Here is a 57671-nt window from a genome sequence, read left to right on the forward strand (position 1 = left end):
CGGGCACGCAGCACGTAGAACAGGCGCCAGGCATCCGCCAGGCCCGCCGCGGCCTGGTCCGACATCCCCCCGGCCCGCGCGACGGCCTGCAGGCGCCGCACCGTGTGCAACTCCGGCAACCCCAGACTGACCGCCTGCAGGCGGGCGAGATCGGCAATCGGCATCAAGCCGTACCGCTTGAGATCCAGCCGCTCGTCGTGCTGCTCGTCATCGACGACCACCAGTCGGCGGAAAAAGCCCAGCGGCATGCGGATGGCCAGCGCGTTGTTGGCCAGACGGCGCTGGAAGATGGTGTTGGATTGCGCCATCGGACGCACCGCCGCCCAAAGCCGGTCGAGCAATGATTCGCGCCCGGCGACCACCCGCATGTCGAAGAAGTTGGTGGCCAGCATGATCGAGTGCGATTCCGGTTGTTCGATCCAGTCATGAAACGTTTGCGTCCAACCGATCAACGACTGACGCCAGTCCGGGGTGGTGGCCATGGTGCCGCCCGGGCAGGGTTCCAGGCCGGCCGCAGTCAGGCCGTCGGTGACAAAGCGCGCCAAGCGCTCGAACCATTCGCCATGCCGGTCCGGCTCGAAGGCGTCATCGAGTATCAGGGCATTGTCCTGGTCGGTGAAGGCGGTCTGCTCGCGCCGCCCCTGGCTGCCCAGGGCCGCCCAGGCCCAGGCGACGGGTGCCGGACCCAGGGTCTTACTCAGCTCCTGCTCGGCCAGTTCGGTCAGGCGGCGGGTCATGGCATCGGTGACCGTGACCATGGCCTCGCCCAGCGGCTCGGCCTCCGCGCCGATCGCGACCAACTGGGCTTCCAGATCCGGCAGGCGCGAGCCGACACGCGCGATGGCCTCGACGTCCGGGGCCGCCATCGCATCGCGCACCAGGTGAATCGAATGGGTGCCCTGGTGGCGCAACAGATCGGAGGTCGACAGGATGCCCACCAGCGCCCCGTCCTCGGCGAGCACCGGCAGGTGGTGGATGTTGTGCCGCGAGAACAGCAAGGACGCCTCGAAGGCCGAGCCTGTCGGGGCGACCGTGATCAGGGTCTCGGTCATGATCGCGCGCAGTGGCGAGTCGACCGACACGCCCGCGGCAAGGCAACGCCGGCGCAGGTCCCGGTCGGTGACCAGTCCCACCAACCGGTCGTCCTCGAGCAGCAACAGCGCCGAGACCTGCGCCTCGGTCATGATCTCGGCGCCCTGGCGGATGGGGGTATCCGGCGAGGCGGTGATCGGCTCGCGTCGCAACAGGGCCTCGACCGTTGCCGCCATCAGCCCCTCCGGACGACCGCCCTGGCCCAGCTCGCTCAGGGCGCGCTCGAGGCGCTCGCGCCGCGTGCGTTCGAAACGCCAGGCGAACACGGGGTGCGCCGCGAGCAGCTCCTCAAACGCCGGCAACGGCAACTGGTAGAGCAGGCTGTCCTCGACCACGGCCACGGTGGCCGCACCGCCATCGTCGTCCGCGCGGGTATCGTGTTCGGTCGCATCGGGGGCATCGAGGTACAGGTCGGTCTCGCCGAGCTTTTCGCGCAGGCGACCATCGGGTTCGCGCACGGCCAGCGCACCACTGCGCACGATCCACAGGCCGGGCTCGGCATCGGGTGGCGGGAAGGGCCGGCCACGGCGCAGGTAGCGCACCGTCAGGCGGCGCGGCAAGGCGTCGAGCACCGCGGCGGGCAGCTCGGCGAAGGCCGGCACGCCGGCGATGAAATCGCGTATTTCCCAGAGTTCCGCGGCCATCTTGGCTCCTTGCCGTCCGGGCCGCCCACCGGCGGGCCCAACGTGGCGATTCGATCAGCGGGGCGCGACGCGGGTCGGGCCCTCAGACCCCATAGTAGCCGCGATACCACTCGACGAAGCGGGCTACGCCCTCCTCGACCGGCGTACTGGGCGCGTAGCCGACGTCGGCCTTGAGGTCGTCGACGTCGGCGTAGGTGTCCGGCACGTCGCCCGGCTGCATCGGCAGCAGGTTGAGATCGGCCTTCTTGCCGGTGGCCTCCTCGATCAGCTCGATGTAGCGCAACAGCTCGACCGGCCGGTGGCTGCCGATGTTGTACACCCGCCAGGGGGCGAACGAGGTGCCCGAATCGGGCTCAGCGGCGCTCCAGTCGGCATTGGGCGTGGCGACGTGGTCGAGCGTGCGGATCACGCCCTCGACGATGTCGTCGATGTAGGTGAAGTCGCGCCGATGATGACCGTGGTTGTAGACGTCGATCGGCTTGCCTTCGAGGATGTTCTTGGTGAACTTGAACAGCGCCATATCCGGCCGGCCCCACGGACCGTAGACGGTGAAGAACCGCAGCCCCGTGGTGGGCAGGTCGTAGAGCGAGGCGTAGGTGTGCGCCATCAGCTCGTTGGCCTTCTTGGTCGCGGCATACAGCGACAGCGGGTGATCGACATTGTGATGCACCGAGAACGGCATCGCGCTGTTCGCGCCGTAGACCGAGCTCGACGAGGCGTAGACCAGGTGCGCGACTTGCGTGTGCCGACAGCCCTCGAGGATGTTGGTAAAGCCCACCAGGTTGGAATCGATGTAGGCATGCGGGTTCTCGATCGAGTAGCGCACCCCGGCCTGGGCGGCGAGATGCACCACGCGCTCGGGCCGGACGCGCTCGAACAGCGCGGCCATGCCGGCGCGGTCGGCGACGTCGAGCTTCTCGAAGGAGAAGCCGTCGCGATCGGTCAGCCGGGCCAGGCGGGCCTCCTTGAGGCTGACGTCGTAGTAGTCGTTGAGGTTGTCCAGCCCGATGACCGTGTCACCGCGGTCGAGCAACCGCGCCGACAACGTCGAGCCAATGAAACCGGCGGCGCCGGTGACCAGAATCCGCATGCCTACTCCCTTGAACTGATGGGGCGGCCCGCGCCGCGCGCGAGCTCGCCATGGCCGTGATTATGCCTGCCGCGACACCCCCCTCCAACCGGGCACGCACGCCGCCCAGAGAGGGCCGCTTCCACCCCGGCAACGGCGCGGGGTTTTGCCCTACCCCCAAGGCTGGAAGACAAAAATTTTTTTCCTCCCCGATGGTTTTGTTGATGACGACCCCGGCCGGTCGGCGGACAGCCGTGCGGGGACGCGGGGTTACCGGTTTTCCCACCGGGTTTATCCACAGGCTGTTCACCGCTTGCCCAGAACCTTCCCCCAGCCTGCCCACCAACTAATACACAGCATATAGTGGTATTGACTCCATCAGAGCACAGTATTTGCGATTTTCCCAGTTGACTTTGCTCGACCAGCGACCACAATCAAGGCCTTCGAGGGGGCAGCGATCGACCCGGTCGCCACCCCCGGATTCGCACCGGCAACGGCCCATCGGCCGGCCGGTCGACCAGACAAGGGCCGGGCTGACAGCGCGGCCCGTCGCGTTCCGGTTTGCCGGAGCGCGGGACGGACCACCATCGACACAGGGAATCGGCGACCCGCACGCAGCGGGCCTTCGAACCAGAACACAGAGGACGGACCAGCGGCATGAGCACCAGTCAAACAGTAGAAACCCCGACCCAGGCCTACCACGAGAACGCCGGCGGCGCGGCCAGCAGCATCGAGAGTGCCGTGGCCGCTCCGGGCCAGGTACGCGTGATTCGACGCAACGGCAAGCTGACCGCCTATGATCCGTCCAAGATCAAGGTCGCCATGACCAAGGCCTTCCTCGCCGTCGAGGGCGGCGGTGCGGCGGCCTCCTCGCGTGTGCACGAATCGGTCGAGTCGCTGGTCTCGCTGATCGACCAGGCGCTCAAGCGTCGCCTGCCGGGCGGCGGCACCGTCCACATCGAGGACATCCAGGACCAGGTCGAGCTGGCGCTGATGCGCGAAGGCCACCACAAGGTTGCCCGTGCCTACGTCCTCTACCGCGAGAGCCAGGCGCAGAAGCGTGCCGCCGAGATGGACGAGCAGGCCGAGGCCGCGCCGCAGACCAGCCTCAACGTGACCCGCTACGACGGCACCACCGAGCCGCTGGACACCGTTCGCCTGTCGCGCCTGGTCGACGAGGCCTGCGCCGGTTTGGAGAGCGTCGATAACCAGCGCATCGTCGACGAGACCATCCGCAACCTCTACGACGGCGTCGCCGAGCACGAGGTCAGCACCGCGCTGGTGATGAGCGCGCGCACCCTGATCGAGATCGACCCGGCCTACTCCCAGGTTGCCGCCCGCCTGCTGCTCGACTCCATGCGCACCGAGGCGCTGCGTTTCGTGCACAACCCGGTGACCGCCTGCACCCAGTCCGAGATGGCATCCATCTACCCGGCCTACTTCAAGGAATACATCAAGGTGGGCGTCGAGCATGAGCTGCTCGACCCGACCCTGCAGCAGTACGACCTCGATCGCCTCGGCCAGGCACTGGATCACGAGCGTGACCTGCAGTTCACCTATCTGGGCCTGCAGACGCTCTACGACCGTTACTTCCTGCACCAGGACGACGTGCGCTTCGAGCTGCCGCAGGCGTTCTTCATGCGCGTCGCCATGGGCCTGGCGATAAACGAGATCGACCGCGAGGAGCGCGCCGTCGAATTCTACCGCCTGCTGTCGTCGTTCGACTTCATGTCCTCGACCCCGACGCTGTTCAACTCCGGCACCCTGCGCCCGCAGCTGTCTTCCTGCTACCTGACCACCGTGCCGGACCACCTCGACGGCATCTACGGCTCGATCCGCGACAACGCCCTGCTCTCCAAGTTCGCCGGCGGTCTGGGCAACGACTGGACCCGCGTCCGGGCGCTGGGCAGCCACATCAAGGGCACCAACGGCAAGTCCCAGGGCGTCGTGCCGTTCCTCAAGGTGGCCAACGACACCGCCGTGGCGGTCAACCAGGGCGGCAAGCGCAAGGGCGCGGTCTGCGCCTACCTGGAAACCTGGCACCTGGACATCGAGGAATTCCTCGACCTGCGCAAGAACACCGGTGATGACCGTCGCCGCACCCACGACATGAACACCGCCAACTGGGTGCCGGACCTGTTCATGAAGCGGGTCGCCGAGGAAGCCGACTGGACGCTGTTCTCGCCGGCCGAGTGCCCCGACCTGCACGATCTCTCCGGCACCGCCTTCGAGAAGGCCTACACCGCCTACGAGGAGAAGGCCGAACGGGGCGAGATCAAGAACTTCCGCAAGATTCCGGCGGTCAATCTGTGGCGCCGCATGCTCTCGATGCTGTTCGAGACCGGTCACCCGTGGGTCACCTTCAAGGACCCCTGCAACCTGCGTTACACCAACCAGCACGCCGGCGTGGTACACAGCTCCAACCTCTGCACCGAGATCACCCTGCACACCAACGACTCCGAGATCGCCGTGTGCAACCTGGGCTCGGTCAACCTGGCGCAGCACACCACCGAGAACGGCATCGACGAGGAGAAGGTCCAGCGCACCATCAAGACGGCGATGCGCATGCTCGACAACGTGATCGAGTACAACTACTACTCGGTGCCGCAGGCGCGCAATTCCAACCTGCGCCACCGCCCGGTGGGCCTGGGGATCATGGGTTTCCAGGATGCGCTCTACAAGCAGAAGATCGCCTACGGCTCGGATGCGGCGGTCGAGTTCGCCGACCGCTCCATGGAGACGGTCAGCTACCACACCATCTCCGCCTCCAGTGATCTGGCCGCCGAGCGGGGTCGTTACGCGAGCTACGAGGGCTCGCTGTGGAGCCGCGGCATCCTGCCGATCGACTCGATCGAGCTGCTGGCCGAATCGCGTGGCGAGTACCTCGACATGAACACGGATCAGACCCTGGACTGGAACGCCCTGCGCAAGAAGATCAAGAAACAGGGCATGCGCAACTCCAACACCATGGCGATCGCGCCGACGGCCACCATCTCGAACATCTGCGGCGTGTCGCAGTCGATCGAGCCGACCTTCGAGAACCTGTTCGTCAAGTCGAACCTCTCGGGCGAGTTCACCGTGGTCAACCCGTACCTGGTCCGCGATCTCAAGGATCTCGGCCTGTGGGACGAGGTCATGGTCAACGATCTCAAGTACTTCGACGGCTCGGTGCAGGCGATCGACCGCGTGCCGGACGAGCTCAAGCAGCTCTACGCCACCGCCTTCGAGATCGACCCGCGCTGGCTGATCGAGGCCGGTTCGCGCCGCCAGAAGTGGATCGATCAGGCCCAGTCCCTGAACCTGTACATGGCCGAGCCCTCGGGTCCGAAGATCGACAACATGTACAAGCTCGCCTGGGTACGTGGCCTCAAGACCACCTACTACCTGCGTGCCGCCTCCAAGACGCGGATCGAGAAGACCACGATGAACAAGCTCGACGGCAAGCTGCGCGGCGTGTCCGCCGACCCGCAGGCCGCCGCCGGCCCGCAGGCCTGTTCCATCGACGATCCCGAGTGCGAGGCCTGCCAGTAAGACCGGCGATCAAGGTCGGCGCTCAAGGCGAGCCCCGCAAGGCGTACCCCGATTAATTGTGAATAGCGCCGGGCAGCCGCCCTGCCCGGCCCGGTGACCCACCGGAGAAAAAGGAGAAAGACATGCTCGATTGGAATGATCCGCTCAAGAAAGGTGACGACAACCCGCAACCGGCCGGCCAGCCGCAGCCGTCGCACGACGCGGCCAGCGTGATGCCCGCCGCCTACGACGATGGTCAGGAGCATCACTTCGACCCGTCGCTGGCCGAGGGCGCCGACCAGACCGGTCTGGGTGGCATCGAGGCCAACGCCGGTCGCGTCGACGTCTCGGAAAAGCGCATCATCAACGCCACTGCCGACGTCAACCAGCTGCTGCCGCTGAAATACCAGTGGGCCTGGGAGAAGTACCTCGCCGGCTGCAACAACCACTGGATGCCCACCGAGGTTTCCATGCAGGCGGATCTGGCCCTGTGGAAATCCAAGGACGGCCTGACCCAGGACGAGCGCAACATGGTGATGCGCAACCTCGGCTTTTTCGCCACCGCGGAGTCCCTGGTCGCCAACAACATCGTGCTTGCCGTCTACGAGCAGGTTACCAACCCCGAGTGCCGCCAGTACCTGCTGCGACAGGCGTTCGAGGAAGCGGTGCACACCCACACCTTCCAGTACATCGTCGACAGCCTCGGTCTGGCCGAGGGCGAGCTGTTCAACATGTACCGCGAGGTGCCGTCGATCACCGCCAAGGACTCCTGGGCACTGAAATACACCCAGGACCTGTCCGAAGGCACCTTCAACACCTCCACGCAGGAAGGCGCGCAGAACTTCCTGCGTGACCTGGTCGCCTTCTACGTGGTCTTCGAGGGCATGTGGTTCTACACCGGGTTTGCGCAGATCCTGTCGCTGGGCCGTCGCAACAAGATGACCGGCATCGCCGAGCAGTACCAGTACATCATGCGCGACGAGTCCATCCACCTGAACTTCGGCATCGACCTGATCAACCAGATCAAGATCGAGAACCCGGAACTGTGGGGCGAGGCCTTCCAGCACGAAGTCCACGAGATGCTGCGCGAGGCCTGCGAACTCGAAATCGACTACGCCCGCGACACCATCCCCAACGGCCTGCTCGGCCTGAACGCCGAGATGTGCGAGGAGTACATGCACTTCATCACCAACCGCCGCTGCAGCCAGATCGGCCTGGCCGAGCTCTACCCGGGGGCTACCAACCCGTTCCCGTGGATGAGCGAAGTGGTCGATCTGAAGAAGGAGAAGAACTTCTTTGAGACTCGGGTTACGGATTATCAGACTGGGGGTGCGCTGACCTGGTAAGAGCTCGGCCGGCAGCTTGAAGATGTGAGAAAACGCCCCGCTAGCAAAGCCAGCGGGGCGTCTTAATTTCCACTTCTGGTTGACTAACACGCACGGCCAGCTTTTTGACAGCGCACATTAGGGCATATTTATGAACTTACTTCCCGATTTGCTTAGGAACTTCGATCGCGGACCCACCACTATATTTAGAGGACATGCAGATTCCTCATGGCAAGCAATCCCATCCATTGGACGAAGCTTTAGTGGCGACTGGGAGAAGGTGCTCGATAAAGAAAAAGCCATATTAGAAGAGTTTAAAAATAGAAGTATTGCTTCTCTTTCAGTTACGCCAAAATCGGATATCGATTGGCTTTGCTTGATGCAACATCATGGGTGCCCGACACGTCTGCTGGACTACACGCTAAACCCTCTTATAGCTATATATTTTGCCTCAGACCCAACAATAGAGGCAGATGGAGAAGTCATAATAGCCAAATACAAACGTTCAGAAGCGAGTGTACCCAACGATGGGCTTTTTGACATAGAGTTCCCTTTTGCATATCACCCTCCTCACATCACAGAACGAATTGTTGGACAGGCTGGTTGTTTTGTATGCTCAGCGACTCCTAACCGAGAATTAGTAGGATCCGAGCAGAAAGGTATAAAGATTCCCGCCGGACACAAAATAAGACTTCGAAAAGAACTTAGCGTTCTTGGCATATCATACTCCAGTATCTTTCCCGGCTTGGACGGAATTTGCGGTGATTTAAGGGACACCATTGAAAGCGATCTTGAACTCGAGGACTTGTTTTAATTTAAATCAAATCGGAGCAGAAGAATTCGCGCTTAGGTAAAGTTTCGCACGCTCCAGAAATAGAGCGTTCATCTCTATGCCACCATGCCAAGCGCGCGAGGCACTTTCTCTTGCTTGCCCAAGAGAAAGTGCCCAAAGAGAACGGCACCCCTCGCCTTGGCCCTGCGGGCTTCCCTCCCGTCCGAGGTGCCGCGGACGGGTCGGTTCGACGCGACGTCGTGTCGCGGCGAACCTCAGCGCCACGTCCATGTGGCGCTGACCCTGCGGCACCCCGGCCGCTCGGCAAGGGCGAAGGGGATCGACGAGTCTGGTAATTCGGTGCCAAGAACAACTTGATTGGTGCTGCTTTGGGTTGGGCACGCGCTCTTGGCGCGTTTCGCGAGCGGGGCTCGCTCCCACGGGGGATCTGGTGGTTGTGGGAGCGAGCCCCGCTCGCGAAAGCCGCAGTGCGGCTGTCCTGCGTTCAGGTCGGCAACAAAGGCCGTTCTTCACCTAGGAAGGTTCGGTTAGCAATCCCCGGGGCCCCTGTGCCTTCCCTCGTCATCGCTGGCTTGCCGGGTCGGCGCCACATGGACGTGGCGCCGAGGTTCGCCGCGACAGGAGGTCGCGTCGAACCGAGCCCTACAGCAAGCCAGCGCTGACGAGGGAAGCCCGAAGGGCCAAGGCAGCGGGGTGTCCTTGTCTTTGGGCCCTTTCTATTGGACAAGCAATAGAAAGGGCCTCGGGCGTTGGCAACGCGTTACAAACGAAGTTGCCAAACCCAACAAACGCCCGAAACCCGAACCACCTCCCCCCGAAGGCATCCGGCTCCCCCAGCGACACCCCATAGGTGGCGCTTGCGCCGACATACTGCTTACCGGCATGCTTCTACGCGGGATCAGACGGCTACACAGGACGTAATCGACACTGATCTCGCCTTCAAGGACGAAAAACAGGACAAGGAGAACGTCCCATGTGGATGCTGCTCGCTGGCGTCATCGCGCTGATCGGTCTGACCGTGTACTTCTATCGCCTAAGGCGCGACGACCGCTGGAAAGCCAAACCCCTTCTCTCCAGGCGCCAACGCAAGCGCGAGCCGTTTCAGACGCCACCGGAAGGCACGCTGTACTCCTTTGCTGCCCGACCCAGTCGTAAAACCATCGAGCGGCTTGGCTACGAGAAAGCACCCGACATCCACTTGCGCGTGAAGCGCAAGCGCTGGTGGGATCGCCTTTTCAGTGCACTGGGCATCTCGGTCGCCTGCCGCAGCGATAACCCGAAGTTCGACCGCACCCTCCATCTGGTTACGGACGCAGCCCCTGTCTGCCGGGCCATGCAGACAAGCCCCAAAACACAGGCGCTCATGCTACGCCTCGCGGATTCGTGCGAACCCAACGGGGTCCGGTTCCGACAATTCGTCGTGCGTCGCGGTCAATTGTGGATCGAAGTCGTCGCCAAGAAGCGGAAGAAAGGGTCACCCCCCATGGTGCTGGCCGACACCTTCGTGCCGGATCTGCGCGAGCTTTCCGAGGCAATGGAGCAGGAGATACCGGAAACCGCACGGGGTGTCGAGGATCAAGTGAACAAAAAGGCCGCTCTGATCGGGAGCATTTGCGTTGCCCTCTTTCTAGGCGGATTCCTATTTTTTTCCCGCCAGATACTCTTCCCCATTCCAGCGCCGCTCGAGATCTGGCCCCTGGTCGAGATGGCGTTTGTTACCGCCATCGCGGTATTTGCCGCACTCGTGGTGTTCACGTTTGCCTGGATGGGTCGGACCACACGCACTCACGTCGTACTGATTGAAGTGGTTCTCACCGGCATCCTCGGCGCGGGGCTGACCAGCTACTCGGTCCTGCGCGAAGCCAATATGGCGTTCGACTCCTCATCGGGCGAACGGCATGTCGTCGAGGTACTAAAAAAAGAGATATCTCACGGCCACCGGAGCACAAGCTACTACCTCCATCTGGCCCCATGGCACGAATCGCAGGGGGACACGCAATTGGAGGTCGGCACATCGCTATTCAACGCCGTTCGCTCCGGCTACCCGCTGTTAGTCGAAGAACATCCGGGCGCACTCGGAGTCAGCTGGGTTCGCCTGATCCCACCACGTTTTCGATATGTCGATGAATCCGGAAATCCGGTATCCGAGAATACGACCCCGTAAGGTTCAAATAGCTGATAAACCAAGGATAAAGGGGTCAGAAGTATTTAAATCGCTTCTGAAATTTCGCACGCATGCTACTCACCTCACGGTGCCACGCGCGCGAGCGCACTTTCTCTTGCTTGCCCAAGAGAAAGTACCCAAAGAGAACGGCACCCCTCGCCTTGGCCCTGCGGGCTTCCCTCCCGGCCGGGCTGACGCGGACGGGTCGGTTCGACGCGACGTCCTGTCGCGGCGAACCTCGGCGCAACGGTCCAGCTACGCTTGCGCTCCGCGTTCATCGGGCATGCGGCGTGCCACTGGCACGCCGGTCCCGATTCACCCATGTTGCGCCGACCCTGCGGCACCCCGGCCGCTCGGCAAGGGCGAAGGGGCTCTCGTGGCTGATGACTCCGTGCCACATCTTTGTAGGTTGGGCTTTAGCCCAACAATCCATACGGATGAACAGTCGCCCTATCGGGCGACGTTGGACTGAAGTCCAACCTACGCGGGGCTCTGTGGGGGCGACCCCTGGCCGCGAAAGCGGCTGTCCTGTTCCCGGATTGGCAACTCAATACATTTCCCGGCAAACATGCCTCGGCCGGCACACCCGGGGCCCCTGCGCCTTGCCTCGTCGCCGCTGGGTTGCAGGGTCGGAGCGGCATGGGTGAATCGGGAACGGCGTGCCAGTGGCACGCTGCAGCCCGGTGAACGCGTAGCGGTAGCGGAGCAGGACCGCCGACCAGAGGTTCTACGCGACAGGAGGTCGCGTCGAACCGACCCGTCCGCAACCCGGCGGTGACGAGGGAAGCCCGAAGGGCCAAGGCGCCGGGGTGTCCTTGTCTTTGGGCACTTTCTATTGGACAAGCAATAGAAAGTGCCTCGGGCGTTGGCGATGAGTTACAGACGAAATTGCCAAACGCAACAAACGCCCGAAACCGTCCCACTCCCACTCAATTGGCCCACACCCTCAGCCTCAAAGCGGGACACACGCCGTCGGCGCGTTTCGCTTGCGGGGCAAGCTTCCACAGTGGGGTTGGTGAGCGTGCGGGGATGCAGCGGATTTCGCGCCTGAAGGCGCTCCTACGGTTGCCGGGGTGAGCGGGTTGGCCCGGTCTCCGTCGGGCCGACGATACCGTCGATTGATCGCCCGCCCTGCCCCAACCGCCCAAATCCGCTAAGGTGACGATCAGTCTCGACGAACCCATCCGCCGTCACGGACAGGCCCCATGAACAAGTTCCAACTCCTCTACGGCCGCCTGCTGGGCGACGTCGGCACGGTCTTCTATCTCTCGGTGATGATCATCGCCGTGTTCGTCACGGTGGCCGCGCTCTACCCCGCCGACGTCGAGCGGGTCGCCAACCAGGTGCTGGATTACACCGCGAACAAGATGGGCTGGATGTACCTGCTGGCGACCAGCGGGTTCGTGATCTTCATCCTGTTCCTGGGACTGTCGAAGTTCGGCAACATCCGGCTGGGACCGGACGACGAGCCGCCGGAGTTCAGCTTCAAGAGCTGGCTTGCCATGATCTTCTCCGGCGGCATGGGCGTGGGCCTGGTCTTCTGGGGCGTGGCCGAGCCGATGATGCACTTCAACGAGCCACCGCTGGGAATCGCCGAGCCACGCTCGGTGGACGCGGCACAGACGGGCATGCGCTATGCCTTCTTCCACTGGGGGCTGCACCAGTGGGCGAACTTCGCACTGGTGGGGCTCGCGATCGCCTACATCCGCTTTCGCCACAATGCGCGCGGCCTGATTTCCGAGACCTTCCGCCCCATGCTGGGCAGCCGCGTCGATAGCGGCTGGGGCGTGGCCATCGACACGCTGGCGGTGGTGTCGACCATCTTCGGGGTGGCCACCACGCTGGGCCTGGGTGCCCTGCAGATCAACAGCGGCATCGCGCGCTTCGAGGGGATCGAGTACGGCACCTCGACGCAGATGCTGATCATTGCCGGGCTGGGCGTGCTGTTCACGCTCTCGGCGATGACGCCGCTCAAGCACGGCATTCGCTATCTCTCGAATCTGAACATGATCCTGGCGATCGCCCTGTTCACCTACGTGATCCTGTTCGGGCCGACGGCGTTCATCTTCCAGGAGTTCACCCAGACGATGGGCGAGTACCTGGGCAATATCGTGCAGATGAGTCTCGTGACCACGCCCTACTCCAGCGAACACTGGGTCGAGCAGTGGACGATGTTCTACTGGGCGTGGGGGCTTTCCTGGGCGCCGTTCGTCGGTTCGTTCATCGCGCGGATCTCGCGCGGGCGAACGATCCGGGAGTTCGTGCTGGGCGTGATGGTCGTGCCGGTGGGCCTGAGCATGCTGTGGTTCGCCGCCTTCGGCGGCAGCGCGATTTACATGGAGCTCTACGAGGCCGCCGGCATTGCCGATGCGGTGGCCCGCGAGGTGCCCGCCGGGCTCTACACCACGCTCGAGCAACTGCCCTGGGGCACCTACGCGGGGCTGCTCGCGATCACGCTGGTGAGCGTGTTCGTGATCACCTCGGCGGATTCGGCCACCTTCGTGCTGGGCATGTTCACTTCCAAGGGCGTGCTCAACCCGACGCGCTTCGTGCGCGTGCTCTGGGGCATGCTGCAGCTGTCGATGGCGGTGGTGCTGCTGTTGAGCGGCGGGCTCGAGGGGCTGCGCACGGTGTCGATCGTCGCCGCCTTCCCCTTCATGCTGCTGATGGTGCTGATGGCCTTCGCCCTGCACCGCGACCTGACCCAGGAGTTCTGGCAACGCGAGGAAAAAGAGCGCGTGATTCGCCAGCGGATCGAGAATCTGCTGTTGCGTGAATCCGAACGCGAGGCCGAGCGTGCCGCCGCCGAGGAGGTCCACCCCTCTGCCCCGGACACGGTGCTCGGGCCGGATGAGCCGCCGCGCACCGGGCTTGGCGAGCACAGCGAGGCGCCAGACGCGGACGCGTCACCGAAGGCGAACTGACACCGGGCGGGACCGCCAGAGCCACCTCGGCCCTTGACCGGGCCGAGACCGGAAAGGCGGCCCGTCGTTGACCGTGAGGGCCGCGCCTTCGACTACGCGCTTTCGCTGTCGACCGGTGCGTAGCGGCAGGCGCGATTCCGCCCGCTTGCCTTGGCCTGGTACATGGCCTCGTCGGCCTGCTTGAGCAACATCTCGTCGTCGAGCTCGCTTGCCTGCGGGTAGAAGGTGTAGCCGATGCTCGCCGTGACCTGGATCGATTCCCCGTCGATGTGACGTTCACGGGCCGCCTTCTCGACCAGGCGGGCAATGATCGGCTCGGCATCCGTTTCGCGCTCCAGCCCACCCAGAATCATCACGAACTCGTCACCGCTGATGCGCGCGAGCGTGTCCGTCTCGCGTAGTTGGGCGCCCAGGTCCTTGGCCACCTCGACCAGGAGCTTGTCGCCCATGTCATGGCCGTGCTCGTCGTTGACGGTCTTGAAACCATCGAGATCGAGGAAGGCCAGCGCCAGGGTGCCGTGGTTGCGACGTACCGTGGCCATGGCCTGGCGCAGCCGGTCGGCCATCAGCACCCGGTTGGGCAACCCGGTCAGGGCATCGTGGTTGGCCCGATGCTCCAGCTCCTTCTGGTATTTCTTGATATCGGTGATGTCGGAGGCCAAGGCGATGTAATTGCGGGGCCGCCCCTCGGCGTCGTGCACCAGGCTGATGGTCAGGCGCTCGGCAAACAGCTCGCCGTTCTTGTGGCGATTCCACAGCTCGCCGCTCCAGTAGCCCGCCGAACGCAGGCGTGCCCGCATGTGCCGATAGAACTCGCCGTCGTGGTGGCCCGACTGCAGGAATTTCGGTGTGTGACCGATCACCTCGTCACGGCGCCAGCCGGTCATCTCGGTAAAGGCGGCATTGACGTCGATGATGCGCGCCTCGAGATCGGTGATCAGGATGGCCTCGCGGGCATGGACGAACACCGAGGCGGCCAGCTGGAGGTCCTGTTCCATCTGCTTGCGGGCCGTGATGTCCTGGTGCGTGCCCCACATGCGCAGCGGTTTTCCGTCGCTGGTCCATTCGAGGATACGGCCACGGTCGAGCACCCAGATCCAGTGGCCATCGCGATGCTGCATGCGCACCTCGACCTCGTAATAATCCCTTTCCCGACTGAAGCATGCCTCCAGCGAGCGCTCTGAATGCAACAGGTCGTCGGGGTGGGCAAAGTGCTTCCAGGTATCGATGGTGGTCGGTTCGAGTTCATGCAACTCGTAGCCGACCATTTCCGCCCAGCGGGGGTTGAAGACGGTCTCGCCGGTCTGGATGTTCCATTCCCAGGTGCCGACATTGGTCCCCTCGATCACGTTGCGCAATCGCTCCCGTTCCCGATTGAGGGCCTCCTCGGCCCGTTCGCGCTCGGTGATGTCGTGGACGATCACGAACATGCGCCCGCCCTGGGGATGGTCGTTCATGGGCGTGACGTGCACCTCGACCCGACGCTCCTCGCCGGAACGCAGGCGATGCGTGTGCAGGTGACATTGGCCGCCGGCCACGCCGCCGTTGCTGAACTCGTCGAACTGCTGGCAACGGTGAGCCCAGAGCCGGTCAACGGGCTGGCCGATCAACTCCTCGCGTGACCAGCCATAAAATGCCGCCGCGGCGTCATTGGCGTCCAGGATCTCGCCCTTCTCGAAGTCGAGCAGCAGGAGTACCGACGCATTGTCTTCAAAGAAACGCCGAAACCGCTCCTCACTCCGCCGCACGGCCAGGTGGCGCAACAGCAGCGCAAGCGACAACCCGGCGATCAGGAGGACCGACACACCCAGCACCATGATGAGGACGCGGTGCTGCGTCCAGATATCGGTCAACGTGATCTCGGGCGGGGTGTCGAACGGCGGCAGGCCGAGACGACGGCTGAGCTCCTCGACCGGCGCGTAGTCGCCCGGCGGGCCGAAACCGGCGATCCCCGCGAGCATCGAGGCCGGATCACTGGTATCGAGCGAGAACAGCGCCGCCCCGATCCGGCGTTCCAGGTCGGCGCCCATGTGCTGCATGGTCACCATGGGCCATTCGGGGTACAGCCGGGTGGAGACCGCGAACGGATAGCTGCCCACCGACTGCGGATTGACCACCCGCAGGTTGTCGATATGCGACGCCCCCAGCCCGCGCAGGTTCTCGAGCACGCCGGTCCGGATAAAACCGACGTCGACCTTGCCGGTCAACACCGCCTCGATTACCGCGTCGTGGGTGCCGACGAAACGAAAGCTTGCCGTCTCGCGCAGGTCCACGCCGGCATCGAATACCTCGTACAGCGGGGCACGGTATCCCCCCAGGAATTCGGTACCCGGCGCGGCGATCGTCTTTCCCGCGAGGTCCTTGAGCGCCTCGATCCCGGTCTCGCCCTTGCGCGTGATGATCACGCCCCCGAGGCTGCGGGTGGTGGTGCCCTGATGACGCGCGACCAGGGTGGCCAACACCCCGGAGAGCGTGTTCTCCGACCGAACCATCACGTAATGGGTCGGGTTGGTCAGCAGCAGGTCGACCTGATTGCGCCGGATAGCATGGTCGAGCTGATCGGGCGGCAGCACCTTGAGGCGGAAGGTCACGCCCGAGATGTTGTCGTTGAGGTAGTCGACCAGGGGTTGGAAACGCTGCTCCATGATGGGTGCCGGGCGCATGCCGAATACGCCCACCAGCACCTCGTTCTCGGACATCAGCGCCTGTGCCCCGCCGGTCCAGAGGAGCAACGCAAGCAGCGACCAGGCGATTGGCAGGCGCCGCCTCACGGGGTCTCCTCGCGCGGCAGGTAGTCGGCCGTCACCCAGTGGTCGATGGCGGCCATTGAAGGCGGCGGCTCACCGTTGGACAGCCGTGAATGGAGGGAGCGTATGGCATCAAACAGCCGCGAGTTTCGCGACAGGTAACGGCGGTTGGCCTCGAGCCCCGGCAGAAGAACCCCGGCGATCGACCAGGTGACGGTTCGCTCGTCGATTTGCTGGGCGTCCGCGATTCGGTAGACGGCATCCTGACGATTCGTGCGCAGGTGATGCAGCCCGCGGAAATGCGCACGGATCAGGTCGGTCAGCACCTGGTCGACCTGACCGATGCGGTCGCGACGGACGGCGAGCACGTCGAAGATCAGGTCGGGAAAGTCGCGACTGTCGATCAACCGTTCGGCGCCCGCGGTCTGCAACTGCGAGGCGGTCGGCTCGTAGGTCACCACCGCATCCACTTCGCCACCCCGCCAGGCGTTCAGGTGCTGGGTAGCGGGGCGATCGACAATGGTGACGTCATCCCAGTCGAGTTCGGCCCGGGCGAGCACGCGATCCAGCAACGTCTCGCCGACCCCGTCCACCTCGACCGCGATGCGCTTGCCGGCCAGGTCGGCGAGCGAATCAATGCCCTCGCCCACCAGCAATACGTCGCCCCCCGAGGAGACATCGAATACCAGCACCACCACGAGATCGAGACCAGCACGTCGTGCGCGAATCACCTCGTCGAGGGTCAGGGTGGCCGCATCGATCTCGCCCCGCTGCAAGGCTTCAAGCGACAGGCTCGCCGACCCCAGCCGGGTAAGCGAGACCGTCGCCGGCAACCAGTCGAACTGCGAGGCGAGCATCAGCGTCTCGTAGCCAATCCAGGGATGGTAGGCAACGCGGATGGACTGGTCGGGTGTGAGGCACCCTCCCGCGAGCGCGGCGCCGGCCAGCGGGGCGAACATCAGAAAGCGGCGTCGTTGCATGTGCTGCGTCGTGTGCTGATCATTCCGTTGTGGCGACTCGATCCCGCCGTTCCCACCGTCAAGCACGCCGCATTCTGTCGGCGTCGTCACTTGTCATGGCCGTTGGGCACAAGCTATCCAAAATCGAGGCAAAAGGCCACATCCGCGCCGGTTTTTTATCTTCCCACCCATATATTTTTCATCGTTGGCTATCAACGGCCTATCGAAACGAAAAACGACCGGCACCTGGCCGGTCGTCATATGGCGGACGAGGATGGGAAAGACGGGTCAGGAAGGATCCACCGTCGTCAGGCCCAGGGTGTGCCACAGCTGCATGCCGCCCCGGTACCAGTAGATCTTGTCGGCCGGGTAGCCCAGCGCCACCAGCGCCTTGATATTGGTGGGCGACTGACCGCACCAGGGGCCATTGCAGAACAGCACCAGCTTCTTGGCCTGGCGAAAATCGAACAGACCGCCGTCCTTCTTCACGCCGAATTCGTCGAGCAGCAATGTCTCGGCCACGAACGGATCGAAGGTGGACGACCCCGGATAGAGCTTGGTCCAGGGGATATTGACCGCGCTGGGAATGGTGCCCTTGTTGAACCAGTCCGGGGTGCGCGAATCGATCAGCAGGAACTCGTCTTTCTCCATGGCCCGATCGGCGAGCATGTTGAGCAGCTCGATCTCGCCAATCGTGTGCACCCCCGGCAGCAGCTGGATGGGCTGCACGCAGAACGGTGGGCATTCCCGACTCGTCTGTTGGTAGTCCTCGGCGATGCGGTTGTCGGGATCCTGGTTCCGCTTGATCTCGACCTTTTCGTCTTCGTGCATCACGGTGACGGATTCGAGCTCCGGCGTGACCTTGACCTTCATTTCCTCGGCGCCGGCCACGCCGGCGGCCGCGAGCAAGGTCGCCCCGATCATCCAGGCTGACTGTTTCATGACACGCCTCCCTTGGTTCTTGTTTGAATCCAACCGGAGTCTAGGCCGCGTTTGTCATCCCTGCAGGCGGATGAACGGCTAGGTGTCGCCGCGCACCGTCTCGCCGCGACCGATGCCGTAGTAGTGCCAACCGGCCGCCTTGAGCCGTTCGGGATCGTAGAGATTGCGCCCATCGATGATCAGCGGTTCGGCCAGCGATTCGCGCATCAGATCGAAGTCCGGCGCGCGGAAGGCCTTCCACTCGGTGCAGATCACCAGGGCATCCGCGCCCTTGAGGGCGGCATCGCGGGTGCCGACCAGGGAGAGGTCGTCACGGTGGCCGTAGATGCGCTGGGTTTCCTCCATCGCCTCCGGGTCGAAGGCCTGCACGCGTGCACCGGCGGCCCACAGCGACTCCATCAGCGTGCGTGACGGCGCCTCGCGCATGTCGTCGGTGTTGGGTTTGAAGGCCAGCCCCCACAGGGCGAAGGTCTTGCCGGCCAGCGCCTCGACGCTGCCGTAATGGGCGACCAGCATCTCGAACGGGCGGTGTTTCTGGCGGCGGTTGACCGCCTCGACCGCATCGAGCAGCAGCGGCTCATGGTCGACCGAATGGGCGATCCGCGAGAGGGCCTGCACGTCCTTGGGAAAGCACGAGCCGCCATAGCCGCAGCCCGGGTAGATGAAGTGGTAACCGATGCGCGGGTCCGAGCCGATCCCGAGGCGAACGTGCTCGATATCCGCCCCGAGGCGCTCGGCCAGGCTGGCCAGCTCGTTCATGAAGCTGATCTTGGTCGCCAGCATGGCGTTGGCGGCGTACTTGGTCAGCTCGGCCGAGCGCAGGTCCATCACGATCACGCGGTCGTGATTGCGGTTGAAGGGCGCGTAGAGCTCGCGCATCACCGCCTCGCTGTGCGGGTCGCTGGTGCCGACGATGATGCGGTCGGGCTTCATGAAGTCGTTGACCGCCGCCCCCTCCTTGAGGAATTCCGGGTTGGAGACGACATCGAAGGCGAAATCCACCCCGCGGCGTGCCAGTGTCTCGGCAACCACCTCGCGCACCTGGTCACCGGTACCTACGGGCACGGTCGACTTGTCGATGATGATCTTGGGCGCGTCCATGTGCTCGGCGATGGTGGCCGCCACGGCGCGCACGTATTGAAGGTCGGCCGAACCGTCCTCGTCCGGCGGCGTGCCGACGGCAATGAATTGCAGTTCACCGAAGGCCACGCCCTCGGCCGCGTCGGTGGTGAAGTGCAACCGGCCCTGGTCGTGGTTCTCGCGTACGATCGGCTCGAGACCGGGCTCGTAGATCGGGATCACGCCGTCGTTCAGGCGCGCGATCTTGTCGGGGTCGACATCGACGCAGGTGACCTCGTGACCCACCTCGGCGAGACAGGCGCCGGTGACCAGGCCGACGTAGCCGGTGCCAAAAATCGTGACCTTCATTCGTCGTTCATTCCTTGTTCGTTCATCTCGCCGGCGGCCTCGATCACGGCACGCACCTCGAGAAACAATGCCCGGCTGGCCTTGCCGTATTCCTCGCGCGCGGATTCCGCCCGGGCGCCGCGTTGCAATTGACGCAAGTGCTGGACGTCCACGGCCGGGTAGCTGTCCACGAACCGGGTGATTGCCGCCAGATCCTCGATCAGCGCATCCCGCCAGGCCTCGGCCTGCATCTGCCGGCGCTGGTTTTCCGGCGAATTCGGATCGAGCCGGTTAAGCGCTACCTCGATGGCCTCGACATCCTCTTCGCGCATCAGGCGACCGATGTACTGACGCTGGCGCTTGGCCGCCCCGCGCGAGCGCGTCGCCTTGAGCTTCTCGATGCCATCGCGCAGCCGGTCGGTGATCGGCAGGCGATCCAGGGCATCGGCATCCAGTTCGGCCAGGCTGACGCCCAGGTCCTGGGCGGCATGCGCCTCGCGCTTGACCTGGGACTTGCTCGGGCCGAGGTCTTCCTCGTCGTGCGCCTCCGACGAATCGGGCGGCAGGTTGTGCTCGGACATGGTCGCTCCCGGGTGTGGCCCCGTTGATAGCCCCGTTGGTGGCCGATGGGTGCCACTGTGGACGTCAAAGCCGGGATTCTACCCAATTCTGCCCGTCGGGCGTCGCGAGACGACCAATGCACGACCAATGAACAGGCTGATGGTCAGCCGTGACGCGGTGATGACTCGAACGGATTGAGCTTCCAGATGCGCGCGTTGAGCAGCGCGGCGAAGGCCACCCAGAACCAGTAGGGAATCAGGAGTGCGGCGGCAAGGCTGCTGACCTGGGCGAACAACACGACGGTGAGACTGAGCACCATCCACAGCAGCAGGATGTCCACCAATCCCGCCACGATGCGCCGGCGACCGAAGAACAACCACGACCAGGCGGCGTTGAACACGAGTTGCAGCCCATAGAGGATCAGGCCGGCGGTGCGAGCGGTCGACTCGTCGGCCATGAACACGCGCCAGGCGGCGATGGCCATCAGCAGATAGAGCAGCGCCCAGGCGATGGGAAAGACCTTGTCCGGCGGCGTCCAGCCGGGCTTGGCCAGGGATCGATACCAGCCATCGGGACGAAAGATGCCGCCGGTCAGGGCCGTCAGCGCCACCAGAACGATGGACCCCATCAGGACCGCGATCGATTCAACCATCGGAAACTCTCCTCACGTGTCGGACTGCAGAGAGCCTAGTCGGGCGGGCCGCGAGATGCTGCCGGCAGCGCCACGCCGCCGCGCCGTTACTTCGTCACCATGGCGTCACCTTGGCGGCAAACAGTTCGGCCACCAGCTCGGTGGCGTAGCTGCCGGGCGGCAGGGAAAAGGCCAGTTCGACCCGATCGCCCTCGACGCGATAGTCGAGATCGGGCACCCGGACCGCCAGGGGGCGGCGGTCGGCGGCAACCCGCCAGTCGGCGAGCCAACGCCGCCAGATCTCCTCACCGAAGCGCGTCAGCATTTCGTCGGCCAGGGCCGTCTCACGCTCGGCGACCGCGCCTTCGGCCTGGGACAGCCCCTCGCCCCACAGTGGCCCGGTGGGGGTGACATCCCCCTGTTCGAGGCGCGCCTGCAGGGCATCGAGCTCGTCGGGCTCGGCCAGGAACCGACTGCGCGAACCGGCCAGCTGCAAGAGATCACCGGGTTCGACGCGGTCAACGGTGCCGGCCATGAGGCGCTCGGCGAGCACGTGATCGAAGATCGACGAGCGCAGGGTGGAAAGCAGCCAGTTGCGGGCCTGGCGCTTGGGGCGTCCGGTCCGGATGCCCTGGCCCCACTCGACCAACCCGCGCAGGTTGCCGAACTGGCGACCGTAGCGCTGTTCGCCGAAGTAGTTGGCCATGCCACGCGATGCCAGGCCCGGGGCGCGTTGCGCGAGATAGGCCGACAGATCGCCGTCCGTGTCCGCGTCGACGGACTCGACGTGGTCGAGCTGCAAGCGAAACCGGTTGCCACGATGGGTGCCGCGACGCAGCTTGCGGTCGTGGCGATCGATCTCGAGCAGGCCGACACCCGCCTCCTGGCAGGCGCGCTCGAATGCCTCGGGGTCGAAGGACTCGTGCGGGATGCTCAGCCACTGGGTGGTGATCGCCTGACGGTCCTTGAGACCGGAAAAGCCGATGTCGCGGGCCCGTGTGCCCGTCACCTTCGCCATCCAGTCGACCAGCGCGCCGGTGGTCATCTCGCGCTTTTCCAGCCGCAACAACCAGTGATTGCCGGCCCCGCTGGGTGCAAAGCCCAGGTCCTCGTCGACCCGGAACGATTCGGGCGTCTGCTTGATCGCCGCCTGCCACAACGGCGGACCCGACAGGCGCGGGCGCGCCGAGCCCGGCGATCCCGACCAGTCGAGAGGTGGCTGAACAACGGGGTCAGGGGTGCTCGTGGGATCAGTCATCGACAAGCGAGGCCGTCCACTCGATCGTCTCGCCGCTCAAGAACGGCACCACCACGTCACCGCCGCAGTCGAACGGCGCCGGCACGACCTGGACCTTTCGCTCCAGCCGCAGGCGGCGCTCGTTGGCCGGCAAGCCGTAGAAGCGCGGACCGTTGAGACTGGTGAAGGCTTCCAGGCGGTCGAGCGCACCCAGCTGGTCGAACACCTGGGCGTAGAGCTCGGTGGCCACCGGGGCGGTGAACGCCCCCGCGCAACCGCAGGCGGATTCCTTGGCGCCCTTGGGGTGCGGGGCGCTGTCGGTACCCATGAAGAACTTGCCCGACGGGTCCACCGCCGCTTCCAGCAGTGCCTCGCGGTGCTTCTCGCGCTTGAGGATCGGCAGGCAGTAGTAGTGCGGGCGAATCCCGCCGGCCAGCATGGCATTGCGGTTGAACATCAGGTGATGCGCGGTGATGGTCGCCCCGAGGCGTTCGCCCTGGGAGCGCACGAAGGCGACCGCCTGGGCGGTGGTGATGTGCTCCATCACCACCCGCAGGTTCGGGTAGCGCTCGAGCATGGGCGCGAGCACCCGCTCGATGAACACCGCCTCACGATCGAAGATGTCCACCGCCGGATCGACCACCTCGCCGTGCACGCACAGCGGCAGCCCGGTGCGCTCGAGCGCTGCAAGCACCGACTCGATCGCCAGCGGATCGGTCACCCCGTTCTCGGAATTGGTGGTCGCCCCGGCCGGGTAGAGCTTCACGGCGTGGATGTGCGGATCGGCCGCGGCCTGCTCGATCTCGTTGGCCGTGGTGCGGTCGGTGAGATAGAGCGTCATCAAGGGCTGGAAATCACGGTCCGGCCCCACGGCGGCCAGGATGCGATCCCGGTAGGCCCGGGCCTCGGCCACGCTGGTCACCGGCGGCACCAGGTTGGGCATGATGATCGCCCGAGCGCACTGTCGGGCCGACAAGCCGGCGACCGCGTCGAGCATGGCACCGTCGCGCAGGTGCAGGTGCCAGTCGTCCGGCTGGCGAATAATCAGTTCATCCACAGACAATCCTTAGTGGGATCAATGGGTTTCAATCGGTAGTTCGCGTGGTTTTCGACATCGTTACCAGGCGATGTAGGCGTAGCCGTCTTCCTGGTATTCCATCAGGGCCGCGGCTCCGACCTGTTCGATGCGGGCGAAATCCCGGATGTCATCCGCGCTGTAGCCGACGGTATCCATGGTGTTGCCACAGGCAATCCACTCGACGTCGTAGTTCTTGGCGAACCCCTCGACGCGGGCGTAGATCTCCTCGTCCACTTCGCGCATGGGTTCCTTGGCAAGGATGTGGATGCCCTTGGCGAAGCAGGCCACGGCGATCTTCACGTTGCCGCCGTACTTGCCGATCATGGCGTTCATCGAGTTGAGCACGTGGGTCTGGTACTCCACGTCGCCGTGATTGAGCTGGTAGATGACCTTGTGCGCCGGCTCGTCACCCGGGAAGAACAACTCCTCGTCACCGCCGCCGTCCTGGGCATGCGCGCGGCCCAGGCCGAATACGGCGCCGACACCGGCCATGGCGGTCATGAAACGGCGTCGATTCTTGAGAAAATCCTGCATACCTCTACCTCTCTAACCAACAGGCCGCGTCGAGTGACGCCGGGCCTGTCATCGTGGGTCTGAACGGTCCGTCGATAGCGCTTCCATGGCCTTCACCTTAGGTCATGGTAGCGCATTAACGATTGGCCGTCGGGCGCCGCGCATTGTGGCGGGAGCGCGGTGTCAGTTGCTGGCTCCGACCCGCATCAGGACGTAGCCGCCCTTCGCGTACAGCACCTCCCCCGGCGTGCGCTCGGCGCGTTCGCTGCGGGTCAATAACAGATCCCCTTCGCGCACCTCGCGCCGCTCGACCACCTGTTGGGCGTAGACACCGAAGCTCGGCACGTTCATGTCCCGCATGACCAGCGGCCCCGGCAGGTCACGCGCCATCATCCCCGCGTCGCGTACCGGCCCCTGCTGCATCTGGCCGACGGCGTTGAGTACCAGCGCATTGACCACCAGTGAACAGGACAGGGCGACCGGGATCATCACCTTGGGCAGCGACCACTGTCGCGCGAAACCGGCGGCCATCACCAGCAGCAACGTGCCGCCGACGATCAGGTACCACGACATCCCGAAGAATCGATCACGCTCGGCCAGCATGTCCTGCACGTAGGACGGCTTGATCTGGTCGAAATTCACCTCGATCAGCCAGGGCAACAGCAGCACGAACAGCAGGAACAGCGCCGGCGGCACCAGGTGCAACCAGCGATTGCGGATGTGCGGCAGGTGGGAGGCCATCACCAGCATCAGGCCCACCAGGCCGTAGTTGAGGTAATGCGGCAGCTTGGTGCCGGAAAACGAGAACAGCAAAAGCGTCAGGCCAAACCAGATCCAGCCAAACCGCCGCAACGCCAGCGGCAACGAGGCCGGCTTGCCGTAGGCGCCCTGCCAGTCGCTGGGCAGGTAGCGCAACGCGGTCAGCACCGCGCCGGTGAACGGCAACAGGGCGATCAGGGTGACCAGCGGGTAATACCACAGCCCCCCGGAATGCCCCTCCATCGGCTCGTCGAAACGGCTGACGTTGTTCTTGAGGAAGAACTCGTCGATGAAATGCTGGCCGTGTTCGATCCAGACGGCCACGTACCAGGGCAGTGCCACGGCCAGGAAGATCACGATCCCCTGCCAGTCGAGCACAGCCCGCCACCAGTCACGCCCGCGCGCCGTGACCAGGTAGAAGGCGAAACTGGCCGCCGCCGGGATGACCACCGCCACCGGCCCCTTGGTGAGAAAGCCCAGCCCCATCGCCAAATAGGCCCAGCGCACCCAACGACGCTCGCCGGTCGCCCAGTGATTGAAGGTGGCGAACACCGCGCCGGTCAGGAACAAGAGCAGGACGGCATCGGAAATCGCCGCCTTGCCGACCACGGTGGTCATCAGCGAGGTGGCCGCGATCAAGCCGGCGAAAAACGCCGGCCGCGCGCCGAGATAGCGATCGGCAAAGACGTAGATCAGCCCGACCCACGCCGCCGAGGCGAGCACCGACGGCAGGCGGAAGGCCCACTCGGTAAACCCGAACAGCCCGACGGGCGCGGCCTGCAGCCAGTAGATCAGTACCGGCTTGGCGAAACGCGGCTCCTCGTTGAGGTACGGCGTCAGGAAGTCGCCGCGCTCGAACATCGCCCAGGTCGCGCCGGTAAACGCGCCCTCGTCGAGATCGAACAGCGGCAGGCTGCCAATGCCCCAGACGTAGCCGATAGCTATCGCGACGGCGAGCACGGATAGATGGACCCCACGCGAATCCAGCCAGGCAGAGGGCCGTTGGGCGGATGAATCGGGCTGGGTGGTCATGGGCATTCCGGCGGCGGTGTGATTTGTCGAGACGTCCGACCCGGCGGTCGGACGGTGATTGTATCAGTGGCGCCCCGCCTGACCAGCCGCCATCAAGCAAGGTAACGCTTGTCCGGCGGCGGTGGCCGATTGACGACTAGGCAACTCGCCATGATGTCGTGCAATCCCTGCTTCCGACGCGTGAACGCGATCATGAGAAAACCGATCAACAATATGAACGCGGAGAGAATCTTGCCGAAATGCCGGCCGGTCGCTCGCCAGAATCCGATTTGCGCGCCCTGCCGGTCGACCACCTTCATGCCAAGCAGCCGCTTGCCCGGCGTGGCCTGCCACGCCGAGCTTTCGAAAAACGCGTAGTAGAACCATCCGCCGATCAGGCCCACCACGTTGCCGAACGGACCCGCCCAGCCCTCCGACGCACCGCCGGCGACCAGCAGTATGGCGCCGAGCACGGCGACCACGACCACGATGACCACCAGGACCAACCAGTCGACCAGGTAGGCCAGCAGCCGTTTCCAGAAACCGCCGTAGCCATTCGGCACGACCTCGTTTGTCGGTGATTGCTCCATCCGGGCATCCATGCCTCGCTGTTCCATCTTCTTTCTCCGTATGTGGCGGGGGAGGTCCGCACGAACGCTAGACCGCTCTGTGTGCCGTGAGCCGGGGCAGATGCAAGGTGATCCCCCACCGCGGAAGAGCCATTTTCTCTCTTGTCCTTGGACGACAACGCCGCAGGTGCCTGGCTCAAGGCGCAACCGGCAGGAGTTGGCATTGGTGCGGGGCGGCCTAAGGATAAGCGACCCGGGCAACCCCGGCAACGAGGTGTGTGATTCGCGTTACCATGGCGTTCAGCCTGCCGCGGCGTCACGCGCGTCAGACGTCTCCACCGCAACCGACGACCAGCGATGAACCTCTATCCCCTAGTCCGTCCCCTGCTCTTCCGCCTCGACCCGGAGACGGCCCACCGCGTCACACTGACCCTGCTCGATCTGGCGGCCCGCACGCCGTGGTGCGGGATGCAGCGTCGCGGGGTCTCGGCAGACCCGATCACCGTCATGGGCCTGGAATTCCCCAACCGGGTCGGCCTGGCAGCCGGTCTGGACAAGAACGCCGCGCACATCACCGGCCTGTCCTGTCTTGGATTCGGCTTTCTCGAGGTGGGCACGCTGACCCCGCGCGCCCAGCCGGGCAATCCCGCACCGCGCCTGTTTCGATTGGCGGATGCCGAGGCACTGATCAACCGGATGGGCTTCAACAACGACGGCATCGAGTCGGCGCTGGCAAATATCGCCGCCGCGCCGCGCAGCGTGCCGCTGGGCATCAACCTGGGCAAGAACTTCGACACCCCGATCGAGGCGGCGATCGACGACTATCGTGCCGGGCTGGCCGCGGTGTATGACCAGGCCGACTACGTCACCATCAACATCTCCTCACCCAACACCGCCAACCTGCGCAACCTGCAGGGCGGCGAGGCCTTCACCGCGCTGCTCGCGGGTCTGGTCGAGGAGCGCGAGCGCCTGCGCGAAGACAGCGGACGTCAAGTACCGCTTGCCATCAAGATCGCCCCGGACATCGAGGACGAGGAATTCCCGGCACTGGTCGACGCGCTGGTCGCCCACGGGATCGACGCGGTCATCGCCACCAACACGACCACCGGCCGCCCCCTGGTCTCCGGCCTGCCCCAGGCCGACGAGGCCGGCGGGCTCTCCGGTCGCCCGGTGCGCGAACGCTCGACCGAGGTGATCGCCGCCCTGCGCGAACGCCTGCCCGAGGACTTCCCGATCATCGGCGTTGGGGGGATCGACTCGGGTGAAGCGGCAGTGGAGAAGATCCAGGCCGGGGCCGACCTGGTGCAGGTCTACACCGGGCTCATCTACCACGGCCCGCAGCTGATTCGCGACGTGGCATGCGCCCTGGCCGAATCCGACGACTGACGAACTCGCCGGACCGCGTCTGGCTCAATCGGCGCGGCGAGCGGCACACACCGGGCAGTCCGGGTCCTGGCGATATTTGACGGTGCGCCACTCGGCGTCCTTGAGATCAAACAGCGCCAGCCGACCGACCAGCGGGCGCCCCGCCCCGGCGAGCACCTTGATCGCCTCGGCGGCCTGCAGGCTGCCGATCATGCCCACCAGTGGCGAGAGCACGCCGGTCTCGGCGCAGCGCAACTCGTCCTCGCCCTCCTCGCGATACAGGCAGCGGTAGCAGGGTGTGTCCGGATCACGATGGTCGAACACCGTCACCTGCCCGGCCCACTGGATCGCCGCACCGGACACCAGCGGCACGCGCCGTTCGGCGCAGGCGGCGTTCAGGGCAAAGCGCAACTCGAAGTTGTCCGAGCAGTCGACCACCAGATCGACAGCGGCCACCGCCCGGTCCAGCCGCTCACCTTCCAGCCGGGCCTCGACCGGCACCAACCGGACCCCGGGATTGATCTCGCCAAGGCGCGCGCTGGCGGAGGTCACCTTGCTCTGCCCCACCCGCGCCTGGTCATGGATGATCTGGCGTTGCAGATTGGACAGGTCGACCTGGTCGAAGTCGGCAAGATGCAGTTCACCCAAGCCGCTCGCGGCGAGATACATTGCCACCGGCGAGCCCAGCCCACCCAGGCCGACCACCAGCACCCGGGCGGCGAGCAGACGTTCCTGGCCCTCGTAGTCGAGGCCGTCGAGCATGATGTGGCGCCCGTAGCGCAGCAATTGATCGTCGTTCATGGTCTCGTCGTGGTTGGTTTTCTTTGATGAGGTCTGCCAACGCAAATGCCCGGCGTGAGCCGGGCATTGTTCCCCCATCGCGTCAGCGCGAGGTGTTCAGAGATAATGACGCCAAGGGTCGTCGGGACGCTCGGCGCTCTCCTCGGGGTGGCGATCACGGATGACACCCGCCTCGCCGGTGGCACGGTATTTCTGCAGCGGCAGGTTGCAGCCGTCCAGCCCCAACGCCTCGCGCTGGTTCTGCTCGGTGTAGTCGACCAGCGCGCACTTGAGCTTTTCCAGCAAGGCGGCATCCAGATGAAGGCCGGCTGCCTGCAGCGCCTGCCGAATCACCTTGAGACAAATGACGGAAAGGTCGTACTCGACCTCCAGGCACAGCGGCCCGCGGCGCTTGGCGGCAATCACCCCCGGCAACCACCGGGCGAACGACTCCGCGGCTCGTGCCGGCTCCCCTTCCTGGTGCGGGCCACGAAACCAGATTTCGTGCATCTTGATCAGTTGCTTGTCTTCCATGCCGGCGCCTTGCCTTCCCCACTGTACGGATCAAGACTAGCGCAGTTGCCAGGGCGAACCAAGAACGGCGTACCGCGCGACGACGGGTATCAGCCCGGGCGCCGCCCGGCGGTGACGCGGGGGTGTCCGGCCACGTCCCGACGCGTATCGATCGTCTCGAATCCGGCCTGGTCGAGCAGCCCGCCGACCGCTTGGGCCTGCTCGAATCCGTGCTCGAGCAGCAGCCATCCCCCCGGTCGCAGCACCGTGCGGGCCTGAGCGATGATCCGCCGGTAGTCGGCCAGCCCCGCCTCGTCGGCCACCAGGGCCTCGATCGGCTCGTGGCGCAGGTCGCCGGCGGTGAGATGCGGATCGCCGGCGGCGATGTACGGTGGATTGCTGACGATCAGGTCGACCGAGCCTGGCGCGACCGCGTCGAGCCAGTTGCCCTGCCACAGGCCCACCTTCACCGAGGCGCCCTGCTCGGCCAGGAATTCGCGATTGCGCGCCGCGAGTCGGATCGCCACCTCGGAGCGGTCGACGGCATGCACGTCGGCGGCGGGCCGCTCGGCGGCAATCGACAGCGCGATCGCGCCGCTCCCCGTGCCGAGATCCAGCACCCGCGACCGCGTCGTCCCGGGTAGCAACTCGAGGGCGCATTCGACCAGCAGCTCGGTGTCCGGTCGGGGAATGAGCACGCCGGGCGCGGCGTGGAAACGATATCGCCAGAAGCCGCGCTCGCCGATCAGGTAGGCGACCGGCTCACCCGCCGCGCGCCGCTCACAGAGCGACTCCAGCCGGTGGTGACTACCCGGCTCAAGCGGTCGGTCGCCCTGCAGCATCAGTGCGGTGGTATCCAGGCCGGTGACGAAGCCGGCCAGCAGACGAACCTCGAACAGCGCCTCCGCGCGCTCACAACCACGCCCGGCCACGATCCGTTCACCACAGCGTCTCAGCAGCGCATCGAGGCACTCGTCGGTGGACGCCGGGTTCACGGCCCCTGTCACGTGCCTTCCTGCGCGAGCGCCTCCAGTTGCGCGGCCTGGTCGGCCTGACGCAACGGCACCGCCACCTGGGCGAGATCGCCGGCGAGGATCTTGTCGATCTGATGGAGCGTGAGGTTGATGCGGTGGTCGGTCACGCGCCCCTGCGGGAAGTTGTAGGTGCGGATACGGTCGGAGCGGTCGCCACTGCCGACCAGGGCCTTGCGGTTGGCGGCCGTCGCCTCGGCCTGCTCGCGGCGCGCCTCGTCGGCAAGTTTCGCTGCCAGCAGATCCATGGCCCGCGCCCGGTTCTTGTGCTGCGAGCGCTCTTCCTGGCATTCGACCACCGTGCCGCTGGGCAGATGGGTGATGCGGATCGCGGAATCGGTCTTGTTGACGTGCTGACCACCGGCCCCGGAGGCACGGAAGGTATCGACCCGCAGGTCGTTGGCGTTGATCTCCGGGGCGTCCGCCGCGGGGATGACCGGCATGACCGCCACCGTCGCCGCCGAGGTATGGATGCGTCCCTGGGTCTCGGTCACGGGCACCCGCTGAACGCGGTGGGCACCGGACTCGAACTTGAGCCACGAGTAGACCCCGTCACCACTGACCCGCGAGATCAGCTCGCGGTAGCCGCCGTGCTCGCCTTCGGAGGCCGACAGCACCTCGACCTTCCAGCCCTGGGACTCGGCAAAGCGACCGTACATGCGGAACAGGTCACCGGCGAAGATCGCCGCCTCGTCGCCGCCCGCGCCGGCCCGGATCTCGAGGAACACGTCGCCCTCGTCATTCGGATCCTCGGGGAGCAACTGGCGCTCGATCTCGGTGTCCAGTTCGGCGTATCGCCCTTCCAGATCGGCGAGTTCCTCGCGGGCCATCTCGGCCATGTCGGGGTCATCCCCCTCGACCAGGGAGCGCGCCTCCGCGAGCTCCCGCTCGGTGCGACGATAGGTCTCGACGTTCTTCACCAAGGCCTCGAGTCGGGCGTATTCGCGCGACAGGCGCTGGAAGCGGACCTGATCGGCGATCACATCGGGATCGGCGAGCAGTGCGGTGATTTCCTCGAAACGTTCGACCAGGCTGTCGAGCCGGGCGACCAGGGCGTTATGCATAAAAGATTCGGGTACGAAAAGTGAGGGGAACGATCAGCGGTTGGAGCGCCGCCCGACCGGATAGCGGGCGAAGGGAATGCGCTAGCGCTCGCGGTCGTCGTTCGGGTTGCGGTTGCCCCATTGCCCGACCGGCAAGGCACGTTGGGCAAGCGTTTCGGCGTCCTCGTCGAGACCCACCACGTGGGAGACGCTCTGCACCGTGGCGAGGTCGCCACTGACGCAGGCCTGGCGCAGTACCACGGTCGGCTGGTGGATCAGGCGGTTGGTCAGCGTGCGCGCAAGATAATCGAGCGCTTCCTGCGGGTCGCGACCGGATTCGATCATCGAGCGGGCCCGTGCCAGCGTCTCGTCACGCATGTCCTCGGCGCGCCGGCGGTAATTGCGGATCAGTTCCGCGCCGGTCTGCAACTGCACCCATTGCAGGAAATGCTCGACCTGGACGTCGATGATCTCCTCGGCCTGCTCAGCCGCCTCACGACGGCTGCGCTGCCCCTCGTCGATGACGGTCTTGAGATCATCGACGGTATAGAGGTAGACGTCCTGGAGCTTGCCCACTTGCGGCTCGATATCGCGCGGCACGGCAATGTCGACCATGAAGATCGGGCGGCGCTTGCGCTCGCGGATCGCCTGCTCCACCGCGCCCTTGCCCAGCACCGGCAGGGAGCTCGCGGTCGAGGAGATGACGATATCCGCGCGGTGCAGGTGCGCCGGGATGTCGCCCAGGCCGATCGCGCTGCCGTCGTACTGCTCGGCGAGCATGTGGGCCCGCTCGATCGAGCGGTTGGCGACGATCACTCTCGAGAGCCCCGCCGACTGCAGGTGTCGGGCACACAGCTCGATGGTCTCGCCCGCGCCGATCAGCAGCGCGGTCTTTTCCTCGAGCGAACCGAAGATCTGCCGGGCCAGACTGACCGCCGCGAAGGCGACCGACACCGGCGAGGCACCGATCTGCGTGTCGGTGCGCACCTGCTTGGCCACCGCGAAGGTGTTCTGGAACAGGCGACCGAGAATCGGGCCCAGCGCATTGGCGTCCTGCGCCAGCGTGAAGGCGTCCTTGATCTGGCCGAGGATCTGCGGCTCGCCCAGCACCATCGAGTCGAGACCGCAGGCCACCCGCATCAGATGACGAATCGCCGACTCGTCGGTGTGGGCGTAGATGTAGGGGGCCAACGCCTCCGGCGACATCTGGTGAAACGTCGCTAGCCACTCGACCAGTTCGTCGGTGACGCATTCGGCGTGGGTATAGATCTCGGTGCGGTTGCAGGTGGAGACGATCGCCGCCTCTCGCGCCCCACCGTCACCAAGCAGTTCCTTGAGGGCGTTGTGCACGCGCTCGGGGCCGAACGCGATGCGCTCGCGCACGTCCACCGGTGCGGTCTTGTGGTTAACCCCGAAGGCGATCAGTGACATGGCGGAATTATAGCCTCGCACACCCGGTTTTGACGATCCCCGCGACAGCCATCAGCGTCCACGCGACCCCAGTCGACCCAATCGACGATCCAGCGACCGGCTCAGCCGTCCCGGCCAGTAGCGCAGCGTGCCGACAAACAGCGCGGCCACCCCGATCAGCGCGACCAGCCAGTTGGCCCAGAGCCCCTGCGGATACCCGACGTCGACCCAGGGCGCCCCCAGCGCGCATACCGCACAGACGAACACCGCCACCGGCACCGGCCAGCGGGCGTGTCGGGCCGCCGGCCAGCGATCGACCAGCCAGACGGCCACGGCCACCGACACCAATCCGACGATTGCCCCGGCAAGCACGTCGGTGGGCCAGTGCACACCGGCCACCATCCGCGAGATGCCCATGATCGAGGCGACCGCCAGCAGCAGTGCCACCCACGGCCAGCGCGGACGCAAGCCCAGGATCAGCAACCCGGCAAAGGTGAACGCAGTCACCGTGTGCCCCGACGGGAACGCCTTGGAACTGATCGAGTGCCCGATCAGGTTGAAGGCATCGGCCTCCAGCACACCCGGGGGGCGGAGCACGTCGAGCAGCGGCTTGATGCTGTGGGTGATGGCCGTGGCGATAATCGCGGCGAACAGCAGCAAGATCGCCAGGCGGGGACGCCAGAGCACAAACGGCAGCAGCAGGCCCAGCGTCAGCCAGGTGTCGGCCAGGGCGTTGACGCCGGCCCAGAACGCTTGGGTCGATTCGATGCCGCCCAGGACATTGAAGACATGAAACAGGGACTCGCGGGCACCCGGCCAGGCGAACACGCCCAACAGCAGGACGACCGCGGTCAGCACGAAGGCCAGCACCAGCTGGTTGGCCGGGGCCGGATCACGGCGAACGGCAGTCTGGCCGGTCATGCCCGGTCCCCGTGGGCGGACACACCGCCGTCGGCCTCGTTGCCGCGCTTGCCGGCCGACGGCATGCGGAAGGCATCGTTCTCGCCTGCCAGGTCAAAGCGTGCCGGCAGATGGTAGGTGCGCACGTCACGCGACTCGTAGTAGGTCCGGGAAAGCATCTCGGAGAGCACGCCGGTGGTCAGCATCTGCACACCGATGAGGATGAACAGGATCGAGACCAGCAGCAGTGGCCGGTCGCCGATGTCGTGCCCCAGGATCTTCTCGATCAGCAGGTAGAACATCCCCAGCCCGCCCAGCAGACCGAACCCGGTACCCAGCAGGCCGAAGAAATGCGCCGGTCGCGCCGAAAAGCGCATAAAGAAGTACACGCTGATCAGATCGATGATCACGCGGAAGGTGCGCGACAGGCCGTACTTGGAGGTGCCGGCCGTGCGCGGATGGTGCGTCACCACCTCCTCGGCGATCCGGCTGGGGGCGGTCTGCGTGGCCAGCCAGGCGGGGATGAATCGGTGCATCTCGCCGTATAGCCTCACGCCCTTGATCACCTCGGCACGAAAGACCTTCATGCTGCAGCCGTAGTCGTGCAGGTTGACGCCGGTCAGGCGCCGGATCAGGCGATTGGCCAGCCATGAGGGCACCTTGCGCAGCCAGTTGTCCTTGCGATCGCGCCGCCAGCCGGCCACCAGGTCCAGGTCCTCGCGCAACAGCCGGTCGACCAGGCGCGGGATATCGATCGGATCGTTCTGCAGGTCGCCGTCCATGGTCACGATCACCTCGCCGCGGGCGAGATCGATACCCGCCTGCATCGCGGCGGTCTGGCCGAAGTTGCGCGTCAGCGGGATCGGCCGGACGTGCGAGCCGAAGGCCTCACGCGCCTCGCGGATTCGGGCAACCGTGGCATCCGAGGAGCCGTCGTCGACCAGCAACAGCTCCCAGGCTCCGGTATAATCCGCCAGCGCGTCGTGCACCCGTTCGACCAACGGCGAGACGTTCTCCTGTTCGTTGAACATCGGCACGACGATGGAAAGCGGCGCGGCAAGCTGGGTTGTCATGGCGTGGAGCACCCCGTGGTAAGGCTTGATGAGGGCGTGATTGGCGGGAACGCGGATTCCCCGCGTGCGCTAGCGGCCCGTGGGTCGGTAGTGCAAGGCATCACTGGCGTCGATTCGGCATGGCAATCCGGGATCGACAAAAGCGCGGGCAGTGTACGGCAGGTACGCCCGCGACCGCCACCACCCGCTAGTGCCGCGACGACACGAGGCCATCGCCGACCACTGCCCACTCGCCGCCCGCGGCCCGATACCGACTTGCCAGCAAACTTGACCCCAACCCGTGACGGCTTGATCCTCTCAACCACATGAGCCACCACCAACCCAGCCCTAGAACGGCGCCTTCCGCCCTGCCTGCGCCGTCGGCGCCACGGCCTTTCCGACGGCAGCCGGATGCCCCCCGCGCCGCCACGCCGCGCCTCCCATGACCTCGACGACGGTCCAGCGACTCGAGGCCATGGCCCGCTCGCTTGGCGAGCGGCTGCCTCGCGACGAGGCACTCGGCGCCCTGCTCGAGACGATTGCCGCGTGCTATCCCGCCCTGTCACGCAGTGCCGTGTTCCTGAGCGAGGATGGTCGGCTGTTGGCCGCGAGCCATGACTTCGACCCCGCTCTGCTGCCGGATCCGGGCGTGGCCAGCACCCCGGGTGATCCCTCTCATCCAGCCGCGGCGATCGAGGACATCGAGGAACGCCTCCTCCTGCAGGCACTCGGCGCGGAAGACGGCGCGCTGGGCTACTGGGCGATCGAGATCGTCGAGTCCCTGCCCGAGACGGAAACGCTCCAGGCATTGCACGCCAGCATCGACCAACTGTTCGCCAGCACGCAGGCGGATGCCGCGGAACTCAAGCGTCGTCAGCGCCAGCGGATCGAGCGACTGGAACGCGACCAGGCACTGATGCAGTCGCTGCTCGCCCAGATCGACACCCTGATCCTGGCCGATGACGAGCAGCGCATGCTCGATGTCGTTTGTACGCAGCTGGTGGAAACCGGCCTATTTCTGGGCGCCTGGGTCGCCCCGGCCGAGCACGGCATCACCCCGATTGCCACCGGTGGCGACAGCGAGATCATCGACCGGCCGAGTGCGGAGGTGAAACGTACGCTGGAAGACGGCATCCGCCGTGCCCACGCGCTGGTCGACAGCGGCCGACGCCTGGTGATCGACGAGCGCATCGCCGCGCCCTTCGCACAGCTGAACTGGTTCGACACCCCGCCGCTGGCCGCGCTGGTGCCGTTATCGCGCGGAGGCCGGCTCTGGGCCTTCCTGGTGGTGATCGCCGCGGCCGAGTCGGACCTCGATCAGCAGGTAAGCGAGGTGCTGGTGCACTTGGGCGAACTGGTCAATCGCAGCCTCGAGCAGCTCGACCTGCGCGATCGACTCGACGAGGAACAGCAACGCAACACCTACCTCGCCTATCACGACCCGCTGACCAACCTGGCCAATCGCCGCGCCGTCGACGCCGAACTGCCCAAGGCACTGGCGCGGGCGGACCGGCACCAGCAGATGCTGGCGGTCGCACTGCTCGACCTGGACGATTTCAAGCCGATCAACGACCGCTTCGGTCATGCTGCCGGCGACGAGATGCTGATGACGCTCGCCGCGCGCCTGAAAAACGCGATTCGGGATACCGACACCGCCGCCCGGCTTGGCGGGGACGAGTTCCTGCTGATCCTGGAGGACATCGAGGGTGACGAGGGGCTGGCGCGGGTACTCGATCGCGTGGCCACCACCATCCGGCAACCGATTTCCCTGGAAGACGGTGTCGAGGTCCACGCCAACGGCTCAATCGGGGTCACGCGCTATCCACTCGACGACAGTGCGCCGCAACAGCTGATCCGGAACGCGGATGCCGCGCTGTACGCCGCCAAGAACAACAAGTCGGCCCGCCGGCAGGACTGGGTGATCTGGGAGCGGGAGACCACGCAACGAGGCCAGGACCTTCCCGAGATGAGCGAGACGGTTAAGGCGTATGGCCCGGCCGCGAAGATGCTTCTCGAGCGGATTCAACCGGAGGTGGATCGTCTCAGCGACGATTTCATCGATCGATTCTACGCCGAGCTATCCAAGCAGGAATCGATCCGTACCGTACTCGACCGCCTGTCGACCGCGGAATACGCGACGTTGCAGACTCAGCAGGCAGCGCATCTGGCCTTCCTGCTCGATCCCGATCTGAGCGAAGAGGCGCACGTCAATCGTGCCCGTCAGATCGGCCACGTCCATGCCCTGGCGGGTGTTTCGCCCAGCGACCTGGTCCGCGCGATCACGGTCTACATGCACGAGTTCAACGACACCTTCAATCGCGCCCACCTCAACCAGCGTCACCAGAACCGGCTCGAGCGCGTCTTTACCGAACGACTCAGCATGGAACTCTCCCACCAGCTCACCGCCGGCCAGGCGGTGGACGACGAGTTCCATGCCGGCCTGGTCGAGATGGACCGGCGTCGTCGCGACGAGCGCAACTGGCCGGACTTCAACGAGCACCTGCTCGATACCCTGTCCGGTCTGCCCGGCATCGATGGCGTGGCGATCCTCTCGCCCAATGCGGACGGCCGCTTCGTTGCCAACTATGCCGAGGGCGTCGACCTCTTCAATCGCCCGGACGGACGCAGCGACCTCCATCCCACGCTGGATCTCAAGCGCCCGGAGTCGGATCATCCGGTTTCGGTCGCCTATCGGCAGGCCCGCGTGACCAGGATGGACAACACCCTCGCCGATCCCGCGGGCGCCCCCTGGGCCAAGCCGGCCGAGGCACTGGGAGTGCGCAGCTCGGTGGCGATCCCGATCCTCGACAACCGCGACCAGCCGATCGCAGTGATTTGTCTGCACGGTCGCATCCCCGGCATGTTCGCGAATGCGAGGCTGCAAGGCTTTGCCGGCCAGTTGATGGCGTTGGTCAGTCAGGCCTGGCGACAGATCCGCAGTCCGACCGCCCTGCTCTACGCCAAGGGCGATTATGACCGCTGGCGACAGGCCTTCTATGACGGCGGACTGGAAATGATCTTCCAGCCGGTCATCGACGTGCAGACGGGCCGCCTGACCACGCTGGAAGCACTGGCCCGCCTGTACCTGCCGGATGGCGAGGTGATCCTGCCGAACATGTTCATCCCGTGGCTCAATGACGGCCAGGTCATGCGGCTGTTCGAGCTGGGCCTGGAGCAGTCGCTGATCTGCCTGCGCGACATCGAGGCACGCCACGGCCCGTCGCTGTCGGTCGCCATCAACCTGCCGGTGGGCGTACTGATGGACCCGGCCACGCCCGGGCACGTCCGCGCGGCGCTCGACCGCCATGGCGTCAGCCCCCACCGGGTCACCCTCGAGTTGCTCGAACAGGGCGATACCGGCTTCGAGCCGAGCGACCTGGCCGAACCGATGCAGCGGCTCGGTGAGCTGGGCGTCAACCTCGCCATGGACGATCTCGGCTCCGGCTACAACAACCTGTTGCGGCTGCGCAGCCTGCCGTTCAACACGGTCAAGGTCGACCAGGGCATGGTGCGCGCGGCCCAGCACGAACCCGGCCGGGTTCTGACCTTCATCGCCTCGATGATCCAGATGGCTCAGGCCCTGGAGTTGCGCACCGTGGTCGAGGGCCTGGAAACGCCCGACTTGATCGAGGCCACCGCCCTGCTCGGCGGCCAGCTCGGCCAGGGCTACGCGATCGCCCGACCGATGCGCCGCAACGCCCTCGCCGGCTGGATGACCCGGTTCGATTTCGCGACCCACCCCGCCCGGCCGCGCACGGCACTCGGCGCCATGGCCGCCCTCTGGGGGTTGCGTTCGCTGGGACGCGCCCACCTGGAGCAATCCGAGCGCCATCACCAACTGCGCGCCGCCGCTGCCTGGTGGGCGACCGAAAACCTCGACCGCCATCGCCACCTGGCCACCGGCATCCTGTCACTGCTACAGGAATTCCGCGACGGGACCATGCCGGGCGAAACCTTCGAGGCCCGGCTGCAGGGCTACATGGGCACTCTCGATCAGCTGATACGCTCCACGGCAACCGACGAGGTCAGCGCGGCGACGGCCGACGAATGAAAAGCGCCAATCCCGCGGCGAGCAGCGCGGTACCCAGCACGAACAGATGCAAGTTGACCGCCGCGGCCAGCACCTTGCGCGGCTCGTCGACCAGCGGGGCCAGCAGGAGGGCCACGCCGGCCTCGTAGGTGCCAAACCCGCCCGGGGCGTGTACCGGTAGCACCGTGGTCAGATCCCCACCGATCGCCCCGAGCACACCCGCCGCGAAACCGACCGGCGCCAGGGCAGCTAAGACCCAGCCCAGGGCCGTCAGCTTGACCAGCCAGTTCACCCAGGTCCAGAACAGCGTGCCCATCAACCGCATCGGGCGATCGGGCAGGCTCGAGAGCATCGTCACGCCCAGTTGCGCCAGTCGCCCATCCCGCCGGGCAAGCACCCCGTGCAACCAGTGACGCAGACCGTAGGCAACGATCGGGGTCAGCAGCAGCAAGACGAACAGCACGCCCAAAATCCCAGTGGAAAGGCCGAGCAGATGCCCGCCGGCCGCAAGTCCGATCAGCAGCACCACCTGCAGGTCGAGCAGGCGAAACCAGAACAGCACCGGCATGCTCTCGAGCGGGGACAGTCGATAGTAGCGCTGCATCAGCACCGGGAAGGCCAGCTCACCGGAGCGCATCGGCAGCAGGTTGTTCATCAGGTTGTGCCAGCTCGACAGGCGGAAGGCCGACCAGAAATGGCCGGCCAACCGATCCGGAAAATAACGGGTGATGCGCAGGGTGCGAATGAGGTAACTGGCCATCATCAGCACCATCGCCACCAGCAGGGCCCAGGGGTCGATCGAAAGCCAGGGCGCAATCAGGCGTGCCGGCCCCACCCAGGCGATCGCCAGGCCGAGCAGTAGCAGCACGGCCACCCAACCCAGCATGGACGGCAGACGACCCTTGCGCGAGATCAAGACGCCCTCCCGGAGCCGTTGGGGTCCCGGCGCGCGCCCACAGGTCGGCAGGCCATCGTCAGGTCGATTTCCGGGCCAACTTCTGGGCCAACTTCTGGGCCGATCGCCTTGGGCGACATGGGGTAATTGGGCATAATGCTCGTTTGCTCCGTGGCGTGGCCGTCGGCGGCCCCGGTTACCGATATCCGACCGACAGCATACCGACTGATCGCCACCATCGCAGCACCCCCTAACCCGGACATCGACCACGCCCGAAGGCCCAGATGAGCGAGATTGTATTCCACCTGATCGACGACCCGGCCGAGGATGCCTTTTGGTACTTCGCCGCCGAACTCTGCGCCGAGCAGGCCGAAGCACAGCGCCCCACCTACGTGGTTTGCGCCAGTCTCGCCCACGTGGAAGGGTTCGACGACTACCTCTGGTCGTACCGAGATGACCGCTTCGTGCCGCATACCGCCGACCCGGAAGACGCGGACCACGCCCCGATCTTCATCGGCTGCGACCCGGAGGCCGGCGGCTTTGCCCGGGTGATCAACCTCACCGGCGCCCCCATCCCGCGCCCGACCGACCGCGAGCACGTCGACGAGGTCATCCCGGCCGGCGAGCAGCCTCGCGCAGACGCCCGTGCCCGCTGGCGACAATACAAGAGCGCCGGTGCGACCATCGACCACCACCGCATCGAGTCGGTCCGCCCCAGCGGCGAGTAGGCCAGCCATCACCGCCGGCGGCCCCGATCCGACCCTCCCGACCCGACGACAAGCGAACCTGAAGAACGGCATGGACAAGACTTACGACCCCCGACAGATCGAACAGGACTGCTACCAGCGCTGGATGGAGGGTGATCACTTTCGCCCCGACATGCAGGCCGAGGGCAGCTACTGCATCATGCTGCCGCCGCCGAACGTCACCGGTCGCCTGCACATGGGCCATGCCTTCCAGGACACCCTGATGGACACGCTGACCCGCTGGCACCGCATGCGCGGCGAGGCCACCCTGTGGCAGCCGGGCACGGATCACGCGGGCATCGCCACCCAGATGGTGGTCGAGCGTCGGCTGGAGTCGGAAGGGGTCTCGCGCCATGACATCGGCCGCGAGAAATTCCTCGAGAAGGTCTGGGAGTGGAAGGAGCAGTCCGGCGGCTTCATCACCGAGCAGATGAAGCGCCTGGGCGCCTCCTGCGACTGGTCGCGCGAGCGCTTCACCATGGACGATGGCCTATCCGAGGCGGTCCGCGAAGTCTTCGTCCGCCTATACGAGGACGGCCTGATCTACCGCGGCAAACGCCTGGTCAACTGGGACCCGGTGCTGCGCACGGCGGTCTCCGACCTCGAGGTGGTCAGCGAGGAGGAGGCCGGCCACCTCTGGCACATGCGCTATCCGCTCAGCAACGGCGAGGGGCAGCTGGTGGTCGCGACCACCCGCCCGGAGACCATGCTGGGCGACTCGGCCGTGGCCGTGCATCCCGAGGACGAGCGCTACCAGCACCTGATCGGCGAGACCATTACCCTGCCGCTGGTCGGGCGGCGCATCCCGATCATCGGCGACGACTACGTCGACCCGGAATTCGGCTCGGGTTGTGTGAAGATCACCCCGGCGCACGACTTCAACGACTACGCCATCGGCCAGCGCCATGACCTGCCGATGCTCAACGTCCTGACCGAAACCGCCGCGATCCGCGAGGCGGCCGAGTGCGTCGGCGAGGCGGCCCGCGACGTCGACCCGCACATCCCGGAACGCTACCGGGGTCTCGACCGCTACGAGGCCCGTCGCCAGATCATCAGTGATCTCGAGGCCGAGGGCCTCTTGGTACAGATCGACGACCACAAGCTAATGGTGCCGCGCGGCGATCGCAGCGGCACGGTGATCGAGCCCCTGCTGACCGACCAGTGGTTCGTCGATCTCACCCGTGACCAGACCGCCACCGGCAAGCCAGGCGGGAAGAAGGCCATCACCCAACCGGCCATCGATGCCGTGCGCTCGGGCGATATCCGCTTTGTGCCCGGCAACTGGGAGAACACCTACTTCCAATGGCTGGAGAACATCCAGGACTGGTGCATCAGCCGCCAGCTGTGGTGGGGCCACCGCATCCCGGCCTGGTTCGACACGGACGGCAATCTGTTCGTCGGCCGCGACGAGGCCGAGGTGCGCAAGAAGTACGACATCCCCGCCGACGTCGAATTGAACCAGGACGAGGACGTGCTGGATACCTGGTTCTCCTCGGCGCTGTGGCCGTTCTCCACGCTGGGCTGGCCGGAACAGACCGCCGAGCTCGAGCGCTTCTATCCCACCAGCGTGCTGGTGACCGGTTTTGACATCATCTTCTTCTGGGTCGCCCGGATGGTGATGATGGGCAAGTACTTCGGCAAGGACGTGCCGTTCCGCGAGGTGTACGTGCATGGTCTCGTGCGCGATGCGCACGGGCAGAAGATGTCGAAGTCCAAGGGCAATGTGCTCGACCCGATCGACATCATCGACGGCATCGACCTCGAGGCGCTGGTGGAAAAACGCACCACCGGCCTGATGCAGCCGAAGAAGGCACGGCTGATCGAGAAGCACACCCGCGAGGAGTTTGCCGACGGGATCGAGGCGCACGGCACCGACGCGCTGCGCTTCACCTTCGCCGCCCAGGCGACCACCGGCCGCGACATCAGCTTCGACCTCGAACGCGTCAAGGGCTACCGCAACTTCTGCAACAAGCTCTGGAACGCCAGCCGCTTCGTGCTGATGCAGTGCGAGGGCGAGGACACCGGGCTGGGTGACGAGCCGGTCACGCTGGGCACCGCCGACTGCTGGATCATCGGCGAGCTGCAGGCCTGCGAGGCCACGGTCACCAAGCACCTGGAGACCTACCGCTTCGATCTCGCCGCGCAGACGCTCTATGACTTCACCTGGAGCACCTACTGCGACTGGTATCTCGAGCTGACCAAGCCGGCGATCAAGCATGGCGACGCGGCCGCCCAGCGCGGCACCCGCCGCACCCTGGTGCGCGTACTCGAGACGCTGCTGCGCCTGGCCCACCCGTTCATCCCCTACATCACCGAGACCATCTGGCAGCGGGTCGCCCCGCTTGCCGGCACCAAGCGCTCGGATGACGACACCATCATGACCGCGCCGTTCCCGGTCGCCGACGAGTCGAAGATCGACACGCAAGCACGCCAGGCGATCGACTGGCTGCAGGGCTTCATCCTGGGCGTACGCCGCATCCGCGCCGAAATGGACATCGCCCCCGGCAAGCCGCTGCCGGTGCTGGTTACCGAGGCCGCTGATACCGACCGGGTCCGCATCCGCGAGCTCGAACCGCTGTTGACCACGGTTGCGCGGATCGAGTCGATCGAGGAAGTCGACGGCGAGCTGCCGGAATCGGCGATGGCGCTGGTGGGCAAGATGCAGGTACACATCCCGCTGGCCGGCCTGATCGACGTGACCGCGGAACTCGAGCGCCTGAACAAGGCAGTCGAGGGCATCGAGAAGCAGATCGAGAAGGCGCGCGGCAAGCTGTCGAATGCCAACTTCGTCGAGCGCGCCCCGGAAGCGGTGGTCAACCAGGAGCGCGAGCGTCTGGCCGGCTTCGAGGCAGAGCTCGAGGAACTGGCCGCCCAACGCGAGCGGATCCGCCGCCTGGCCGACTGATCGTCCACTTCGATACGGCCCCCGGCCAGCGGGTAGGCCCGCCGACCTCAGTCCGGCCGGCGGCCACAGCGGTTGCCGGCCTGCCGGGCCTGCTTGTGAGCGGCACGCTCGTCGAAGCGCTGCGGGCGCAGGCCCTCGGCCAGATCCCGCGGCAACGGCGAGGGGGTTTGTTCGATTTGCGCGGCCAGGTATTCGCCGAGCCATGCCGACCAGGTCAGCCCACGCGCCCCGTGTCCGGTCGACACCCACAGCCCGTCGGCAACTTGGCCGACGATCGGCAGACGATCCGGCGTGGTGGCACGCAAGGAGGCCCGTCCCTGCAGGCCATCGCGAGACAGCGGCAGCTCGAGTGACGGCGCGATGGCGGCAAGCCGGTGCCGGTTCCCCTCGTGCTCGTCTTCCCGGACCGCCAGTTCGGTATCGCCGGGGAGGAAGCTCGCCCCGAACAGGCGCTCACCACTGGGCAGGTCAAGCGCATAGCCCTCACGCATCAGCGGACGACGACTCACCACGGGGTCACCGGACCGCTCCCCTCCGTGCCGCCCCCAACTGACCTGCCCCCGACATGGCTCGATCCACGGCCGCAACGCCTCGATCAGGGCCCCGCTCGACGGGCCGGCCGCCACGATCACTTCGGCAAACGGTCCGTGCGTCCGACCGTCGGTCGTCTGCACTCGCCATGCACCCGCCGCACCCAGCAGACGCTGCACCGACCGATCAAGACGCGTCTCGATACCGGGGGCGGCAAGCCAATGGGCAATGACCGGCCGCGGACGCAGCCAGCCCGCGGTCGGGAAGTACCAGCCGGGGGAATCGATATCGGTCACCCCCGTCAGCCCGCGCAACGAGGCGGCCTCACACCACTGAGCGAAGCCCGGATCCGGTTGCAGCTCCGCGGCAATCCCGGCCTGACGTGCGACATGCCGCTCGCTGCGCGCGAGCTTGATCACGCCATCGAACGCGGCTGTCTCGCCATCGACCAGTTCAGCCAGTTCGGCGCGCATGAAGCCCATGCCGGTCGCGGTCAGTTGTGACAGGCGGTTCCAGTCGCGACTGATCACCGGCGCGACCAGGCCGGCCGGGTTGCCAGACCCCCCACCGGCGGGGGCCGATCCCGCCTCGAACACGACCACCTCGCGTCCCCGTCGGTTGAGCGCTCGGGCCACCGTGGTCCCGGCCATCCCAGCCCCCAGGATCGCGACCGGGCCCTCGGTCCGCCTCGAGGCCACCCCGCTTGCCTCTGGCCCATCATGGCGACGGGCGCTGAGCATGGCCTCGTCGCGAGCAAACCCCGGGGGCTGCTGGACCACGAAGCCTGCCGCGGTCAGCCGCTCTCGCACCCAAGGTGCTGCATGAGCCACCGCGGCTGTCGCCCCCGGTGCCGATAGCCGGCCCAGCTGCTGGATGACCGGCTCCTGGGGCGACTCGGGATTGCCGTCGGGGCCGTATCCATCCAGGTAAAAGGCGTCGAAACGGCCGTCGATGCGCGGGGTCTGGATGGCGGGATCCCCCCAGACCAGCGTCAGACGAATACGCCCATCCGCGAACAGACGCCGGTGAAACCCGGGCACGGGGTCGGGCCACTGCGCGTGCAGCGCGGATTGCAGATCAACGAAGCGCTCGTGGGCGTCGATCGGGAACCGCGGGTGATCGGCGAGCCACTGCTGTGCCGCGCGTTGCTGAGCGCTCCCCAGGCGCGGGAGATCGACCGCCGCGACGGGATGCGCTTCCAGGCTGACGAAATCGAGGGTGGCCTGCGGCGGCGCCAGTTCCAGGAACAGCAACGCGGTGGCGAGGAAATTGCCCCCCGTGCCGAACCCGGCCTCGAGGATGCGATTGCACTGATACGGCTTCTGGCCCTGCGCTTGGCCCTGCTCTTGGCCCGGATCCTGGCCCGGATCCTGGGCGAAGCGCGCATAAAGATCGTTGCCGGCGAGGAAGACATGCTCACTCTCGGCAAAGGCGCCGGCGCGGGGAAAATCGAGACCACCGAATGCCTCGCTGTGCACGGTGCCGTCGTCACGCCAGGCCAGCTCCGCCGGCACCAGCGGCCCGCCACCGGCGATCGGGGTCATTGCCGCTCGGGCAGTTGGGTGATCACGATGCGGCGCCGGTGCGGGTGCGCCCGATGCTCCCACAGGAAAACGCCCTGCCAGGTGCCCAGCATCAGGCGGCCCGCGTCCATGGGCAACGACAGCTCGTGACCCGCCAACAGCGTGCGAAAGTGGGCTGCCATGTCATCCGGCCCTTCGTCGTCGTGACGATAGGCGGGATCGCCATCCGGCGCCGCGCGGCCGATCAGGGTCTCCAGATCCGTCCGCACCTCTGGCGAGGCATTTTCGGTCAGGATCAACGAGGCACTAGTGTGCTGCAGGAACAGATGGCACAGACCGCTGCCGGACAACTCGGCCTGGACCTGAGCGGTGATGTTGGTAAAGCCCCGTCCGGGGGTGCGGATCTCGATCACTTTTGGCATGGTGGGTATTCTATCAGCCCATCGAGCACGTCCAGCCACCAACTCGGGCCCGCGCTGTGGCGCTTGACGCCCGAAGACAGTATGCTTGCTGTCACTTGCGGCTCAGTGCAACCCAGACGGCCAGGAGCAGGACAACGGAATGATCACTCAACGCCGCTTCGCCCGAGTCGAGATCCCGCTGCCGGTGCGCATTCGCTGCCCGAAGGCAACGTTGCGCGGCACCATTCTCGACGTCTCGCTCAAGGGTGTCCTGATCGAGCTCGAAACCGCAGGCAGCCTCAGCGACGACTGTGTCGCCGAATCGCTGAACATCGAGATCCTCTCCGATCCGGACCAAACCGTCCTCGTCGAGCTCACCGCCCGCATCGTCCGCGAGTCGAACCGGACCCTCGCGCTGGCATGGTCCAGTATTGAACTGGATGCCCTGACCCATCTACGCGAGCTGTTGCAGGCGAACGGCGTGGAAGAGCATCAACTCTCGCGCGAACTGTCCGAATTGCTGGACGACTGAGACATGCCGTCGCGTCGACGCCCGGTGGCAGGCCCGACGCAATAGGACAACACACCTCGCCCCCTGCGGCGCAAAAGACCGGAACGTCACATGTTCGATTACACCCACGACCGCGGCCAGGCCAGTGAAATCATGCGGATGGTGCTATCCCAGCTCGCCGAGCTGGGACTGCCACCGACCCCGGTCTACATCACGCTGTTCTACGAGCGCGCCCTCAAGCGCGACGCCAGCCTCACCAAGGACATGGACGACGCGATCAACAGCAGCAATGGCCTGACCCAGGAAGTCGCCCAGGACCTGTTCGACACACACGTACTCAATGGCGCACTCAAGCAGATGTCTCGCGCCCAGGACATCATGCTGCGCGTGATGCGCAACATGATGTTGCAGATGCTCAATACCGGGAACGAGTTCTCCAACTTTGCCTCGACCCTGGGCGACTTCGTGCGCCAGATCGATCGCAGTGATTCGGTGGAGGCCCTGCGGACGCTGACCGAGGAGGTGATGGAGGATACCCGTCACGTCGAGAAGAGCGCACTGGAATCCTCCGACCAGATGAACAGCGCCGGCGACCAGATCGCCAAGCTGCGCAAGGAACTCGAAAGCGCCCGTCGCGATGCCCGCACCGACCCGCTCACCGGATTGCCGAACCGCCGTGGCCTCAACGACATGCTGCAAAAGCAGATCACCGCCGCCCTGTCGGCCGGCGAACCGGCGGCGTTCCTTCTGGCTGACATCGATCACTTCAAGCAGATCAACGACAACTACGGCCACCTGGTCGGCGACAAGATCCTGCGCTTTATCGCCCGCACCCTGCGCGAGCACGTCAAGGGCCAGGACCAGGTGTTGCGTTACGGTGGCGAGGAGTTCGCGATCGTCCTGCCCGACACCCCCACCGACGGCGCGATGGCCGTTGCCAACAAGCTGCGCAATATCATCTCGCAGTCAAAGCTGCGCCTTGCCGAAAGCGGCCGTGAGCTGGGCGAACTCACCATCTCGATCGGGCTCACCAATGTGACCCCTCAGGATTACGCCGACAGCATCATCCAGCGTGCCGACGACGCGCTACTGGCCGCCAAGCGCAAAGGTCGCGACCGCGTGATCCACAATCCCGCCGACCCCGACGCGACCGGACCGGACACCCTGATCGACGAGCAGAACAACACCACGATCTGACCACCTCCACGGGTCGCGCCCCGGGGTCGCCCCGCGGTCGCCAGGACCGGCCATCAAAAGGCGTTCGTGACGTCCGACTCGACGCATAGATCCTCACGGGCGACCACCGTTCCCTGCCCGAGGCGGTACAGCGCCAGGCAATCGGTCTCGGTGACCAGTGGCGCGGAAACCCCCTCTTCCCGGATCAGCACGACCGGATAGTCGCGGTCGCGCAGCGACGGCAATGCAAACAGCCGGCTGATCAGGCCCGGCATCCGACTGATATCCGAGAGATAGATCACCTCACCGCTGATCAGCCGGTCACCGACAACCGATTCCAGGACCGGGGAAAGCGTTTCGTCCGCCTGCTTGGAGCTCGAGAAGACGATGGCTTGTGTCGTGTCACCGGGGAGTCGATGGGTTTGGTCGTGCTGGTCGGTCAGTTCCCACCGCGGGAAGGGATCGCCGATCTGGATGGTCGACGTTGCCGAATCCGGCGTTTGCGCCGCAGCGATCGAGACCACCCCCACGCTTGCCGACAGGCAGGCAGTGGCGAGCGGCGTAAAAAGACGAAGGAGGCGAGGGACGGGCATGATGCGTTCTCCGCAGGGGCAAGGGAATCGCCATGTTACCCCGTTTCCCTTATGCCGGATACATCCCGATTATGACTCGGCCTCGCGTCGCCCCTTGAGCGCCAGGCTCAGCGTGCTGGCATCGATGTACTCGAGCTCGCCACCCATCGGCACGCCCTGGGCCAAGCGCGTGACACGCAGCCCTCGTGAACGCGCCAACTCGGTCACGTACCCCGCCGTCGCCTCACCCTCGATGGTCGCACTGGTGGCGAGGATCACCTCTTCGATCCCCGACTGGTCGAGACGTGCGGCAAGCTGATCGAGCTTCAGCTCGTCCGGACCAATCCCGTCCAACGGCGACAGTCGACCAAGCAGCAAGAAATAGCGCCCCTGATAGGCCCCCGAGGACTCGATCGCGATCCAGTCGGCGGGCGACTCGACCACGCACAGCAGACGGTCGTCACGCTGATCGTCGGCACAGATCGGGCAGATATCGCCCTCGGTGAATACCCGGCAGGAGCGGCAATGCCCCAGCTTTTCCAGCGCCTCGCCAATCGCCTCGGCCAGGTGCCCTGCCCCGGCACGATCCCGTTCGAGCAGGTGCAGCGCCATCCGCTGCGCTGTCTTCTGCCCCACGGTAGGCAGGCAGCGCAGGGCATCGATCAATTGCTGGAAACTGGGCGAGAATTGCACGATTCACGTCTCCCGAACGAGAAACGCCCGAACCGCAACGGATCGGGCGATGGGACCAGAAAGGGCCGGTTCAGAACGGCATCTTGAAGCCCGGCGGCAGATTCATGCCGGAGGTCATACCGGACATCTTGTCCTGCTGTTCCTGCTCGATACGCCGGGCGGCATCGTTGATCGCCGCGGCAATCAGATCCTCGAGCATGTCCTTGTCGTCTTCCAGCAGGCTCGGGTCGATCGAGACGCGTCGCGCCTCATGCTTGCCGGTCATGGTCACCTTGACCAGGCCACCACCGGACTGGCCTTCGACCTCCATCTTTGCGACTTCTTCCTGCATGCGCTGCATGTTTTCCTGCATCGCCTGCGCCTGTTTCATCAGGTTGCCCATACCACCTTTCATCTGCGGTCTCCTGCTGGCTATTGCTCATTGACTGTGTGGTGCCCGTCGATCGGGCGCACGGATTCTCGAATCAGTTCGGCCCCGGCCCGCTCGCCGATCACCCGGGCGGCCGGATGGTCGCGCAGCGATTGCTCCCGCGCTTCGGCGGTCGCTTGCTCGTTGCGCTCCCGAATCTGTGCCGGGGTTTCGACCGGGACGTCCGGTGACGGTGACGGCTGTTGCGGTGCACCGCTGGGCGTCCCTTGCACCGGGGCAGCCACGGCCGAGGTGTCACCCACCTCGAATCGCACCGGCTGATGCACGCCCAGTCGCTCCAGTTGGGCGACCAGCCGTTCCTGCGTGGCCTTCGAGGCCATGGAGAGGAAACCCGGGTCGATCACCAACACGACCGAGTCCTCGTCGTTGACCGCGTGACAGCGCTCGGCGAGGCTTCGGGCCGGCATGGACAGCTGCGCCACGATCTCGAACCAGTTCTCCGGCGTGATCGTCCAACCACCGCCCGGCTGGCTCGCCTGGCCCGGCTGGCTCAGCTGGCCCTCCCCCACTTGGGGTGTCTCGACGTGACCCACGTCGGGGGCGGCACGATTTCCTTCCTCAGCAGAAGCAATCGCCGGCGTTGCCTCGTTGGCAGCGGCGGTCTCGGCAAGATAGCCGGCCGGCTCCCGATCCGCGACACCCACGGGCGCCCAGGCGGTTTCTTGATCAGATGCCGGGGCGGGCGCTGGGCGCGACGGCGCGTGACCGGTCGCGGGGGATGCCGCCTGGCGCGCGGGCGGGCCATCGCCTCCCCGGCCGGCGCCCGGCTCGAAGGCCAGCATGCGCAGCAAGGTCATCTCCAGGCCCACGCGTGGCGAGGGCGCCCAACCGATATCACGACGACCGGACAAGGCAATCTGGTACCAGAGCTGCAGGGTGGCGGCATCCGCGTCCAATGCCGGGGCGTCCGTCGGCAGCCATTGCGCCAGCGCCGCCTGATGGACCGCCTCGGCCAGTTCCGCCAATAGCCGTGCCGGGTCCACCGATCGCTCCAGCGCCTGGTCCACCAGTCCGAACACCCCGTCGGCGTCGCCGGCGGCCAGCTGTTCGAGCAATCCGTGCAACAGTCGTCGATCGGTGACACCGAGCATGTCGGCGATCGCGTCGGTCTCCAGGCGCCCGTCGCAGAACCCGATGGCCTGGTCGACCAGGCTCAGGGCATCGCGCATCGACCCGCCGGCCGCATCCGCCACCAGGCGCAGGGCCTCCGCGTCGGCCTCGAGGCCTTCGCGATTGAGGATGTCGGCGAGATAGGTCTGGATATGCGCCTGGGGCAGCGCGCGCAGGTTGAATTGCAGGCAGCGCGACAGGACCGTGACGGGGAGCTTCTGCGGATCGGTGGTCGCCAGCAGGAACTTGACGTGCTCTGGCGGCTCTTCAAGCGTCTTCAACAGGGCGTTGAAACTCGCCTGGGAGAACATGTGCACTTCGTCGATCAGGTAGATCTTGAAGCGGCCTTTGACCGGCAGATAGACGACGTTTTCCAGCAGGTCGCGGGTGTCGTCGACCTTGGTGCGCGAGGCGGCGTCGACCTCGATCAGGTCGACGAATCGGCCCGAGTCGATCTCGCGGCAGGCGGCGCATTCGCCGCAAGGCTGGCTGGAAACGCCCTGCTCGCAATTGAGGGCCTTGGCGAAGATGCGAGCAACCGTCGTCTTGCCCACGCCGCGGGTACCGGTGAACAGGTAGGCGTGGTGAAGACGGTCGCGATCCAGCGCGTTGGTGAGTGCCTGGAGCACGTGACCCTGGCCGACCATGTCGTCGAAACGCCGGGGTCGCCACTTGCGTGCCAGTACCAGATAACTCATAGCGCAGGATCCAATTGGGTGGCACCCTGCATCCGCCGATCTCCGGCGCCCGGATCGACCGCTACCGTTGCTCCCTTCCGGGCCTGGCGGAATTCACGGAGATCCGTCGCGAAGGGACGAACACAGGGCACCATTGGGTGGCGTCGTGGCCGGCCTGTTGCTGGCCAGAACGCGAGCGAAGAATAACACGCAGATCGAGCCGAAAACAGGCCGCAAGGGAAGATCCGCTCGACGATCCAGGGCACATCACCCGTCGACGAGGATCTCGTCGAGCGCAGCGAGCAGCGCCGCGTTCTGCCCCTCGCTGCCGATGGTGATCCGCAGGTGATCACCGATCCGCGCCCGATCGAAGTGGCGCACGATCACCCGACGTTCCCGCAGCCCGGCGGCAAGGCTCGCCCCGCCACGTTCGGCGTGACGGGCCAGCAGGAAGTTGGCGGCCGACGGCAACACCTCGAAGCCGCGCGCCTCCAGGTCCGCGCCGAGCTGATCGCGCATGGCAATGATCGCGCGACGCGTCTGCTCGAAATACGCCTCGTCCTGGTAGGCGGCGATGGCGCCGGCACTGGCCAGGCGGTCGACCGGATAGGAGTTGAAGCTGTCCTTGACCCGCGCGAGCCCCTCGATCAGCCCGGCGTCGCCGACGGCAAAACCCAGTCGCAACCCGGCAAGCGAACGCGACTTCGACAGCGTCTGCGTGACCAGCAGGTTCGGGTAGCTATCGATCAGGCCAATCGCGGACTCGCCGCCGAAATCGACATAGGCCTCGTCGATGACCACCGCGCAGTCGGCAAAGTGTGCCGCGAGTCGCTCGACCTGGTCGATGGCCAGCAGCCGACCGGTGGGCGCGTTCGGGTTGGGCAGGATCACCCCGCCGACGCTCGACGGGTCGATGGCGCACATCGCCTCGACGTCCACGGCCAGCTCCTCGTCCAGGGCAACGGTGCGCGGCTCGATCCCGAACAGCCGGCAGTACACCGGGTAGAACGAATAGGTGATGTCCGGAAACACCACCGGCCGACCACGCTGGAACAAGGCCCGGAACAGGAAGCCCAGCACCTCGTCCGACCCGTTGCCGACAAAGACCTGTTCGGCCATCACGCCGTGGTACTCGGCGAGACATTCGCGCAGCGCCAGACTGGTCGGATCCGGATAGAGCCGCAGGCCATCGTCGGCCGCGGCGCGAATCGCCTCGATCACCCGCGGCGATGGACCGAACGGGTTCTCGTTGGTGTTGAGCTTGATCAGGTCATCGATCTTCGGCTGCTCACCCGGCACGTAGGGCGACAACGCGCCCAGATCGTCCGACCAGAACCGGTTGGGGGTCGCATCGGCCATCGCTCAGCCCTCGGCCTCGACCCGATAGCGAGCCGACTGGGCGTGGGCTTCGAGCCCTTCGGCACGGGCAAGCCGGTCGGCGATGCGGCCCAGTTCCGCGGCGCCGGCCGGGGAACAGTGGATGATGCTCGAGCGCTTCTGAAAGTCGTAGACCCCCAACGGCGAGGAAAAGCGCGCCGTGCCCGAAGTGGGCAGGACGTGGTTGGGCCCCGCGCAGTAGTCGCCCAGGGCCTCGGCGGTGTAACGACCGACGAAGATCGCCCCGGCGTTGCGGATCTCGCCCAGGCGCGCCTCGGCACCCTCGAACGAGAGTTCCAGGTGCTCGGGGGCAACCCGGTTGACCAGCTCGATCGCGTGATCGATATCGGCCACCTCGATCAGCGCGCCACGGGTTTCCAGCGCCTTGGCGATGATCTCGGCACGTGGCTGGTCGGGCAGCAGGCGCTCGATCGAGGCGGCGACCGTGTCGAGGAAATCGGGATCGTGCGCCAGCAGGATCGACTGCGCCTGCTCGTCATGCTCGGCCTGCGAGAACAGATCCATCGCGATCCAATCGGGATCGGTGTGACCGTCGCAGACGATCAGGATCTCGGAGGGGCCGGCGATCATGTCGATGCCCACCTGGCCGAAGACCTCGCGTTTCGCGGCGGCGACAAAGATATTGCCCGGGCCGACGATCTTGTCCACCGCCGGGATCGTCTCGGTGCCATAGGCCAGCGCGCCCACCGCCTGGGCGCCGCCGACGGTGAACACCCGATCCACCCCGGCGATACGCGCCGCGGCCAGCACGGTGTCGTTCTGCACGCCGTCCGGGGTAGGCACAACCATGATCACCTGCTCGACCCCGGCGACCTTGGCCGGGATCGCGTTCATCAATACCGACGACGGATAGGCCGCCTTGCCGCCGGGCACATACAACCCGACCCGGTCGAGCGGCGTGACCTGCTGGCCCAGCACGTTGCCGTTGGCTTCCGTGTACGACCAGCTCTCGCCCTTCTGTCGTTCGGCGTAGGCGCGCAGGCGCTCGGCGGCCAGCTCGAGGGCCTCGCGCACATCGCCCGGAATGGCCGCGAGGGCGGCATCAAGCCGCTCGGCAGACAGTTCCAGTTCGCCCGCCGCCGTGACCTCGAGCCGATCGAGACGCCGGGTGTGCTCGACCACGGCGGCATCGCCGCGCTGGCGCACATCGGCCAGGATCTCGCGAACAATGCCCTCCACCCGATCGTCGGCCATGCCTGACCAGTCGAGGAGTTCACCCAGCTGGCGATCGAAACCCGCGGCGCGGGCATTCATGCGACGGATCATCACTTGCCCTCCAGGTACTGCTCCACCCGCTCGACGAAATCAGTCACCCGCGCATGCTTGAGCTTCTGCGCCGCGCGGTTGACGATCAGGCGCGAGGAAATCTCGGCGATGTGCTCGAGCGGCTCCAGCCCGTTGGCGCGGAGGGTATTGCCGGTGTCGACCACGTCGACGATGCAGTCGCCCAGGTCCACCAGCGGCGCGAGCTCCATCGAGCCGTACAGCTTGATCAGCTCGATCTGCCGGCCGCGATCGGCAAAGTAGGACTCGGCCGAGCGGGTGTACTTGGTCGCCACGCGGATACGGCCGGCACGCTCGAGCGCCCCCGGCTTGCCGGCCACCATCAGCTTGCACTGCGCGATCTTGAGGTCGACCAGCTCGAACAGGCCCTCGCCCCCGTGTTCCATCAGCACGTCCTTGCCGGCCACGCCGATGTCGGCCGCGCCATGCTGAACGTAGGTGGGCACGTCCGAGGCGCGCAGGATCAACAGGCGCACGCTCGGGTCGCTGGTCTCGAGGATCAGCTTGCGGCTCTTGTCCGGGTCCTCCAGCGGTTCGATACCCACGGAGGCCAGCAGCGGCAGGGTTTCCTTGAAAATGCGCCCCTTGGAGAGCGCGACGACGATCTGGTCGGATTGGGACATGGCGATCAGCTCGTGATCCGTTGGATATTGGCGCCGAGGCGGGAGAGTTTCTCTTCGATGGACTCGTAACCCCGGTCGATGTGATAGATGCGATTGACGACGGTTTCGCCATTGGCGACCAGGCCCGCCAGCACGAGGCTGGCCGAGGCACGCAGGTCGGTTGCCATGATGGGCGCGCCCGACAGGGCCTCCACCCCGCGAATGATCGCGGTGTTGCCCTCGATATGGATGTCCGCGCCCATGCGCTGGATTTCCTGGACGTGCATGAAACGGTTCTCGAAGATGGTCTCGACCACCGTCGAGGTGCCCTCGGCCACCGCGTTCATCGCCACGAACTGCGCCTGCATATCCGTGGGAAAGCCCGGGTGCGGCGCGGTGCGGATGTCGACCGCCTTGGGGCGGCGCCCGTGCATGTCGAGCCGGATCCAGTCCTCGCCCAACTCGATCTCCGCGCCGGCCTGCTCGAGCTTGGCCAGCACCGCATCAAGGAGCTCGGGACGGGTGTCGCGCACCAGGATGCGACCACGGGTCATCGCCGCGGCGACCAGGTACGTACCGGTCTCGATCCGATCCGGCAGCACGCGGTAACGCACGCCCTGCAGGCGCTCGACCCCGTGAATGCGGATCACGTCGCTGCCCGCCCCGCGCACGTCCGCGCCCATGGCGTTGAGGAAGTTGGCCAGATCGACCACTTCCGGCTCGCGGGCAGCGTTCTCGAGCACCGTCTCGCCCTTGGCGAACACCGCCGCCATCATCAGGTTCTCGGTCCCGGTGACCGTGACCTGGTCGAGGACGATGCGCGCGCCCACCAGCTGTTCGGCCGCGGTCTCGATGTAGCCACCCTCGACGCGCACGTCGGCCCCCAATGCCTCGAGGCCCTTGAGGTGGATGTCCACCGGGCGCGTGCCGATGGCACAGCCCCCCGGCAGCGAGACGCGCGCCTTCTTGAAACGGGCCAGCATCGGTCCGAGCGTGAGGATCGAGGCGCGCATGGTGCGCACCAGATCGTAGGGCGCCTCGAGCGTGTCGACCGTGGTGGTATCAACCTCGACACTCATCTGGTCACCGACCGTCAGCGTCGCCCCCATGCGGCCGAGCAACTCCATGGTGGTCGTGACGTCCTGCAGGTGCGGGACGTTCTCGATGATGACCGGCGAATCGGCCAGCAAAGAGGCGGCCATCATCGGCAGCACGGCGTTCTTGGCGCCGGAAATGCGAATCTCGCCATCGAGCGGCGTGCCGCCGCGGATCAGGAGCTTGTTCATGGAATCGGATCGGGTCTCGGGCCGTGGGCTAATCCAGGCCGGAATCGACGGGCATCAGCCCCTCGAGACCGTAGACCGCCAGCATCTGGCGCATGGCCTGGGGCGCGTGAGTGTATCGCAGACGGATGCCTTTTGCCTCGGCGTCGGCCTGAATGGCAGCCAGCCAAGCCAGCCCGGCGGTATCAATGCGCCCGACCTGGCCGAGGTGCACATCGACCGTCGGGCCCACCGCGTCCGCCGGGAGGTCGCCCGGTTGGCGATCGAGTTCCGCGCGCAGCAGCGATCCACTCACGCGGATTACCCCCGGTTCGACGCGCAGGCTCCAGCCGCGTTCAGCTGCGGCCGTCTTCATTCTGCTCTCGCAGGGTCCGGATCAGCCCGTCGATGCCGTCACGCTGGATCTTCTGCGCGAAGCTGCCGCGATAGTTGTTGACCAGGCTGATGCCGTCGACGATCACGTCGTAGGACTTCCACTCGCCGTCGACCGGCGCCATGCGGTAGGCCACCGGCACGGTACCCAGATCGCCCCCGGAGACCTCGGACTCGACCACCAGTTCATCGTCCGCCCCACCCGGCTTGGTGCCGACGATCTCGATTTCCTGGTCGCCCAATTCGGAGAGCGGGCCGGCGTAGGTGCGGACCAGCAATCGCTGGAATTCCTGGTTGAACTGCGCGCGCTGGGACGCCGTGGCCTGTCGGTAGTAACGCCCCAGGACCAACCGGGTCATGCGCGCGGAATCGACATGCGGCAACAACAGCCGATCCACGATTGCCAGCAACGCCTCGGGGTCGGCCTCCACGGCCGCCTGGTTGGCGCGAATCTCGGCGATTACTGACTCGGCGGTCGACTCCACCAAATGGCGGGCATCCGCTTCACTCGGCTCGGCACGCGCGGTCATGGCCAGACCGGCCAGCAGCAGGCCCAGCAGAGCAAGAACGGGCCGGGAGGCACGAGGGGCACGGTAAAACAGGGAGGATGCAAAGCTCATACGGATCTCACAATTGAATGTCATTGGCGACAACGCCACGCGGCGGTCCAGATGTCATGGCCCCACCGAGGGGCCCCGGCCTCACTGGGGATAGTCACCCGTGGCGATCGCCAACTTCGCCACGCTCATGTTGTAGTCATTGATGAGGCGGAAATAATCAGCCTGCACCTCGGTGTTGGCCTTGACCGCTTCGGCCAACTCCTCGCCTCCCGCCAGGCCCGCCTGGTAATCCATGAAGGTCGAAACCATCCACTTGCGGCTGTTGTCCTTGGCCGCCTCCAGCGCCTGGATCTGTCGATCCAGACCATGCGACTGGTGATAGGCCTCGGCCACCTGAAACGGGATGCCCTGGCGGGCCAGCTGCGCCTTGGCGACCACACCCTGGAGCTGGGCCTCGGCATCACTGACATTCGCCCGCATCACACCGGGATTGAAATCCCACTGCAGCCCGACCACCGGCGCGGCATACGCCTGGTTGAGAGGCTGGTTGATGTAGGGGTTGTTGAGTCGATCGCGCCCCGGCGTATACGTCGCCCCGGCAACCACGCCGGCGTACAGGTTCGGGTAGCGTTCGCTCTTGCGCGCCTCCACGTAATGGCGCATTGCCGCCTGACCGTTCTCGGCCATGGCCATTTCCGGGCGCTGCGCCAGGGCCCGATCGGCCAGCTCGCCGAGTTCGCCATCGGGCAAGGTGATCGGCTCGATATGCGTATCCGCCACCTCGATGCTCGAATCGATCGGCACGCCGATAATGGTCTTGAGCCCATCGATCGCGATGGCCTCGACGCTGCCGGCCTCGGCCAGGTAGCGATCCAGCTGGGCCGCCCCGCTCTCGAGCGCGTACAGCTGGCTCATCGGCACCTCGCCGGCCTCGGCGTCCTTGCGCATGTCCTCACGAGTGCGATCGACCTGGCGCTTGACCCCTTCGAGCATCTGGCGCGTGTCGCGCGCGGCCAGAAAGCCCCAGTAGGCGCGACGCACCGTGAGCCAGGTCTCGCCCCGCGCCAAGGCCACCTCGGAGGCTTTCACGTCGCGGTTCAGGCGGGCCGCATCGCCGTAGTTCTCCAGCTTGCCGAAGGTGTAGAGCGGCTGGATGATCGAGGCGGTCAACCCAGAGGTGACGGTCAAGCCCTCGTCGAGCTCGTTGCCATCGTCGCGTAAGGTGCAGGACTCACCTGCGGGGCAGGAATTGGTGCCATTGGTGAAGATGCCGTCCTCGGCCTTCGGCGCCAGCCCCGCGTAAAGGTTGGCCGAGACGCGCGGCCCGCCCTCGCCTTTCACCCGTTCGATCAACGCCTGGGCCCGCGCGACGTTGGCGCGCTGCTCGTCGATGCGCGGGTCGGCATGCAGGGCCATCTCGGTGGCCTGCTCCAGGGTAATCGGCTCGTTCGGGGCCATCTCGGCCCGGACCGTGCCGCTTGCCAGGGCGACCAGGGCCGCCATCAGGACCAGCGCCCCGCCACGCTCTATGATTCCGTCTCGATTCTTCATTCTTTTGCCTTGTCGAACAGGAATTTGGAAACCACGCTTTCGAGGATGATCGCCGACTGGGTCATCGTGATCCGGTCGCCATCCTCGAGCGACTCAAGCGCACCACCGGGCGAAATCTCGACGTATTGCGCCCCGAGCAACCCGGCAGTGTAGATGTTGGCGAAGGAATCGGTTGGCAGATTGTCGTACTTGTCGTCGATCACCATGCGCACCTCCGCCTGGAACGTCTCGGGATGGATCTCGATCGAGTCCACTCGGCCGATGGTCAAGCCGGCCAGCTTGACCGGCGATTGCACCGACAGCCCGCCGACGTTGTCGAACCGCGCGGTGACTTCATAGCCGGCTACACGACTGGCGCCGAAGTTGCTCCATTGCAGCGCCATCACCATCAG

General features: G+C 65.8%; 46 protein-coding genes and 1 other RNA gene (2 of these 47 running past the window's edge). 11 read left to right on the forward strand and 36 right to left on the reverse strand.

Features of this window, described 5'->3' with window-relative positions; all coding sequences use genetic code 11:
- Both SR882_RS07025 and SR882_RS07030 read right to left on the reverse strand, forming a co-directional pair.
- A protein-coding gene (locus tag SR882_RS07025) for a DUF294 nucleotidyltransferase-like domain-containing protein (RefSeq protein ID WP_322520544.1) crosses the window boundary here: on the reverse strand, window positions 1-1736 show its 5' portion. It extends 163 nt beyond the left edge of the window; only the first 1736 of its 1899 coding nucleotides appear in the window; the start codon lies at window positions 1734-1736; its stop codon lies beyond the left edge, outside the window.
- Window positions 1737-1818: 82 nt separating this feature from the next.
- On the reverse strand, window positions 1819-2826 hold the full coding sequence (locus tag SR882_RS07030; protein ID WP_322520545.1) for an NAD-dependent epimerase: 1008 nt from the start codon (window positions 2824-2826) through the stop codon (window positions 1819-1821).
- Window positions 2827-3462: 636 nt separating this feature from the next.
- Between SR882_RS07030 and SR882_RS07035 the strand changes: the two genes are divergently transcribed.
- The 5 genes from SR882_RS07035 to SR882_RS07055 all read left to right on the forward strand — a co-directional run bounded on the left by SR882_RS07035 (window position 3463) and on the right by SR882_RS07055 (window position 13521).
- Window positions 3463-6336, forward strand: coding sequence for a ribonucleoside-diphosphate reductase subunit alpha (locus tag SR882_RS07035; protein WP_322520546.1), 2874 nt, complete (start codon window positions 3463-3465; stop codon window positions 6334-6336).
- Between the two features lie 122 nt (window positions 6337-6458).
- The gene (locus SR882_RS07040; protein WP_322520547.1) at window positions 6459-7661 is read left to right on the forward strand and encodes a ribonucleotide-diphosphate reductase subunit beta; all 1203 of its coding nucleotides are present in this window, start codon (window positions 6459-6461) and stop codon (window positions 7659-7661) included.
- Window positions 7662-7791: 130 nt separating this feature from the next.
- Complete coding sequence (locus SR882_RS07045) at window positions 7792-8454, forward strand: FRG domain-containing protein (protein ID WP_322520548.1); 663 nt, start codon at window positions 7792-7794, stop codon at window positions 8452-8454.
- Window positions 8455-9406: 952 nt separating this feature from the next.
- Window positions 9407-10597: a hypothetical protein gene (locus SR882_RS07050; RefSeq protein WP_322520549.1), complete on the forward strand. Its 1191-nt coding sequence runs from the start codon at window positions 9407-9409 to the stop codon at window positions 10595-10597.
- A gap of 1205 nt (window positions 10598-11802) precedes the next feature.
- Window positions 11803-13521, forward strand: coding sequence for a BCCT family transporter (locus tag SR882_RS07055; protein WP_322520550.1), 1719 nt, complete (start codon window positions 11803-11805; stop codon window positions 13519-13521).
- 92 nt (window positions 13522-13613) lie between these two features.
- Here the strand turns inward: SR882_RS07055 and SR882_RS07060 are convergent, their stop codons facing one another.
- The 11 genes from SR882_RS07060 to SR882_RS07110 form a co-directional block, all read right to left on the reverse strand.
- Window positions 13614-16292 (reverse strand): PAS domain S-box protein, encoded by a 2679-nt coding sequence (locus SR882_RS07060; RefSeq protein ID WP_322520551.1) that lies wholly within the window; start codon window positions 16290-16292, stop codon window positions 13614-13616.
- Window positions 16289-17248: an ABC transporter substrate-binding protein gene (locus SR882_RS07065; RefSeq protein WP_322520552.1), complete on the reverse strand. Its 960-nt coding sequence runs from the start codon at window positions 17246-17248 to the stop codon at window positions 16289-16291. Before SR882_RS07065 ends, SR882_RS07060 begins: the two co-directional genes overlap by 4 nt.
- 267 nt (window positions 17249-17515) lie before the next feature.
- Entirely contained in the window at window positions 17516-18169 is a 654-nt protein-coding gene (locus tag SR882_RS07070; protein ID WP_322520553.1) for a rhodanese-like domain-containing protein, read from the reverse strand.
- 78 nt (window positions 18170-18247) lie between these two features.
- Window positions 18248-19597 carry a UDP-glucose dehydrogenase family protein gene (locus tag SR882_RS07075; RefSeq protein ID WP_322520554.1) on the reverse strand — a complete coding sequence of 450 codons (1350 nt, stop codon included), beginning with the start codon at window positions 19595-19597 and terminating at the stop codon, window positions 18248-18250.
- Window positions 19594-20157 (reverse strand): ribosome biogenesis factor YjgA, encoded by a 564-nt coding sequence (gene yjgA, locus SR882_RS07080; protein WP_322520555.1) that lies wholly within the window; start codon window positions 20155-20157, stop codon window positions 19594-19596. The genes SR882_RS07075 and yjgA overlap by 4 nt, the downstream gene beginning before the upstream one ends.
- Before the next feature lie 143 nt (window positions 20158-20300).
- Window positions 20301-20789, reverse strand: coding sequence for a TspO/MBR family protein (locus SR882_RS07085; protein ID WP_322520556.1), 489 nt, complete (start codon window positions 20787-20789; stop codon window positions 20301-20303).
- A 94-nt stretch (window positions 20790-20883) separates the two neighbouring features.
- Window positions 20884-22026 carry a tRNA pseudouridine(13) synthase TruD gene (gene truD, locus SR882_RS07090; RefSeq protein ID WP_322520557.1) on the reverse strand — a complete coding sequence of 381 codons (1143 nt, stop codon included), beginning with the start codon at window positions 22024-22026 and terminating at the stop codon, window positions 20884-20886.
- Window positions 22019-23062 carry a dihydroorotase gene (gene pyrC / locus SR882_RS07095; protein ID WP_322520558.1) on the reverse strand — a complete coding sequence of 348 codons (1044 nt, stop codon included), beginning with the start codon at window positions 23060-23062 and terminating at the stop codon, window positions 22019-22021. Before pyrC ends, truD begins: the two co-directional genes overlap by 8 nt.
- Before the next feature lie 60 nt (window positions 23063-23122).
- A complete protein-coding gene (locus SR882_RS07100; protein ID WP_322520559.1) occupies window positions 23123-23617 on the reverse strand; it encodes a DsrE family protein in 495 nt (164 codons plus the stop codon).
- Between the two features lie 162 nt (window positions 23618-23779).
- Entirely contained in the window at window positions 23780-25387 is a 1608-nt protein-coding gene (locus SR882_RS07105; protein WP_322520560.1) for an ArnT family glycosyltransferase, read from the reverse strand.
- Window positions 25388-25479: 92 nt separating this feature from the next.
- Window positions 25480-25983: an RDD family protein gene (locus SR882_RS07110; RefSeq protein ID WP_322520561.1), complete on the reverse strand. Its 504-nt coding sequence runs from the start codon at window positions 25981-25983 to the stop codon at window positions 25480-25482.
- Window positions 25984-26292: 309 nt separating this feature from the next.
- Here SR882_RS07110 and SR882_RS07115 point away from each other — a divergent pair, with 309 nt between their 5' ends.
- Window positions 26293-27321: a quinone-dependent dihydroorotate dehydrogenase gene (locus tag SR882_RS07115; RefSeq protein ID WP_322520562.1), complete on the forward strand. Its 1029-nt coding sequence runs from the start codon at window positions 26293-26295 to the stop codon at window positions 27319-27321.
- A gap of 24 nt (window positions 27322-27345) precedes the next feature.
- Here the strand turns inward: SR882_RS07115 and SR882_RS07120 are convergent, their stop codons facing one another.
- The 7 genes from SR882_RS07120 to SR882_RS07150 form a co-directional block, all read right to left on the reverse strand.
- A complete protein-coding gene (locus SR882_RS07120; RefSeq protein WP_322520563.1) occupies window positions 27346-28101 on the reverse strand; it encodes a HesA/MoeB/ThiF family protein in 756 nt (251 codons plus the stop codon).
- Between the two features lie 96 nt (window positions 28102-28197).
- A complete protein-coding gene (locus tag SR882_RS07125; RefSeq protein ID WP_322520564.1) occupies window positions 28198-28614 on the reverse strand; it encodes a hypothetical protein in 417 nt (138 codons plus the stop codon).
- Window positions 28615-28703: 89 nt separating this feature from the next.
- Window positions 28704-29600: a peptide chain release factor N(5)-glutamine methyltransferase gene (prmC, locus tag SR882_RS07130; protein ID WP_322520565.1), complete on the reverse strand. Its 897-nt coding sequence runs from the start codon at window positions 29598-29600 to the stop codon at window positions 28704-28706.
- A complete protein-coding gene (gene prfA, locus SR882_RS07135) occupies window positions 29597-30688 on the reverse strand; it encodes a peptide chain release factor 1 (protein ID WP_322520566.1) in 1092 nt (363 codons plus the stop codon). The genes prmC and prfA overlap by 4 nt, the downstream gene beginning before the upstream one ends.
- Window positions 30689-30769: 81 nt before the next feature.
- On the reverse strand, window positions 30770-32098 hold the full coding sequence (hemA, locus tag SR882_RS07140; protein WP_322520567.1) for a glutamyl-tRNA reductase: 1329 nt from the start codon (window positions 32096-32098) through the stop codon (window positions 30770-30772).
- 51 nt (window positions 32099-32149) lie between these two features.
- The gene (locus tag SR882_RS07145; protein ID WP_322520568.1) at window positions 32150-32998 is read right to left on the reverse strand and encodes a phosphatase PAP2 family protein; all 849 of its coding nucleotides are present in this window, start codon (window positions 32996-32998) and stop codon (window positions 32150-32152) included.
- A complete protein-coding gene (locus tag SR882_RS07150; protein ID WP_322520569.1) occupies window positions 32995-34050 on the reverse strand; it encodes a glycosyltransferase family 2 protein in 1056 nt (351 codons plus the stop codon). The genes SR882_RS07145 and SR882_RS07150 overlap by 4 nt, the downstream gene beginning before the upstream one ends.
- 421 nt (window positions 34051-34471) lie before the next feature.
- Between SR882_RS07150 and SR882_RS07155 the strand changes: the two genes are divergently transcribed.
- Window positions 34472-38080 carry a diguanylate cyclase domain-containing protein gene (locus tag SR882_RS07155; RefSeq protein ID WP_322520570.1) on the forward strand — a complete coding sequence of 1203 codons (3609 nt, stop codon included), beginning with the start codon at window positions 34472-34474 and terminating at the stop codon, window positions 38078-38080.
- Here SR882_RS07155 and SR882_RS07160 read toward each other — a convergent pair.
- The gene (locus SR882_RS07160; RefSeq protein ID WP_322520571.1) at window positions 38055-38975 is read right to left on the reverse strand and encodes a lysylphosphatidylglycerol synthase domain-containing protein; all 921 of its coding nucleotides are present in this window, start codon (window positions 38973-38975) and stop codon (window positions 38055-38057) included. The genes SR882_RS07155 and SR882_RS07160 overlap by 26 nt on opposite strands.
- A gap of 263 nt (window positions 38976-39238) precedes the next feature.
- Between SR882_RS07160 and SR882_RS07165 the strand changes: the two genes are divergently transcribed.
- Both SR882_RS07165 and SR882_RS07170 read left to right on the forward strand, forming a co-directional pair.
- Complete coding sequence (locus SR882_RS07165; RefSeq protein WP_322520572.1) at window positions 39239-39682, forward strand: DNA polymerase III subunit chi; 444 nt, start codon at window positions 39239-39241, stop codon at window positions 39680-39682.
- A gap of 70 nt (window positions 39683-39752) precedes the next feature.
- Window positions 39753-42605 carry a valine--tRNA ligase gene (locus SR882_RS07170; RefSeq protein WP_322520573.1) on the forward strand — a complete coding sequence of 951 codons (2853 nt, stop codon included), beginning with the start codon at window positions 39753-39755 and terminating at the stop codon, window positions 42603-42605.
- A gap of 47 nt (window positions 42606-42652) precedes the next feature.
- On the opposite strand, the gene mnmC is transcribed toward SR882_RS07170, so the two are convergent.
- Together mnmC and SR882_RS07180 are read right to left on the reverse strand one after the other, a co-directional pair.
- Window positions 42653-44680, reverse strand: coding sequence for an FAD-dependent 5-carboxymethylaminomethyl-2-thiouridine(34) oxidoreductase MnmC (gene mnmC, locus SR882_RS07175; RefSeq protein ID WP_322520574.1), 2028 nt, complete (start codon window positions 44678-44680; stop codon window positions 42653-42655).
- Window positions 44677-45081, reverse strand: a complete 405-nt coding sequence (locus tag SR882_RS07180; RefSeq protein ID WP_322520575.1) for a secondary thiamine-phosphate synthase enzyme YjbQ — start codon at window positions 45079-45081, stop codon at window positions 44677-44679. Before SR882_RS07180 ends, mnmC begins: the two co-directional genes overlap by 4 nt.
- 139 nt (window positions 45082-45220) lie before the next feature.
- On the opposite strand from SR882_RS07180, the gene SR882_RS07185 reads away from it, so the two are divergent.
- Together SR882_RS07185 and SR882_RS07190 are read left to right on the forward strand one after the other, a co-directional pair.
- Window positions 45221-45592 carry a PilZ domain-containing protein gene (locus SR882_RS07185; RefSeq protein ID WP_322520576.1) on the forward strand — a complete coding sequence of 124 codons (372 nt, stop codon included), beginning with the start codon at window positions 45221-45223 and terminating at the stop codon, window positions 45590-45592.
- A 90-nt stretch (window positions 45593-45682) separates the two neighbouring features.
- A complete protein-coding gene (locus SR882_RS07190; protein WP_322520577.1) occupies window positions 45683-46768 on the forward strand; it encodes a GGDEF domain-containing protein in 1086 nt (361 codons plus the stop codon).
- A gap of 53 nt (window positions 46769-46821) precedes the next feature.
- Here the strand turns inward: SR882_RS07190 and SR882_RS07195 are convergent, their stop codons facing one another.
- The 13 genes from SR882_RS07195 to mlaD all read right to left on the reverse strand — a co-directional run.
- A complete protein-coding gene (locus tag SR882_RS07195; RefSeq protein ID WP_322520578.1) occupies window positions 46822-47340 on the reverse strand; it encodes a hypothetical protein in 519 nt (172 codons plus the stop codon).
- A gap of 69 nt (window positions 47341-47409) precedes the next feature.
- Complete coding sequence (gene recR / locus SR882_RS07200; RefSeq protein ID WP_322520579.1) at window positions 47410-48012, reverse strand: recombination mediator RecR; 603 nt, start codon at window positions 48010-48012, stop codon at window positions 47410-47412.
- A 70-nt stretch (window positions 48013-48082) separates the two neighbouring features.
- The gene (locus SR882_RS07205; protein ID WP_322520580.1) at window positions 48083-48406 is read right to left on the reverse strand and encodes a YbaB/EbfC family nucleoid-associated protein; all 324 of its coding nucleotides are present in this window, start codon (window positions 48404-48406) and stop codon (window positions 48083-48085) included.
- Between the two features lie 17 nt (window positions 48407-48423).
- On the reverse strand, window positions 48424-50250 hold the full coding sequence (dnaX, locus tag SR882_RS07210) for a DNA polymerase III subunit gamma/tau (protein ID WP_322520581.1): 1827 nt from the start codon (window positions 50248-50250) through the stop codon (window positions 48424-48426).
- A gap of 26 nt (window positions 50251-50276) precedes the next feature.
- An RNA gene (gene ffs / locus SR882_RS07215) (signal recognition particle sRNA small type) lies at window positions 50277-50373 on the reverse strand.
- 123 nt (window positions 50374-50496) lie between these two features.
- On the reverse strand, window positions 50497-51588 hold the full coding sequence (gene hisC / locus SR882_RS07220) for a histidinol-phosphate transaminase (RefSeq protein ID WP_322520582.1): 1092 nt from the start codon (window positions 51586-51588) through the stop codon (window positions 50497-50499).
- Between the two features lie 3 nt (window positions 51589-51591).
- Entirely contained in the window at window positions 51592-52893 is a 1302-nt protein-coding gene (gene hisD, locus SR882_RS07225; RefSeq protein WP_322520583.1) for a histidinol dehydrogenase, read from the reverse strand.
- Window positions 52893-53534 (reverse strand): ATP phosphoribosyltransferase, encoded by a 642-nt coding sequence (gene hisG / locus SR882_RS07230; RefSeq protein WP_322520584.1) that lies wholly within the window; start codon window positions 53532-53534, stop codon window positions 52893-52895. Before hisG ends, hisD begins: the two co-directional genes overlap by 1 nt.
- Window positions 53535-53539: 5 nt before the next feature.
- The gene (gene murA, locus SR882_RS07235) at window positions 53540-54799 is read right to left on the reverse strand and encodes a UDP-N-acetylglucosamine 1-carboxyvinyltransferase (protein ID WP_322520585.1); all 1260 of its coding nucleotides are present in this window, start codon (window positions 54797-54799) and stop codon (window positions 53540-53542) included.
- A gap of 28 nt (window positions 54800-54827) precedes the next feature.
- The gene (locus tag SR882_RS07240; RefSeq protein ID WP_322520586.1) at window positions 54828-55151 is read right to left on the reverse strand and encodes an STAS domain-containing protein; all 324 of its coding nucleotides are present in this window, start codon (window positions 55149-55151) and stop codon (window positions 54828-54830) included.
- The gene (locus SR882_RS07245; RefSeq protein WP_322520587.1) at window positions 55132-55788 is read right to left on the reverse strand and encodes an MlaC/ttg2D family ABC transporter substrate-binding protein; all 657 of its coding nucleotides are present in this window, start codon (window positions 55786-55788) and stop codon (window positions 55132-55134) included. The genes SR882_RS07240 and SR882_RS07245 overlap by 20 nt, the downstream gene beginning before the upstream one ends.
- 81 nt (window positions 55789-55869) lie before the next feature.
- Window positions 55870-57279: a TolC family protein gene (locus SR882_RS07250; protein WP_322520588.1), complete on the reverse strand. Its 1410-nt coding sequence runs from the start codon at window positions 57277-57279 to the stop codon at window positions 55870-55872.
- Window positions 57276-57671 carry the 3' portion of an outer membrane lipid asymmetry maintenance protein MlaD gene (gene mlaD / locus SR882_RS07255; protein ID WP_322520589.1) on the reverse strand. Its footprint extends 63 nt past the window's final position, so only the last 396 of its 459 coding nucleotides appear in the window; the start codon falls outside the window, past its right edge; the stop codon is at window positions 57276-57278. The genes SR882_RS07250 and mlaD overlap by 4 nt, the downstream gene beginning before the upstream one ends.

It is taken from the genome of Guyparkeria halophila (assembly GCF_034479635.1).
GTDB lineage: Bacteria > Pseudomonadota > Gammaproteobacteria > Halothiobacillales > Halothiobacillaceae > Guyparkeria > Guyparkeria halophila.

Excerpts from the sequence above, each read along its gene's own strand:
- SR882_RS07030 (WP_322520545.1), bottom strand. The coding sequence starts at position 2,826 with ATGCGGATTCTGGTCACCGGCGCCGCCGGTTTCATTGGCTCGACGTTG.
- SR882_RS07035 (WP_322520546.1), top strand. The coding sequence starts at position 3,463 with ATGAGCACCAGTCAAACAGTAGAAACCCCGACCCAGGCCTACCACGAG.
- SR882_RS07040 (WP_322520547.1), top strand. The coding sequence starts at position 6,459 with ATGCTCGATTGGAATGATCCGCTCAAGAAAGGTGACGACAACCCGCAA.
- SR882_RS07045 (WP_322520548.1), top strand. The coding sequence starts at position 7,792 with ATGAACTTACTTCCCGATTTGCTTAGGAACTTCGATCGCGGACCCACC.
- SR882_RS07050 (WP_322520549.1), top strand. The coding sequence starts at position 9,407 with ATGTGGATGCTGCTCGCTGGCGTCATCGCGCTGATCGGTCTGACCGTG.
- SR882_RS07055 (WP_322520550.1), top strand. The coding sequence starts at position 11,803 with ATGAACAAGTTCCAACTCCTCTACGGCCGCCTGCTGGGCGACGTCGGC.
- SR882_RS07065 (WP_322520552.1), bottom strand. The coding sequence starts at position 17,248 with ATGCAACGACGCCGCTTTCTGATGTTCGCCCCGCTGGCCGGCGCCGCG.
- SR882_RS07070 (WP_322520553.1), bottom strand. The coding sequence starts at position 18,169 with ATGAAACAGTCAGCCTGGATGATCGGGGCGACCTTGCTCGCGGCCGCC.
- SR882_RS07075 (WP_322520554.1), bottom strand. The coding sequence starts at position 19,597 with ATGAAGGTCACGATTTTTGGCACCGGCTACGTCGGCCTGGTCACCGGC.
- yjgA (WP_322520555.1), bottom strand. The coding sequence starts at position 20,157 with ATGTCCGAGCACAACCTGCCGCCCGATTCGTCGGAGGCGCACGACGAG.
- SR882_RS07085 (WP_322520556.1), bottom strand. The coding sequence starts at position 20,789 with ATGGTTGAATCGATCGCGGTCCTGATGGGGTCCATCGTTCTGGTGGCG.
- truD (WP_322520557.1), bottom strand. The coding sequence starts at position 22,026 with ATGACTGATCCCACGAGCACCCCTGACCCCGTTGTTCAGCCACCTCTC.
- SR882_RS07100 (WP_322520559.1), bottom strand. The coding sequence starts at position 23,617 with ATGCAGGATTTTCTCAAGAATCGACGCCGTTTCATGACCGCCATGGCC.
- SR882_RS07105 (WP_322520560.1), bottom strand. The coding sequence starts at position 25,387 with ATGACCACCCAGCCCGATTCATCCGCCCAACGGCCCTCTGCCTGGCTG.
- SR882_RS07110 (WP_322520561.1), bottom strand. The coding sequence starts at position 25,983 with ATGGAACAGCGAGGCATGGATGCCCGGATGGAGCAATCACCGACAAAC.
- SR882_RS07115 (WP_322520562.1), top strand. The coding sequence starts at position 26,293 with ATGAACCTCTATCCCCTAGTCCGTCCCCTGCTCTTCCGCCTCGACCCG.
- SR882_RS07120 (WP_322520563.1), bottom strand. The coding sequence starts at position 28,101 with ATGAACGACGATCAATTGCTGCGCTACGGGCGCCACATCATGCTCGAC.
- SR882_RS07125 (WP_322520564.1), bottom strand. The coding sequence starts at position 28,614 with ATGGAAGACAAGCAACTGATCAAGATGCACGAAATCTGGTTTCGTGGC.
- prfA (WP_322520566.1), bottom strand. The coding sequence starts at position 30,688 with ATGCATAACGCCCTGGTCGCCCGGCTCGACAGCCTGGTCGAACGTTTC.
- hemA (WP_322520567.1), bottom strand. The coding sequence starts at position 32,098 with ATGTCACTGATCGCCTTCGGGGTTAACCACAAGACCGCACCGGTGGAC.
- SR882_RS07145 (WP_322520568.1), bottom strand. The coding sequence starts at position 32,998 with ATGACCGGCCAGACTGCCGTTCGCCGTGATCCGGCCCCGGCCAACCAG.
- SR882_RS07150 (WP_322520569.1), bottom strand. The coding sequence starts at position 34,050 with ATGACAACCCAGCTTGCCGCGCCGCTTTCCATCGTCGTGCCGATGTTC.
- SR882_RS07155 (WP_322520570.1), top strand. The coding sequence starts at position 34,472 with ATGACCTCGACGACGGTCCAGCGACTCGAGGCCATGGCCCGCTCGCTT.
- SR882_RS07165 (WP_322520572.1), top strand. The coding sequence starts at position 39,239 with ATGAGCGAGATTGTATTCCACCTGATCGACGACCCGGCCGAGGATGCC.
- SR882_RS07170 (WP_322520573.1), top strand. The coding sequence starts at position 39,753 with ATGGACAAGACTTACGACCCCCGACAGATCGAACAGGACTGCTACCAG.
- mnmC (WP_322520574.1), bottom strand. The coding sequence starts at position 44,680 with ATGACCCCGATCGCCGGTGGCGGGCCGCTGGTGCCGGCGGAGCTGGCC.
- SR882_RS07180 (WP_322520575.1), bottom strand. The coding sequence starts at position 45,081 with ATGCCAAAAGTGATCGAGATCCGCACCCCCGGACGGGGCTTTACCAAC.
- SR882_RS07185 (WP_322520576.1), top strand. The coding sequence starts at position 45,221 with ATGATCACTCAACGCCGCTTCGCCCGAGTCGAGATCCCGCTGCCGGTG.
- SR882_RS07190 (WP_322520577.1), top strand. The coding sequence starts at position 45,683 with ATGTTCGATTACACCCACGACCGCGGCCAGGCCAGTGAAATCATGCGG.
- SR882_RS07195 (WP_322520578.1), bottom strand. The coding sequence starts at position 47,340 with ATGCCCGTCCCTCGCCTCCTTCGTCTTTTTACGCCGCTCGCCACTGCC.
- SR882_RS07205 (WP_322520580.1), bottom strand. The coding sequence starts at position 48,406 with ATGAAAGGTGGTATGGGCAACCTGATGAAACAGGCGCAGGCGATGCAG.
- dnaX (WP_322520581.1), bottom strand. The coding sequence starts at position 50,250 with ATGAGTTATCTGGTACTGGCACGCAAGTGGCGACCCCGGCGTTTCGAC.
- hisC (WP_322520582.1), bottom strand. The coding sequence starts at position 51,588 with ATGGCCGATGCGACCCCCAACCGGTTCTGGTCGGACGATCTGGGCGCG.
- hisD (WP_322520583.1), bottom strand. The coding sequence starts at position 52,893 with ATGATCCGTCGCATGAATGCCCGCGCCGCGGGTTTCGATCGCCAGCTG.
- hisG (WP_322520584.1), bottom strand. The coding sequence starts at position 53,534 with ATGTCCCAATCCGACCAGATCGTCGTCGCGCTCTCCAAGGGGCGCATT.
- murA (WP_322520585.1), bottom strand. The coding sequence starts at position 54,799 with ATGAACAAGCTCCTGATCCGCGGCGGCACGCCGCTCGATGGCGAGATT.
- SR882_RS07240 (WP_322520586.1), bottom strand. The coding sequence starts at position 55,151 with ATGAAGACGGCCGCAGCTGAACGCGGCTGGAGCCTGCGCGTCGAACCG.
- SR882_RS07245 (WP_322520587.1), bottom strand. The coding sequence starts at position 55,788 with ATGAGCTTTGCATCCTCCCTGTTTTACCGTGCCCCTCGTGCCTCCCGG.
- SR882_RS07250 (WP_322520588.1), bottom strand. The coding sequence starts at position 57,279 with ATGAAGAATCGAGACGGAATCATAGAGCGTGGCGGGGCGCTGGTCCTG.